At 70.9% G+C, this 46079-nt stretch carries 39 protein-coding genes, 1 pseudogene and 1 riboswitch (1 of these 41 running past the window's edge); of the genes and pseudogenes, 17 read left to right on the top strand and 23 right to left on the bottom strand.

Going from position 1 to position 46079, the window contains the following annotated elements:
- On the bottom strand, nt 1-1120 hold a 1120-nt coding region (locus tag QFW77_RS18055), incomplete at its 3' end, for an efflux RND transporter periplasmic adaptor subunit (protein ID WP_280576234.1).
- A 338-nt stretch (nt 1121-1458) separates the two neighbouring features.
- Here QFW77_RS18055 and QFW77_RS18050 point away from each other — a divergent pair.
- Nucleotides 1459-2661, top strand: a complete 1203-nt coding sequence (locus tag QFW77_RS18050) for an efflux RND transporter periplasmic adaptor subunit (RefSeq protein ID WP_280576233.1) — start codon at nt 1459-1461, stop codon at nt 2659-2661.
- Nucleotides 2662-2735: 74 nt separating this feature from the next.
- Nucleotides 2736-5915, top strand: a complete 3180-nt coding sequence (locus tag QFW77_RS18045; protein WP_280576232.1) for an efflux RND transporter permease subunit — start codon at nt 2736-2738, stop codon at nt 5913-5915.
- Nucleotides 5916-6070: 155 nt separating this feature from the next.
- On the opposite strand, the gene bioD is transcribed toward QFW77_RS18045, so the two are convergent.
- Entirely contained in the window at nt 6071-6730 is a 660-nt protein-coding gene (gene bioD / locus QFW77_RS18040; protein WP_280576231.1) for a dethiobiotin synthase, read from the bottom strand.
- Between the two features lie 49 nt (nt 6731-6779).
- On the opposite strand from bioD, the gene msrC reads away from it, so the two are divergent.
- The 3 genes from msrC (at nt 6780) to btuB (ending at nt 9905) form a co-directional block, all read left to right on the top strand.
- A complete protein-coding gene (gene msrC / locus QFW77_RS18035; RefSeq protein WP_280576230.1) occupies nt 6780-7262 on the top strand; it encodes a free L-methionine (R)-S-oxide reductase MsrC in 483 nt (160 codons plus the stop codon).
- On the top strand, nt 7259-7636 hold the full coding sequence (locus QFW77_RS18030) for a TfoX/Sxy family protein (RefSeq protein WP_280576229.1): 378 nt from the start codon (nt 7259-7261) through the stop codon (nt 7634-7636). The genes msrC and QFW77_RS18030 overlap by 4 nt, the downstream gene beginning before the upstream one ends.
- A gap of 16 nt (nt 7637-7652) precedes the next feature.
- Nucleotides 7653-7899: riboswitch (cobalamin riboswitch) on the top strand.
- A 164-nt stretch (nt 7900-8063) separates the two neighbouring features.
- Nucleotides 8064-9905 (top strand): TonB-dependent vitamin B12 receptor, encoded by a 1842-nt coding sequence (gene btuB, locus QFW77_RS18025; protein ID WP_280576228.1) that lies wholly within the window; start codon nt 8064-8066, stop codon nt 9903-9905.
- 193 nt (nt 9906-10098) lie between these two features.
- On the opposite strand, the gene QFW77_RS18020 is transcribed toward btuB, so the two are convergent.
- Nucleotides 10099-10572, bottom strand: coding sequence for a hypothetical protein (locus QFW77_RS18020; protein WP_280576227.1), 474 nt, complete (start codon nt 10570-10572; stop codon nt 10099-10101).
- 106 nt (nt 10573-10678) lie between these two features.
- Nucleotides 10679-11767 carry a DNA polymerase IV gene (gene dinB / locus QFW77_RS18015; RefSeq protein ID WP_280576226.1) on the bottom strand — a complete coding sequence of 363 codons (1089 nt, stop codon included), beginning with the start codon at nt 11765-11767 and terminating at the stop codon, nt 10679-10681.
- 235 nt (nt 11768-12002) lie between these two features.
- On the opposite strand from dinB, the pseudogene QFW77_RS18010 reads away from it, so the two are divergent.
- Both QFW77_RS18010 and QFW77_RS18005 read left to right on the top strand, forming a co-directional pair.
- A pseudogene (locus QFW77_RS18010) lies at nt 12003-12173 on the top strand (HupB); the annotation flags it as partial.
- Nucleotides 12173-12349, top strand: coding sequence for a hypothetical protein (locus tag QFW77_RS18005; RefSeq protein ID WP_280576224.1), 177 nt, complete (start codon nt 12173-12175; stop codon nt 12347-12349). The pseudogene QFW77_RS18010 and the gene QFW77_RS18005, both read left to right, overlap by 1 nt.
- Before the next feature lie 171 nt (nt 12350-12520).
- Here QFW77_RS18005 and QFW77_RS18000 read toward each other — a convergent pair whose 3' ends face one another.
- The 3 genes from QFW77_RS18000 to glmS form a co-directional block, all read right to left on the bottom strand.
- Nucleotides 12521-15214, bottom strand: coding sequence for a bifunctional acetate--CoA ligase family protein/GNAT family N-acetyltransferase (locus QFW77_RS18000; protein ID WP_280576223.1), 2694 nt, complete (start codon nt 15212-15214; stop codon nt 12521-12523).
- Nucleotides 15215-15376: 162 nt separating this feature from the next.
- Nucleotides 15377-15922, bottom strand: coding sequence for a hypothetical protein (locus QFW77_RS17995; RefSeq protein ID WP_280576222.1), 546 nt, complete (start codon nt 15920-15922; stop codon nt 15377-15379).
- A gap of 176 nt (nt 15923-16098) precedes the next feature.
- Nucleotides 16099-17928 (bottom strand): glutamine--fructose-6-phosphate transaminase (isomerizing), encoded by a 1830-nt coding sequence (glmS, locus tag QFW77_RS17990; protein ID WP_280576221.1) that lies wholly within the window; start codon nt 17926-17928, stop codon nt 16099-16101.
- Between the two features lie 181 nt (nt 17929-18109).
- On the opposite strand from glmS, the gene QFW77_RS17985 reads away from it, so the two are divergent.
- The 8 genes from QFW77_RS17985 to QFW77_RS17950 are packed head-to-tail and all read left to right on the top strand — an operon-like array spanning nt 18110 to nt 26206.
- A complete protein-coding gene (locus tag QFW77_RS17985; RefSeq protein ID WP_280576219.1) occupies nt 18110-19402 on the top strand; it encodes an efflux RND transporter periplasmic adaptor subunit in 1293 nt (430 codons plus the stop codon).
- A 2-nt stretch (nt 19403-19404) separates the two neighbouring features.
- Nucleotides 19405-19623, top strand: coding sequence for a hypothetical protein (locus QFW77_RS17980; RefSeq protein ID WP_280576218.1), 219 nt, complete (start codon nt 19405-19407; stop codon nt 19621-19623).
- A gap of 30 nt (nt 19624-19653) precedes the next feature.
- On the top strand, nt 19654-20373 hold the full coding sequence (locus QFW77_RS17975) for an ABC transporter ATP-binding protein (RefSeq protein WP_280576217.1): 720 nt from the start codon (nt 19654-19656) through the stop codon (nt 20371-20373).
- 10 nt (nt 20374-20383) lie between these two features.
- Nucleotides 20384-21694 carry an ABC transporter permease gene (locus QFW77_RS17970; RefSeq protein ID WP_280576216.1) on the top strand — a complete coding sequence of 437 codons (1311 nt, stop codon included), beginning with the start codon at nt 20384-20386 and terminating at the stop codon, nt 21692-21694.
- Nucleotides 21695-21742: 48 nt separating this feature from the next.
- Nucleotides 21743-22975: an ABC transporter permease gene (locus QFW77_RS17965; RefSeq protein ID WP_280576215.1), complete on the top strand. Its 1233-nt coding sequence runs from the start codon at nt 21743-21745 to the stop codon at nt 22973-22975.
- Nucleotides 22976-23001: 26 nt separating this feature from the next.
- A complete protein-coding gene (locus QFW77_RS17960; RefSeq protein ID WP_280576214.1) occupies nt 23002-23499 on the top strand; it encodes a nuclear transport factor 2 family protein in 498 nt (165 codons plus the stop codon).
- A 56-nt stretch (nt 23500-23555) separates the two neighbouring features.
- Nucleotides 23556-24896, top strand: coding sequence for a sigma-54-dependent transcriptional regulator (locus QFW77_RS17955; protein ID WP_280576213.1), 1341 nt, complete (start codon nt 23556-23558; stop codon nt 24894-24896).
- The gene (locus QFW77_RS17950; RefSeq protein WP_331487982.1) at nt 24896-26206 is read left to right on the top strand and encodes a sensor histidine kinase; all 1311 of its coding nucleotides are present in this window, start codon (nt 24896-24898) and stop codon (nt 26204-26206) included. The genes QFW77_RS17955 and QFW77_RS17950 overlap by 1 nt, the downstream gene beginning before the upstream one ends.
- A 130-nt stretch (nt 26207-26336) precedes the next feature.
- Here QFW77_RS17950 and glmU read toward each other — a convergent pair whose 3' ends face one another.
- On the bottom strand, nt 26337-27701 hold the full coding sequence (gene glmU, locus QFW77_RS17945; protein ID WP_280576212.1) for a bifunctional UDP-N-acetylglucosamine diphosphorylase/glucosamine-1-phosphate N-acetyltransferase GlmU: 1365 nt from the start codon (nt 27699-27701) through the stop codon (nt 26337-26339).
- 150 nt (nt 27702-27851) lie between these two features.
- On the opposite strand from glmU, the gene QFW77_RS17940 reads away from it, so the two are divergent.
- The gene (locus tag QFW77_RS17940; protein WP_280576211.1) at nt 27852-28235 is read left to right on the top strand and encodes a GtrA family protein; all 384 of its coding nucleotides are present in this window, start codon (nt 27852-27854) and stop codon (nt 28233-28235) included.
- Between the two features lie 12 nt (nt 28236-28247).
- On the opposite strand, the gene QFW77_RS17935 is transcribed toward QFW77_RS17940, so the two are convergent.
- The 10 genes from QFW77_RS17935 to QFW77_RS17890 form a co-directional block, all read right to left on the bottom strand.
- On the bottom strand, nt 28248-29462 hold the full coding sequence (locus tag QFW77_RS17935; protein ID WP_280576210.1) for a DmpA family aminopeptidase: 1215 nt from the start codon (nt 29460-29462) through the stop codon (nt 28248-28250).
- A 361-nt stretch (nt 29463-29823) separates the two neighbouring features.
- The gene (locus tag QFW77_RS17930) at nt 29824-30249 is read right to left on the bottom strand and encodes a F0F1 ATP synthase subunit epsilon (protein ID WP_280576209.1); all 426 of its coding nucleotides are present in this window, start codon (nt 30247-30249) and stop codon (nt 29824-29826) included.
- 116 nt (nt 30250-30365) lie between these two features.
- On the bottom strand, nt 30366-31796 hold the full coding sequence (gene atpD / locus QFW77_RS17925; protein WP_280576208.1) for a F0F1 ATP synthase subunit beta: 1431 nt from the start codon (nt 31794-31796) through the stop codon (nt 30366-30368).
- 152 nt (nt 31797-31948) lie between these two features.
- Nucleotides 31949-32812, bottom strand: coding sequence for a F0F1 ATP synthase subunit gamma (atpG, locus tag QFW77_RS17920; protein ID WP_280576207.1), 864 nt, complete (start codon nt 32810-32812; stop codon nt 31949-31951).
- 121 nt (nt 32813-32933) lie between these two features.
- Nucleotides 32934-34484, bottom strand: a complete 1551-nt coding sequence (gene atpA / locus QFW77_RS17915) for a F0F1 ATP synthase subunit alpha (RefSeq protein WP_280576206.1) — start codon at nt 34482-34484, stop codon at nt 32934-32936.
- Between the two features lie 164 nt (nt 34485-34648).
- Nucleotides 34649-35176: a F0F1 ATP synthase subunit delta gene (locus QFW77_RS17910; protein ID WP_280576205.1), complete on the bottom strand. Its 528-nt coding sequence runs from the start codon at nt 35174-35176 to the stop codon at nt 34649-34651.
- A gap of 4 nt (nt 35177-35180) precedes the next feature.
- Complete coding sequence (locus QFW77_RS17905; protein WP_280576204.1) at nt 35181-35651, bottom strand: F0F1 ATP synthase subunit B; 471 nt, start codon at nt 35649-35651, stop codon at nt 35181-35183.
- A 90-nt stretch (nt 35652-35741) separates the two neighbouring features.
- Nucleotides 35742-36026 (bottom strand): F0F1 ATP synthase subunit C, encoded by a 285-nt coding sequence (gene atpE, locus QFW77_RS17900; protein WP_425603389.1) that lies wholly within the window; start codon nt 36024-36026, stop codon nt 35742-35744.
- A gap of 54 nt (nt 36027-36080) precedes the next feature.
- Nucleotides 36081-36956, bottom strand: a complete 876-nt coding sequence (gene atpB, locus QFW77_RS17895; protein ID WP_280576202.1) for a F0F1 ATP synthase subunit A — start codon at nt 36954-36956, stop codon at nt 36081-36083.
- Entirely contained in the window at nt 36953-37387 is a 435-nt protein-coding gene (locus QFW77_RS17890; RefSeq protein WP_280576200.1) for a hypothetical protein, read from the bottom strand. Before QFW77_RS17890 ends, atpB begins: the two co-directional genes overlap by 4 nt.
- Nucleotides 37388-37770: 383 nt before the next feature.
- On the opposite strand from QFW77_RS17890, the gene QFW77_RS17885 reads away from it, so the two are divergent.
- Nucleotides 37771-38679: a hypothetical protein gene (locus QFW77_RS17885; protein WP_280576199.1), complete on the top strand. Its 909-nt coding sequence runs from the start codon at nt 37771-37773 to the stop codon at nt 38677-38679.
- Here QFW77_RS17885 and QFW77_RS17880 read toward each other — a convergent pair.
- From QFW77_RS17880 to QFW77_RS17860, 5 genes are all read right to left on the bottom strand, one after another.
- Nucleotides 38663-40915, bottom strand: coding sequence for a SpoIID/LytB domain-containing protein (locus QFW77_RS17880; RefSeq protein WP_280576197.1), 2253 nt, complete (start codon nt 40913-40915; stop codon nt 38663-38665). The two genes, QFW77_RS17885 and QFW77_RS17880, sit on opposite strands and share 17 nt — an antisense overlap.
- 231 nt (nt 40916-41146) lie before the next feature.
- On the bottom strand, nt 41147-43057 hold the full coding sequence (locus QFW77_RS17875) for an N-acetylmuramoyl-L-alanine amidase (RefSeq protein ID WP_280576195.1): 1911 nt from the start codon (nt 43055-43057) through the stop codon (nt 41147-41149).
- 221 nt (nt 43058-43278) lie between these two features.
- Complete coding sequence (locus tag QFW77_RS17870; RefSeq protein WP_280576194.1) at nt 43279-44088, bottom strand: hypothetical protein; 810 nt, start codon at nt 44086-44088, stop codon at nt 43279-43281.
- Entirely contained in the window at nt 44085-45905 is a 1821-nt protein-coding gene (lpdA, locus tag QFW77_RS17865) for a dihydrolipoyl dehydrogenase (protein WP_280576193.1), read from the bottom strand. Before lpdA ends, QFW77_RS17870 begins: the two co-directional genes overlap by 4 nt.
- A 99-nt stretch (nt 45906-46004) precedes the next feature.
- Nucleotides 46005-46079: the 3' end of a mechanosensitive ion channel family protein gene (locus QFW77_RS17860; protein WP_280576191.1), read on the bottom strand. The gene runs 1029 nt beyond the window's last position; only the last 75 of its 1104 coding nucleotides appear in the window; the start codon falls outside the window, past its right edge; it ends in the stop codon at nt 46005-46007.

Here is a 46079-nt window from a genome sequence, read left to right as displayed (position 1 = left end):
CCGCCGAGCCGCCGGGCTGCCAGGGCACCGCACTGGCGGGCGAGCCCGGCCGCGCCTTCTGCACTCCGGAAACGATCACCCGGTCGCCCGGCTCCAGGCCCTGGCCGACGATCCAGTCGCCATCATCGGCGCGATCGGTCACCACGTTCTTGCGGGCCACCATGCCGTCCGACCCCACCACCAGCACGTAGGCGCCCGAGGCGTCGCGCTGCACCGCGGCCTGCGGCACCCGGAACATGCCCGGCTGCTGGCCGAGGGTCGCCTGCAGGGTGACGTAGGTGCCGGGCAGCAGCCGCTGTTCGGGGTTGGGCAGCACCGCGCGCAGCGACACCGCGCCGGTGGCCGGGTCGACCACGTGGCCGGAAAAGTCGAGCTCGCCGGGATGTTCGTAGAGGCTGCCGTCCTGCAGCAGCACCCGGACCCGGGTCGGCTCCGAACGGTCCAACTGCATCCGCCGGACCTGGTCGAATTCGGCCAGGCTCATCGAGAAGTTCACGTACAGCGGATCGATCTGGTCGATGGTGGTCAGCAGCGTCGCGCCGCCCTCGCCCACCAGCGCGCCCTCGGTGACCTGCTGCTTGCCGGCGCGCCCGGAGATCGGCGCGCGGACCGTGGCGTAGCCCAGATTGATTTGCGCGCTCTCCACCGAGGCCCGCGCCGCCTGCACCGCGGCCGCGGCGCTGCGCTCGGCCGCCAGGGCGTCGTCCAGATCCGCGCCGGAAATGAAATCGTCCGGCGCCAGCCGGCGCGCGCGCGCGGCGCTGGCGCGGGCATTGGCGGCATTGGCCTGGGCCTGGGCCAGTGCGGCCTGCGCCGAGCCGAGCTGGGCGCGATACGGGGCCGGGTCGATCACGAACAGCACCTCCCCCTCCTCGACCTCGCTGCCTTCGCGGTAGGTGCGCTGCTGCAGCACCCCGGGGACGCGCGCGCGCACGTCGGCGCTGCGAAACCCGGCCAGGCGGCCCACCAGCTCCTTCTCCAGCGCCACCGTCCCGGGCTGCACCGTCACCACCCCGACCTCGGGCGGGGGCGGCGCCTGCTGCGCCTGTTCCTCGCCGCAGGCGGCCAGCGCGAAAACACAGAAACCTGCAAGCACCAACAGGCGCGGGCGCATCGGCATGGAGACACTCCTGGGTGGGCGGGGCGACGTCGCGCCGGCCCGATTGATTGCTATACTCGCCAGTACAGCATTCGAAAGACTACGCCCACGCGTGCCGGAAGTCACTGGCCCGTTGGGGACCACGAACTGACTACCGGCACGTGCCGCGGAGACGTTCCCGCATTAAGCTTCCGCGTTCGCGAACGGTCCGTGATGCGCCGCGCAAGGCGTCCCGGCGCCGGCAGTCGCATGATCCGCGACTGGACCCGCATCCAATCGGCGCCGCGGCCGGCCTGCAAGGACAGCACCAGCGCCATTCCGAATCCCCGCACCTTCCGCTTCAACCCCCCGAGGCCCCCATGCCCAAGTCCGTCACCAAGCGCCCGCCTTCGGCCCGCAAGCGCATGTTCTGGATGCTGCTGATCACCCTGGTGGTGTTCGGCGGCGTGTTCGCCGTCAAGGCGGTCATGGACTACGGCATGAACCAGTTCTTCGACAACATGCCGCAGCCGCCGGTGGCGGTGAGCACGTTCGAGGCCCGCCAGGAGCGCTGGAGCAGCGGCGTCGAGGCGGTCGGCACCCTGGTCGCGGTCAACGGCACCGACGTGACCACCGAAGCCGGCGGCGTGGTGCAGAAGATCGCGTTCGAGGCCGGCCAGCCGGTCCAGGCCGGGGAGCTGCTGGTCGAACTCAACTCCGCCAACGAGCTGGCCACGCTGCAGTCGCTGGAGGCCTCGGCCAAGCTCGCCGGGGTGCAGGCCGAGCGCTGGCGGGCACTGGGCGCCGACCGCCTGGTCTCGCAGGCCGAGGTGGAGGAGCGCGCCACCCAGGCGGCCACCGCCCGGGCCCAGGCCGATGCGCAGCGCGCGCTGATCGCGCAGAAGCGCGTGCGCGCGCCGTTCGACGGGGTGCTCGGCATCCGCAAGGTCAACCTGGGCCAGTACCTGGCGCCCGGCGATCCGATCGTCAGCCTGCAGTCGCTGGACCCGATCTACCTCGACTTCACCCTGCCGGAACAGCACCTGCCGCGGGTCCGGGTGGGCACCGCCATCCGGGCCCAGGTGGATGCGGCGCAGGACCGGACCTTCGAGGGCACCGTCACCGCGATCGAGCCGCGCGTGGACCCGTCCACCCGCAACTTCACCGTGCAGGCGACCCTGGACAACCCCGACGGCGAATTGCGGCCGGGCACCTTCGCCCGGGTCGGCTTCGACCTCGGCGCGGCCGAGGACGTGGTGGTGATCCCGCAGACCGCGGTCAGCTTCAACCCCTACGGCAACGCCGTGTACGTGGTGATCGACGCGCCTGCCGCCGAAGAACAAGGCCAGGACGGTGGCGAGGCGCAGGAGGGCGCGGCAGACGGCCCGCAGCACATCGTCAAGCAGCGCTTCATCACCACCGGCGCCACCCGCGGCGACCTGATCGCGGTCACCGACGGGCTGGAGGCCGGCGAAGTGGTGGTGACCAGCGGCCTGCTGCGGCTGCGCAACGACGCCGCGGTGACGATCAACAACAAGGTGCAGCCCAGCGCCGAAGAATCTCCGGCGCCCGATAACCGCTGACGCCGCCGCGCCCGCCGCTGCGGGCGCGCCCCCACCCCAGTCCTCTTCCGCACGCGGCAGAGGGGGAGCACGCGATGAAATTCACCGACATCTTCATCAACAAGCCGGTGCTGGCGATGGTCGTCAGCCTGTTCATCCTGCTGCTCGGCCTGCGCTCGTACAACGAGCTCAACGTGCGCCAGTACCCGGAGCTGCAGAACGCGGTGGTGACCATCAACACCGCCTATTTCGGCGCCGATGCCGACCTGATCCAGGGCTTCATCACCACCCCGCTGGAGCGCGAGATCGCCAGTGCCGAGGGCATCGACTACCTGATCTCCAGCAGCAGCGCCGGGGTCAGCAGCATCCAGGCCTACATCCGCCTGGACTACGACGCCAACGAGGCGCTGACCCAGATCGCGGCCAAGGTCAACAAGCTGCGCGGGGAGTTGCCGCAGGAGTCCGAGGATCCGGTCATCGACCTGCAGCAGGGCCAGCAGATCGCCGCGATGTACGTCTCCTTCGCCAGCGAGCGGCTGGACAACAACCAGATCACCGACTACCTCACGCGGGTGGTGGAGCCGCGCATCGCCACCATCGAGGGCGTGCAGCGGGCCGAGATCCTCGGAGCGGGCTCGTTCGCGATGCGGATCTGGCTCAAGCCGGACCGGATGACCGCGCTGGAGGTCACCGCCAGCGACGTCCACACCGCGCTGCAGTCCAACAACGTGCTTTCGGCGCTCGGCGCGACCAAGGGCCAGATGGTCTCGGTCGACCTGACCGCGCGCACCGACCTGCGCACGCCGGAGGAGTTCCGCCAGCTGGTGGTCCGCGAGCAGGACGGCGCGATCGTGCGCCTGGGCGACATCGCCGATGTCGAGCTCGGCTCGGAGAACTACGGCACCTCGGTGCGCATCAACGGCGACGCGGCGACCTTCATGGGCATCTTCGTCTCGCCGGACGCCAACTCGCTGGACGTGATCGCCGAGGTCCGCCGGGTCTGGGACGAGGAGATCATCCCGCAGCTGCCCGAAGGGATCGAGGGCACGATTCCCTACGACAGCACCGAGGCGATCGAGGACGCGATCGGCGAGGTCATGACCACGATCGTGGAAGCGGTGATCATCGTGATCGTGGTGATCTTCCTGTTCCTCGGCTCGCTGCGCAGCGTGCTGATCCCCGCCATCGCGGTGCCGCTGTCGCTGGTGGGCGCGCTGTTCCTGATGCTGCTGATGGGTTTCACCATCAACCTGCTGACCCTGCTGGCGATGGTGCTGGCGATCGGCATCGTGGTGGACGACGCGATCATCGTGCTCGAGAACATCCACCGCCACATCGAGGAGGGCATGCAGCCGCTGGATGCGTCGCTCAAGGGCGCGCGCGAGCTGGCCTGGCCGGTGATCGCGATGACCACCACCCTGGTCGCGGTGTACGTGCCGATCGGTTTCCAGGGCGGCCTGACCGGCGTGCTGTTCACCGAATTCGCCTTCACCCTGGCCGGCGCGGTGCTGCTGTCCGGCGTGATCGCGCTGACCCTCTCGCCGATGATGTGCGCCAAGTTCCTCAAGCCGCACCACGGCACCGAGGGCAAGAACCGGCTCGAGGCCTGGCTGGACGCGCGCTTCGACCGGCTCCGGGACGGCTACCAGCGCAAGCTGCACGGCGCGCTCGACACCCGCGGGGTGATCGCGGTGTTCGGCGCCATCGTGTTCGTCTCCTGCGTGCTGCTGTACGTGGTCGCCCCCAAGGAGCCGGCGCCGATCGAGGACGAGGGCTTCATCTTCGCCATCGGCAGCGCCGATGCCTACACCACCCTCGACTACGTCGAGCGCTACACCGAGGAGATGACCGCGATCGCCAGGGACATCCCGGAGATCAACGATTTCTTCCTGTTCAACGGCGGCTTCGGCGGCGGCGGCGGCGGTTCCAGCAACAGCGTCATGGCCGGTTTCGTGCTCAAGCCCTGGAGCCAGCGCGACCGCTCCACCAACCAGGTGCTGCAGCAGGAACTGCAGCCGAAGCTGGCCGAGGTGACCGGCCTGAACACCTTCGCCCTGGTGCCGCCCTCGCTGCCCAGCGCCGGCGGCGACGGCGGCGGCGAGTTCCTGGTCGGCGGCATCGGCTCGGTCGAGCAGCTCAAGGAGCTGGCCGACGCGATCATCGAACGCGCCCAGGCCAGCCGCCGCTTCATCTTCCTGGACACCGACCTGAAGATCGACAAGCCGCGCATCGAGGTGCAGATCGACCGCGACAAGGCCGCCACGCTCGGCATCGACATGCGCACCCTCGCAGCCGACATGTCGGCGCTGCTGGCCGGCGGCTACGTCAACCGTTTCGCGATGGAGAACCGCTCCTACCGGGTGATCCCGCAAGTGCAGCGCAGCGATCGCCTCAACGCCGCGCAGCTGGAGAACTACTACACCCGCACCCGCGACGGCGAGCTGATCCCGTTGTCCACGCTGGTGACCCTGAAGGACAGCGTGCAGCCGCAGTCGCTCAAGCGCTTCCAGCAGCTCAATTCGGTCGGCATCACCTTCGCGCCGCGCCCGGGAGTGAGCAAGGGCGAGGCGCTGCGGGTGCTGGACGAGGCCGCGGCCGAGGTGCTGCCGCAGGGCTACAGCGTCGACTACGCCGGCGAATCGCGCCAGTTCAAGCAGGAGGGCACCACCATGCTGGTGACCATGATGTTCGCGCTGATCGCGATCTTCCTGGTGCTGGCGGCCCAGTTCGAGAGCTTCCGCGACGCCCTGATCATGCTGATCACCGTGCCGATGGCGATCAGCGGCGCGCTGCTGGTGCTCAACGCGCTGGCGCTGCTGGCCGGGGTGCTGCAGATCTCCGGCATCGAGGCCTTCCCCGGGATGAGCGTGAACATCTATACCCAGGTGGGCCTGGTCACGCTGATCGGCGTGATCGCCAAGCACGGCATCCTGATCGTGGAGTTCGCCAACAAGCTGCAGATCGAGCAGGGGCTGTCCAAGCGCGAGGCGATCGAACAAGCCTCGGGCATCCGCCTGCGGCCGGTGCTGATGACCACCGCGGCGCTGGTGTTCGCGATGTTCCCGCTGTTGATCGCCAAGGGCCCCGGCGCCGCGGCGCGCTTCTCGATGGGCACCACGATCGCCGCGGGCATGACCATCGGAACCGCGTTCACCCTGTTCGTGCTGCCGGCGTTCTACCTGTACCTGGCGCGCGACCATTCGCACGACCGCGAGCGCGCCGCGCGCGGGAGCGACGGCGACCCGCTGCCGCCGCCCGAACCGCAGCACGGCTGAGACCGGGATAGCGCGACCTGGGCCGCTCCTACGGGAGCGGCCGCGCCGAACCCGTAGGAGCGGGCCATCCCGCGAAAGCCGGCGCCCTCCACCGGACCGGGAATCGCCGCCAATCCTGGCGGCGCCTCCCGTCGCTTTCGCGACCATGGGGCGCGCTATGGCGGCAGCGTCAGCGCCGCCGCGGCCTGCACGGGATCGGGCCGGAGCATGTGCGGCAGCACGCCCAGGCAGGGCGCGGGCAAGGCCGCGGCGATCAGCCGCAGGTAGTCGTCGACGCGTTCGAACTCCGGATCCACCCCGCTGCCGATCCAGCCGGCGAGCCGACAGCCATCGGCGGCGATGGCGCGCGCGCTGAGCCGCGCATGGCTGAGGCAGCCCAGCCGCAGCCCGACCACCAGGATCGCGTCGATATCCAGCGCCCGCACCAGCGCCGCCTGTTCGAAGCCGTCGTCCAGCGGGGCCAGCCAGCCGCCCACGCCCTCGACCACCACCACGTCCGACTGCGCCGCGAGCCGCGCGTGCGCCGCCAGCAGCGGTCCGAGCTCCACCTCGATGCCCGCCTCGCGCGCCGCCAGCTGCGGGGCGGTGGCGGCGGGCAGCGCATACGGGTTGACGTCGGCGTACGCGGGGCGCGGGGCGCTGGCCGCCTGCAGCGCCAGCGCATCGGCATTGCGCCAGCCGCCGACACCCCGTTCGCAGCCGCTGGCGACCGGCTTCATCCCCACCGCCCGGCGGCCGCCGGCGCGCAGCGCGTGCAGCAACGCGGCGCTGACGAGGGTCTTGCCGACTCCGGTATCGGTGCCTGTCACGTACATGGCGGTCCTTCCAGGCGGCGAACGCCACCGCAGTTGATACACTTCGGCGATGTTCGCATCACAGCGCCTCGAGGGCGACAAGCCCGCGCAATACGCCCAGCTCGCGCAGCAGGCCCGCGCCCTGCTCGCCGGCGAACGCGACCGCGTCGCCAACGCCGCCAACCTCTCGGCGCTGCTGTTCGCCGCCCTGCCGGACCTCAACTGGGCGGGATTCTATTTCTTCGATGGCACCGAGCTGGTGGTGGGCCCGTTCCAGGGGCTGCCGGCCTGCGTGCGGATCCCGCTGGACCGCGGCGTCTGCGGCGCGGCCGCCAGCGCCCGCACCACCCAGCGGGTCGAGGACGTGCATGCCTTCCCGGGCCACATCGCCTGCGACGCGGCATCGCGCTCGGAGCTGGTGGTGCCGCTGGTCGCCGGCGACGCGCTGGTCGGCGTGCTCGACCTCGACAGCCCGCTGCCCGGACGCTTCGATGCCGACGACCAGGCCGGTCTGGAATCCATCGCCCGCATCTGGCTGGAGTCGCTGCAGTGAGCACCCCGAAAATGCGCAATATCGGTCCCAAGTCGGCCGCCTGGCTGCGCCAGGTCGGCCTGCGCACCCGCGAGGACCTGGAAGCCGCCGGCCCGGTCGAGGCCTTCATGCGGGTGCGCCGCGCCGGCTTCCGCCCCAGCCTCAACCTGCTCTACGCGCTCGAGGGTGCGCTGCTGGATTGCCACTGGCAGGAGGTCCCCGACGATCGCCGGCGGCAGCTGGTCGAGGCCGCCGAGGCCGCCACCGCCGACCTGCCGGCACCGCGCGGCAGGCCCGCGGCGAGCCCGGTCACCACCACCGTCCACCGCGAGGACCCGGCGGACGCGGAATCGGATCCCTATGCGGATCCAGCGGCCCCGGCCGACGAAGACTGAGCCAGCGGCGTTCGCGTACAATCGCAGCCGCTCCAGGTGACCCGTCGGCAGCCGCCGCCGGGTTGAAACGGGAAGCCGGTGACGCCCACGTGGCCAGTCCGGCACTGCCCCCGCAACGGTAAGCGAGTCGGGCGATCGCATCGGCCACTGTGCAGGCTCCGGGTTCCGGGGCGCATGGGAAGGCGCGATCGCCGGGACCGGCCAGGCCACGCGCCGCCGGTCCGCCCGCGAGTCCGGAGACCGGCCTGAGCAGGGGGAACGATCCCCTTCCACTGGTTGCGATGCGGCGGGCATTGCGGCAGCGATTGCCGACGCCCGCGTCCGCTCCCGCCGCCCTGTTCCCTCGCCCGCGACCGCCGTTGGGCCGCACGCCGCGTGCGCGCCTTCACCGTCACCGCGTGCGAGGGTGCGCGCGATGGAGAACCCCATGCAATTGCCACATCTCACTCTGGCCGCCGCGGCCGTCCTCCTGCCGGGGCACGCGCTGGCCGCCCCCGCCGCCACCGACCTGGACGAGGTCATCGTCACCGCCACCCGCAACGAGATCGCCCTGGCCGACAGCCTGGTGCCGGCGCAGGTGATCGATCGCGCCGAGATCGAGCGCAGCCAGGCCCTCACCCTGCCCGACCTGTTGCGCGGCCGCGCCGGTATCAACCTGGTCAACAGCGGCGGGCCGGGCAAGCAGAGTTCGCTGTTCATGCGCGGCGCCGGCTCCAACCAGATCCTGGTGCTGCTGGACGGCGTGCGGGTCGGTTCGGCCACCGCCGGACTGCCGGCGCTGCAGGACATCCCGGTGGCGCAGATCGACCGCATCGAGATCGTGCGCGGGCCGCATTCGAGCCTCTACGGGGCCGACGCGATCGGCGGCGTGATCCAGATCTTCACCCGCCGCGACAGCGGCGCCGCACGGCCGCGCCTGCACGCCGGCATCGGCAGCAATGCGCTGCGCGAGGCCGGCGCCGGCATCGGCGGCGGCGGCGCACGCACGTGGTTCGGCGCCGACGTCGCCCTGCTGCGGACCGACGGCATCGACGCCTGCCGCGGCACCTTGGAAGGCTTCGGTGCCGGCTGCTACGCCGAGGAACCCGACCGCGACGGCTACCGCAACCTCTCGGCCAGCCTGCGCGGCGGCGTCGAGTTCTCGCCTGCGTGGCGCCTGGACGGGGTGGCGCTGCGGGCCGAAGGACGGAACCATTTCGACGGCACCTGGGCGAACTACTCGGAGACGGTGCAGCAGGTGGTGGGCGCGAAGCTGCGCTTCGAGCCGAGCGCGCGGCTGGCGCTGCAGGCCGGCGTGGGCCGCAGCGACGACCAGACCGAGGACTTCCTCGATGGCGACTTCGTCGCCGACCTGCGCACCCGCCGCCAGCAGGCCTCGCTGCAGGGCGACCTCGGCCTGTCGGAGGCGCAGGTGCTGACGCTGGGCGTGGACTGGCTCGACGACCGCATCGCCGGCAGCACCGGCTACGACGTCGACAGCCGCGACAACCTGGGCGCGTTCGTGGCCTGGCAAGGGGATTTCGGCGCGCAGCGGCTGCAGGCCAGCCTGCGCAGCGACGACAACGAGCAGTTCGGCAGTCACCGGACCGGCAGCGTCGGCTGGGGCATGGCGTTCGGCCAGGGCCTGCGCGCCACCGCCAGCTACGCCACCGGCTTCCGGGCGCCGAGCTTCAACGACCTGTATTTCCCGTTCTCCGGCAACCCCGACCTGGACCCCGAGCAGTCGAAGAACCTCAACGTCGGCCTGGCCCAGGCGCGCGGCGGCTGGAACTGGTCGCTCGACCTCTTCAGCAATCGCGTCGACGACCTGATCAACTACGACTCCACCACCTTCACGCCGGTCAACGTCGACCGCGCGCGGCTGCGGGGCGCCGAGCTCACCTTCGCCACCACGCTGGCGGGCTGGGACCTGTCCGCGCAGCTCAGCCATGTCGATCCGCGCAACCGCAGCGACGGAAGCAACCACGGCCGGCTGCTGGCGCGGCGCGCCCGCAACACCGGCAGGCTGGACCTCGACCGCGGTTTCGGCGCGCTGCGCCTTGGCGTCACCCTCAACGCCGCCGGCCACCGCTACGACGATGCCGCCAACCGCGTGCGCGTGGGCGGACACGCCACCACCGACCTGCGCCTGGAATACGCGTTCCACCGCGACTGGACCCTGCAGGCGCGCGCGGCCAACGTGTTCGACCGCGACTACGAGACCATCGCCTGGTACAACCAGCCGGGCCGCGAATACCGGCTGGCGCTGCGCTGGCAGCCTGGAACCTGATTGGTGATTGGTGATCCGTGCCGCCCCCTGCGGAGGCGGCACGTGGCCGCCGCGCCGGATCTGCGTAGGAGCGACCCATGGTCGCGAAGGCCCGCGCGGCTGCCGGAGCGGTGATCGCCGCGAATCCGGGGTGCGCCGGCTTTCGCGGGCATGGCCCGCTCCTACGGGGACTCCGGAATCCGGCCCGATCCGCTCAGGCGGTCATGCCGCCTGGCAGGCGCGGATCCGGCCGCTGGTCGCCGCGGATCGCGCGCAGCGCGCGCACCAGGTCGCGGTAGCTCGCCGCAAGCTGCTCGAACAGCGCCGCATACGCCGCGCGGCTGCACTCGGCGACACCCTGGTAAGCGCCGCGGCCGAGTTCGACGAAGTAGTCCACGTCGACCCGGCGCCGCTCGGCCAGCGCCGGATACAGGCCGGCGATCAGCAGGCAGCGGTCGCCGACGTCGCGCAACGCGTCGGCACGCAGGCTGCCCAGCTGTTCCTGCGCGTGCAGCCATTCCAGCGCCTGGGTGCGCGCCAGCAGATGCGCATCGCGCTGGTGGCGCAGCAGCACGAATACCAGGTAGCTCTCGCGCGCCTCCTCCAGCACCTGGCCGCTGCGCTCGCAGCCCTCGCGCACCAGCGCCTGATACAGCTCGGCCGCGGCCCCTTGCCTGATCGTCGCCATGTCCCCCTCCTGTCGGTCGTCGACGCCCCGAACATACCCCCGGCGGCGCCGGAGGCCTTGTCACTCCGGCGCGCCGACTGCCAGAGGGCCGCTCCCGGGAGCGCGTTCAGGTCGCCATCGGGGCGGGCGCGGCGGGTGCGAACAGGTCGGACTGGGGCAGCAGTTCGTCGCGCTCGCGGAAGCCGGCCAGGCCAACGCCGACCAGCCGGTAGCGGGTCGAACCGGGCAGCGCCACCCGCCCGCACAGCGCCACGGCGATCCCGGTGAATTCCGCCAGGCTGGCCGGCGGCACGTCGGGGGTATGGCTGCGCGTCAGAATGCGGAACTGCGCGGTCTTGAGCTTCAGCACCACGGTACGACCGACCCGGTCGGTCCTGCGGGTGGCGGCCCAGGCCTTTTCCGCGAGCCGCCGGATCTCGGGCTCCAGCGCCTCCAGCGGCAGATCGCTGGCGAAGGTGTCTTCGGCCGAGATCGACTGCACCGGCTGGTCCGGCTGCACCGGGCGCTCGTCGATGCCGCGGGCGCGCTGGTGCAGGCGCAGTCCGAAGCTGCCGAAGCGCCGCTCCAGGTCTTCGGCGGCGAAGCCGCGCAGCTCGCCGACGGTGGCGATGCCGAGGTCCGCGAGCTTCTTCTCCATCACCCGGCCCACGCCGGGGATGCGCCCCACCGGCAGCGGGGTGAGGAACGCCTCCACCCGCGCCGGCTTGACCACGAACACGCCGTCCGGCTTGTTCCAGTCCGAGGCGATCTTGGCCAGGAACTTGTTCGGCGCCACCCCGGCCGAGGCGGTGAGCGCGGTTTCCGCGCGGATCTGGGCGCGGATCGCCTCGGCGGTCGCGGTGGCGCTGGGCGCCGGAAGCTTCGGCTCGGTGACGTCCAGGTAGGCCTCGTCCAGCGACAGCGGCTCGACCAGGTCGGTGTGGCGCAGGAAGATCTCCCGCACCTGGCGCGACACCGCCTTGTAGCGCGCGAAGTCCGGCGGCACGAACACCGCATCCGGGCACAGCCGCTCGGCGCGCACCGCGGGCATCGCCGAACGCACGCCGTACCTGCGCGCCTCGTAGGAGGCCGCGCAGACCACCGAGCGCGCGCCACGCCAGGCCACCACCACCGGGCGCCCGCGCAGCGACGGGTCGTCGCGCTGCTCCACCGAGGCGTAGAACGCGTCCATGTCGATGTGGAGGATCTTGCGCACGGCAGCATTATCCGCCCGCAGCGCGCGCGATGGCGACGCCGCGCCGATGGCGGCCGGATGCCGCGCCGGCCGCGGCTTCGGGGCCATGGGCCGGCTCGCCGGGCCGAGGCGCTCCCGGCCTGCGCCTGTACGGGGGCGAAACCGTCCGCCATCCAGCGCCCCGGCGGCCGCCGAATTGACCCCGCCATGACGAGGCCGGCGCGAAGATCGCACTCCCCATCCCGGAGTGCATGCCATGTCCCGTGGAGACAAGTCGGCCTACACCGACAAGCAGAAGCGCCAGGCCGAGAAGATCGAACAATCCGAGCGCGAGCAGGGACGCTCCAAGGACGACGCCGAGCGCATCGCCTGGGCCACCGTGAACAAGCAGGACGGCGGTGGCAGGAAATCCGGATCGGGGCGCAAATGAACGCCGGACGCGAATCGCCCGGTCAGCGCGACCCGGCAGCCGGCAACGGCCCGCCCGCGCGCGAACAGGAGCGCAAGCGCCACGAGAACGAGAACCAGGACGAGGCGCTGGAGGAAACCTTTCCCGCCAGCGATCCGGTCTCGCCGTTCGTTCCCGCCAAGCCGCGCGAATAGCCGCCCGCTCGGCGACCGCCTCGGGTCCTGCAGTAGACGGCGCTCATTCCGCAGGAGCGGGCCAGGCCCGCGAAGACCGGCGTGGCCTGGCGTGCCGCGATCGCCGCCATCGGCGACCGCGCGGGCTTTCGCGCCCGTGGGTCGCTCATCACGGGGCGCGGCGCCCGGTCGTCAATCGTTGGCGACCGGCAACACCACGTTGACGAGAGTGGCGTCTTCCGGATCGGCCTGGATGCGGAAGCCGAGCTGCCGGCACATCTCGATCATGGTGCTGTTCTCGCGCAGCACCTGTCCCTCGACCATGCGCAGCTCCAGCCAGTGCGCGTACTCGATCATGATCCGCATCAGCCGCCAGCCGATGCCCTTGCCCTTGAGGTCGGAGCGCACCAGGATGCCGTACTCGCCGCGGTCGTAGTCTGCGTCGGCCACCAGCCGCACCGCGCCGAGCATCTCGCCGCTGTCCGGGTCGATCATCGCCAGGGCGATGGCGCGCGCGTAGTCGAGCTGGGTCAGCCGGGCGATGAACTCATGGCTGAAATGCCGCACCGCGTTGAAGAAACGCAGGCGTAGATCCTCGCTGCTGACGTGCTCGAAGAAGCGGCGGAACATCGCATCGTCCTCCGGCCGCACCGGCCGCACGAAGGCCCGCGCGCCGTCGGCAAGCGTGACCTCGCGCTCCCACTCGCTGGGATACGGCCGCACCGCGAAGCGCGGATGGCCCGGCCCCTTGTGCAGCGGCTGCGACGGGGCGATGCGGACCCGCGCGTCCACCGCGATCACCCCGTCGCGATCGGCCAGCAGCGGGTTGATGTCCAGTTCCCGCAGCGCCGGGATGTCGGCCGCCAGCTGCGCCAGCTTCACCAGCACCAGCGCCACCGCGCGCTCGTCCGCCGCCGGCACGTCGCGGTAGGCCTTGAGGATCCGCGACACCCGGGTGCGGCCGATCAGCTCGTGCGCCAGCCGCAGGTCGAGCGGCGGCAGCGCCAGCGCCTTGTCGTCGATCACCTCGACCGCGGTGCCGCCGCGGCCGAACACGATCACCGGGCCGAAGGTGGGGTCGTCGGCGATCCCGAGGATCAGTTCGCGCGCCTTCTGCCGGCGGATCATCGGCTGTACGGTCACGCCCTCGATGCGCGCGTCGGGCCGCGCCTCGCGCGCGCGCCGCAGGATCGACTGCGCCGCCTCGCGCACGTCGCGCTCGCCGACCAGGTCCAGGCGTACGCCGTCGACGTCGGACTTGTGCACGATGTCGTGGGACAGCACCTTCACCGCCACCGCCTGGCCGGCGGCCAGCAGCGGCGCGGCGGCGGCCACCGCCTCGTCCGGGTCGGCGGCCACCTGCAGCGGCGTGAACGGGATCGCGTAGGCTTCCAGCAGCCGCGCCACCTCGGGCGGATCGAGCCACTCCCTGCCCGCCGCCATTGCGCCGGAGACCACCTCCCGCGCCGTGGCCGCATCGACGGCGAAGTCCTCCGGCAGGCTCGGCGGCGTCTCCATCAGCGCCTGCTGCGCCTCGCGGTGCCGGACCAGGTACATGAAGCCGCGCACCGCCTCGGCCTCGCTGGCGTAGGTCGGCACGCCGGCGGCGGCCAGCGTCTGCAGCGCGCCCGCCTCGCTGCCCAGCCAGACCCCGAACACCGGCTTGGCCACGGCCTCCGGAGGGCGCCGCGCCAGGCTGGTGGCGACCGCGCGGGCGGACTCCGCCGACGACGACAACGCGGTCGGAACATTGATCAGCAGCAGGGCGTCGTTCTCGGGATCGGCGAGCAGCGCATCGATCGCCGCCGCGTAGCGCGCGCCGTCGGCATCGCCGGTGATGTCCACCGGATTGCCCGGCCCCCAGGTGGCGGGCAGGGCGGCCTTCAACCGCTCGGCCGTGGCCTCGGAGAGCCGGGCCGGGGTGCCTTCCAGGTCGAGCAGGCGGTCCAGGGCCAGCGCACCCACGCCGCCGCCGTTGCCGAGAATGGCCAGCCGCCGGCCGGGCGTGGCGCGCAGGTGGCGCAGGGTGCCGGCGGCGGCGAACAGGTCGTCCAGCGACTGCACCCGGAGCAGCCCCGCGCGCCGGAAGGCGGCGCCGTAGACCGCGTCGGGCGCCGCCAGCGCGGCGGTATGGGTCACCGGATCGACCGCGCGGGCGTGGCGCCCGGCCTTCACCACCACCACCGGCTTGGCGCGCGCTGCCGCGCGCGCGGCCGACATGAACTTGCGCGCGTCGCGGATCGCCTCGACGTACAGCAGGATCGCGCGGGTGTGGCGGTCGAACGCGAAGTAGTCGAGCAGATCGCCGAAGTCGACGTCGAGGCCGTCGCCCAGCGCCGCCACCGCCGAGAAGCCGACCGAGCGCACCCGCCCCCACTCCAGCATGGCCGCGGCGATCGCCCCGGACTGCGACAGCAGCGCCAGGTCTCCCGGCCCGGCCGCGTGCGCGGCGAAGCTGGCGTTGAGGCGCAGGTGCGGCGCCATCACCCCGAGACAGTTGGGGCCGACGATACGCAGCCCGGCCGGCCGCGCCACCGCCTGCAGCTGGGCGGCGAACGAATCGGGCCCTTCGCCCAACCCGGCGCTGACCACGATCGCCGCGCGCGTCCCGGCCGCTGCCGCCTCCGCGGCGATCCGCGGCACCAGCCGCGCCGGCGCGGTGATCACCACCAGTTCCGGCGTCCAGCCCAGATCGGCAACGCGCGCCGCCGAGGGCATGCCGTCGATGCTGCGGTGGCGTGGATTGACCAGGCCCAGCGCGCCCTCGAACCCGGCCTGCCGCAGATTGCGCAGCACGATGCGCCCCACCGAGCGTTCGCGCGGGCTGGCGCCGATCACCGCGACGGAAGCGGGCTTGAAGACGGAGCCGAGTCCGTAGGTGCTCATCGCGGCGCTGCTGCGGTTGCCATGGCGCACGACCATACACCGGCGGCCGCGAGGCACGCATGCGCATGTGCGTCGCCATCGCGAGCCGATGTGCGCACGGCATGGCTCCTGACGCCCCGAGCCCGGAGCGCCCCGGGCCGAAGCGACACGGGGTTTCCGCGCTCAACCGCAGTCGAAGTGCGCCTGCAGCCTCGCCACGTCCGTGCCGGCCACGTCGCCGAGCTCGAGATCGGCCCGGGCGCTGCGGAAATCCTCGCCGATCTCGAGGGTGCCGCCGAGCGAGCGCTTGCGCACGTACTGCCGGCCGGGGCCGTTGACGGTGGCGACCACCCCGACCTCGTCCGCACCCGGCACCACGTCGATGGTGCCGCTGCGCCGCTCCTCCAGCGCCACCGTGACCTGCCAGCCTTCGGCCGTCGCCTGCCAGGCCACGCCTTCGCCCATCAGATACGGGCCGCCGCAGAGCGTGGGGGCGTATTCGCCAGCCAGCTCCACGCCGTCGGCGCTGAACCCGATCCGCGCGACGGCTGCGCCCGCGGCCGCCGGCGGCGCCGTCGTGGCCGGCTGGGCTGCCGGCCGGGATACCGGCACCTCGCCTGGAGCGGGAGCGCCCGGCCCGCCGGCGGTCGCGGAGTCCGGAGACGGGGAGCAGGCCTGCAGCAGGCAGGCGATCAGGCCGAGACAGGCGATCCTGGCGGAAGCGTGCATCGGGTCGGTCCTCGCGATGGGCGCCGCCGGAGCGGCGGTGTGGGACGCATCATCATCGATTTCCGCTGCCGGCGGAACGGCCCGCCTGCGAGCCGCCCCCGACGGCCAGGGATCCGGACCGGGGAGCGCCGGGTCCGATCGTCGGGGCCGGTGGCGCCCGCACGGCCGCCGCAGCGCTACTCCACCGTCACCGACTTGGCCAGGTTGCGCGGCTTGTCGACGTCGGTGCCGCGCGCCAGCGCGGTGTGATAGGCCAGCAGCTGCACCGGGATGGTGTGCACGATCGGGCTGAGCACGCCGACGTGGCGGGGGGTGCGGATCACGTGCACGCCCTCGGACTCGCCGAAGTTGCTGTCCTGGTCGGTGAACACGAACAGCTCGCCGCCGCGGGCGCGCACTTCCTGCATGTTGGACTTCACCTTCTCCAGCAGGCTGTCGTTGGGTGCGATCACCACCACCGGCATGTCGGCGTCCACCAGCGCCAGCGGGCCGTGCTTGAGCTCGCCGGCCGGATAGGCCTCTGCATGGATGTAGGAAATCTCCTTGAGCTTGAGCGCGCCCTCCAGGGCGATCGGATAGTGCACGCCGCGGCCGAGGAACAGCGCGTTGTGCTTCGGCGCGAAGCGGTCGGCCCAGGCGACGATCTGCGGCTCCAGGTTGAGCGCGTGCTGCACGCTGCCGGGCAGGTGGCGCAGCGCGTCCAGGTACTCCGACTCCTGCGCCGCGGTCAGGCGACCGCGCAGCTTGGCCAGGGTGGCGGCCAGGGTGAACAGCGCCACCAGCTGGGTGGTGAACGCCTTGGTGGACGCGACGCCGATCTCTGCGCCGGCGCGGGTGTAGTAGACCAGCCGGCTGGCGCGCGGGATCGCGCTCTCGGGCACGTTGCAGATCGACAGCGTGCGCTCCTGGCCCAGCGCCTTGGCGTATTTCAGCGCCTCCATCGTGTCCAGCGTTTCGCCGGACTGGGAAATGGTGACCACCAGCTGCTTCGGGTTGGCCACCGCGGCGCGATAGCGGTACTCGCTGGCGATCTCGACGCTGCATGGCAGGCCGGCGATCGCTTCGATCCAGTAGCGCGCCACCGAGCCGGCGTAGTAGCTGGTGCCGCAGGCGAGGATCTGCACCGACTCGACCTCCTCCAGCACCTGTTCGGCACCGGCGCCGAACAGCGCGGCGCCGAACGCGCCTTCGTCCATCACCGCCTCGATGGTGTCGCCGATCGCGCGCGGCTGCTCGTGGATCTCCTTCTGCATGAAGTGCCGGTACGGGCCGAGTTCCAGCGAGGCCAGCGAGACGTCCGACAGGTGCTCCTCGCGCTCGGCCCGCGCACCGCGCTGGTCGAAGATGCGCACGCCGGCGCGGGTGACCTCGGCGGTATCGCCCTCTTCCAGGAAGATCACCCGACGGGTGGCCTGGATGATCGCCGAGACGTCGGAGGCGACGAAGTTCTCGCCCTCGCCCAGGCCGATCAGCAGCGGACAGCCCATGCGCGCGCAGACGATCCGCCGCGGCTCGGCGTGGCTGACCACGGCCAGCGCATAGGCGCCCTCCAGCTCCGCCACCGCGCGCTGCAGCGCCTGCAGCAGGTCGCCGGCGTCCTTCATGTGCAGATCGATGAGATGGGCGATCACCTCGGTATCGGTCTGCGATTCGAAGACGTAGCCCAGCGCCTCCAGGCGCGCCCGCTGCTGCTCGTGGTTCTCGATGATGCCGTTGTGGACCAGCGCCACGCCGTGGCTGACGTGCGGATGGGCGTTGAGTTCGGTGACGCCGCCATGGGTGGCCCAACGGGTATGGCCCACGCCGAGCTGGGCGCTGAACCCCTCGGCACCCGCGGCGGCCTCCATCTCCGACACGCGCCCGGTGCGGCGCACCCGGCGCACCCGGCCGGCGTCGACCACGGCGATGCCGGCCGAATCGTAGCCGCGGTACTCGAGGCGCTTGAGGCCTTCGATCAGAACGGGGACCACATCGCGATCAGCGATCGCGCCGACGATGCCGCACATGGGAGGGTTCCTGCTGGGGGCCGCCTAGTGTAGCGGCGGTGCCCGTGTTTTCCCCGCCGCCGGACACGTCCGCGGAGCCGTCCGGACACCCGTGGACACCCGCTGTTCACTTGCGGATCAATGACTTGCGGTTGGCACGCATCCTGCGTGAGCAAGGGGGAACCCAACCGCCCGAGCGCCAATGACCCGCCCCAGCCGCATCCGCGATACCTCAGGCCAGGACAGCACCGTCGCCACTACGCCGTCGCTGCGGCGCGGCCTGCGCCGCTGGGCGCTTCCGGCCGGTGGCGCCCTGCTGGTGCTGGCGGGGCTGGGCTGGGTGGTCGCCGGCTGGAGCGGCGGCGGGCGCTCGTACGACGCCGCGCGCATCCGCATCGCCGCGGTCGAGCGCGGCGACCTGATCCGCGACATCTCCGCCGACGGCCGGGTGATCGCCGCCAACAGTCCGACCCTGTACGCGATCGCCGCCGGCACCGTGACGCTGAAGGTGGTGGCCGGCGACGCGGTGAAGCGGGGCCAGGTGCTGGCCGAGATCGACAGCCCGGAACTGCGCAGCAAGCTGGTCCAGGAAGAGTCCACCCTCGCCAGCCTGCAGGCCGAGGCCGACCGCTCCACCCTGGACGCGCGCATCGCCCGCGCGGAGGCGCGCAAGCTGCTCGACCAGGCCGAGATCGAGCGTACCGCCGCCGAACGCGATCTGCAGCGCTACAGCCGCGGCCACGCCGGCGGCGCGGTCGCCCAGGTCGACGTGGCACGCGCCGAGGACGCACTGAAGAAGGCGGAAATCGGCCTGGCGTCGGCGCGCGAGGACTACGCGCTGCAGGGCCAGGGCGCCGGCCTGGACACCCGCAACCGGCAGTTGCTCGCCGCCCGCCAGCGCTCGGTGGTGGAGGAACTGCAGCGGCAGGTGGACGCGCTCCAGCTGCGCGCGCCCTTCGACGGCCAGGTGGGGCAGGTGCAGGTGGCGCAGCGCAGCAACGTAGCCGCCAACGCGGCGATCCTGAGCGTGGTGGATCTGTCGGTCTTCGAACTCGAGATCAAGGTGCCGGAGAGCTTCGCCCGCGATCTGGGCATCGGCATGCCCGCGCAGATCCGCAGCGGCGCCGAGACCTATCCGGCCGAGGTGTCCGCGGTCTCGCCGGAGGTCGTCAACGGCGAAGTGGCGGCGCGGATCCGCTTCAGCGACACGCAGCCGCCGGGCCTGCGCCAGAACCAGCGCCTGTCCGCACGGATCGTGCTCGACACCCGCGAGGACGTGCTGATGGTGGCGCGCGGGCCGTTCCTGGAGCAGGAGGGCGGGGCCTACGCCTACGTGGTCGCCGACGATCGCGCCGAGCGCCGCCCGATCCGCACCGGCGCTGTCAGCCTCAACGCGGTGGAGATCCTCGAAGGACTGCAGGAGGGCGAACGCATCGTCGTCTCCGGCAGCGACCAGTTCGACAACGCGGACCGCGTCCGCATCTCGGGAGAATGAACATGAATCCCCCCAACGCCCTTCCGTTCAACTTCAACTGGAACCCGCAGCAGATCGCCGACGCGGTACCGCCGCGCCTGTTCGAACTGGACCTGTTCGCGCTGGATCCGTTCCGCGGCGGCGGCGCCGGCGTACCGGCCAACCGGCCGCGGCCGCGCGCGCTGCAGCGCGGCTATCTCCATCAGCGCGCCCTGCCGGCCCTGTTCCGCGTCCACGGCTGACCGCCCCCAACCCCAACCAGGACCCTCGCCATGCTGCACATGCAAGCCGTCTCCAAGGTCTATCGCACCGAACTGGTGGAAACCCACGCGCTGCGCGCGCTCGACCTGCACGTGCGCGAAGGCGAGTTCGTGGCGGTGACCGGGCCGTCCGGCTCCGGCAAGACCACCTTCCTCAACATCGCCGGCCTGCTCGAGACCTTCACCGGTGGCCAGTACCACCTCGACGGGGTCGACGTGAGCGGCCTGGGCGACGACGCGCGCAGCCGGCTGCGCAACCAGAAGATCGGTTTCATCTTCCAGAGCTTCAACCTGATCCCGGACCTCAATCTCTTCGACAACGTCGACGTGCCGCTGCGCTACCGCGGCATGAGCGCGTCCGAGCGCAAGCTGCGGATCGAGGACGCGCTGGGCCTGGTCGGCCTGGGCTCGCGGATGAAGCACTTCCCCGCGGAGCTCTCCGGCGGCCAGCAGCAGCGCGCCGCGATCGCCCGCGCACTGGCCGGCAGCCCGCGCCTGCTGCTGGCCGACGAGCCGACCGGCAACCTCGACTCGCAGATGGCGCGCAGCGTGATGGAACTGCTCGAGGACATCAACGCCGAGGGCACCACCGTGGTCATGGTGACCCACGACCCGGAGCTGGCGGCGCGCGCGCAGCGCAACGTCCACATCGTCGACGGCGTGGCCACCGACGTGGTGCGCGAGGCGTCGCTGGTGGGGAACGCCGCCGACACCGCGCCCGCTTCCGCCTGAGGCCGCCGCCATGCTCGCCTACTACTTCAACCTCGCCCTGCGCAGCTTCCGCCGCAACAAGGTGCTGACCGCGCTGATGGTCCTGGCGATCGCCCTCGGGATCGGCGCCAGCATGACCACGCTGACGGTGTTCTACGTGCTGTCCGGCGATCCGATTCCGCAAAAGAGCGACCAGCTGTTCTATCCGCAGATGGACCCGCAGTCGCTGCGGGATTTCACTCCCGGGGACGAACCGGAAACCCAGCTCACCCGCTTCGATGCCGAGGCCATGCTGCGCGAGAAGCGCGGCGACCGGCAGACCATGACCACCGGCGGCTCGGCCAGCATCGAGCCGGACGTGCAGGGCCTGGACCCGTTCCTCGTGGACGCGCGCTACGCCACCAGCGACTTCTTCCCGATGTTCGAGCTACCGTTCCTGCATGGCACCGGCTGGCCCCCAGAAGCCGACGAACGCCACGATCGAGTCGCGGTGATCGCCAAATCGCTCAACGACAAGGTCTTCGGCGGCCAGAACAGCGTCGGCAGGACCCTGCGCATCGACAAGGAAGCGTTTCGCATCGTCGGGGTGATCGACGACTGGCGCCCAACCCCGAAGTTCTATGACATGAACAGCGATCGCTACGGCGAGCCGGAGCAGGTGTTCGTACCGTTCTCGACCTCGCGCGACCTGAAAATGGGACGCAACGGCAGCATGAACTGCTGGGGCCAGCCTGGCGACGATCCCGAGGGCGCCACCGGCGTCAACGCGCCCTGCGTGTGGATCCAGTACTGGGTCGAGCTCGGCACGCCGGAGAAGGTGGACGAGTATCGCGAGTACCTCGCCAACTACTCGGCGCAACAGCGTGCGGCGGGGCGCTTCGAACGCCCGGACAACGTGCGCCTCAGCAGCGTCATGGAGTGGCTGGAATTCAACCGCGTGGTGCCCGGCGACGTGCGCCTGCAGGTGTGGCTGGCGCTGGGTTTCCTGCTGGTCTGCCTGGTCAATACCGTCGGCCTGCTGCTGGCGAAGTTCCTGCGCCGCAGCAGCGAGATCGGCGTGCGCCGAGCGCTCGGCGCGTCGCGGCGGGCAATCTTCGCCCAGTGCCTGGTCGAGGCCGGGACCATCGGCCTGGCCGGCGGCGTGCTCGGCCTGGGCCTGGCACAACTTGGGCTTTGGGCCGTTCGCCAGCAGCCTTCCAGCTACGCCGATCTCGCACGACTGGATCCTGCGATGCTGGTGGCCACGTTCCTCCTGGCGCTCTTCGCCAGCCTGCTGGCCGGGCTGCTGCCGGCCTGGCGCGCGATGCAGGTGGCCCCGGCGATCCAGCTCAAGACCCAATAGCCCGACGGCCTGCCCGGCCGGCAGGCGACCCCGATACCGGAGCATTCCATGGACATTCGTCCGATCCTCTCCACCCTGCTGCGCCACAAGACCGCCGCTGCGTTGATCGTGGTCGAGATCGCGCTTAGCTGCGCGATCATCTGCAACGCCCTGTTCCTGATCAGCAACCGCGTCGAACGCATCAACCTGGTCAGCGGCGTGGCCGACAACGAGATCGTGCGGATCCAGATCACCGGTATCGGCGAAGACGACAACGCTGCGGCCCTCACCCGCGCCGATCTCGCCCTGCTGCGCGGCCTACCCGGGGTGGAGGCAGCCGTCGCCACCAACCAGGTACCGTTCACGAACTCCTCCTGGAACACGTCCGTCGGCCTCGTGCCGGACCAGCAGCGGCCCACCGCCAATCTCACCCAGTACTTCGGCGACGAGCACTTCCTGCCAACGTTCGGCTTGCGCCTGCTCGAGGGCCGCAACTTCAACGCCGACGAGATCCAGGAATGGGAGGTCGTCGACGCCCCTGGCGCCGATATCCCGCCCACCGCGTTGATCATCACGCGCAAGGCGGCCGAGAGGCTCTTTCCCGGGGAGTCCGCGGTCGGCAAGCGGGTTTATCTGTCGCGAAACCAGGCGACCCCGGTGGTTGGAGTGGTCGAGCACCTGATCCGGCCGAGCGATCAGGGCGGGCCGGCGGAGAAGGAGTTCTCGATGATCCTTCCGCTGCGGCTGCCCTACACGGTCGGCAGCAACATCATGCTGCGCACCGATCCGGAGCGCCGCCAGGAAGTCCTCGAGGCCGCCAAGGAGGCTCTGTTGTCGAACGGTCCCAACCGGATCATCCTGGAAGAGAACACCAAGACCCTCGAAGAACTGCGCCGCGAGTACTACCAGGAGGACCGGGCCATGGTCTGGCTGCTGGTCGCGGTGTGCATCGCGCTGCTGGTGGTCACCGCCCTGGGCATCGTCGGGCTCGCCAGTTTCTGGGTGCAGCAGCGGACCAAACAGATCGGCGTGCGCCGTGCATTGGGCGCCACCCGCGGGCAGATCCTGCGCTACTTCCAGGTCGAGAACTTCCTGCTGGCGACGCTCGGCATCGTCGTCGGCATGCTGATGGCCTACGCCATCAACCAGCTGCTGATGGGCCGGTACGAACTGCCGCGCCTGCCTCTGGTGTACCTGCCGGTAGGCGCCGTCGCGCTGTGGCTGCTCGGCCAGTTCGCGGTGTTCTGGCCGGCGCGGCGCGCCGCATCGGTGCCCCCGGCCGTCGCCACCCGCTCTGTCTGATTCGGCCGAACAACCAGGAGACGCAATTGATCAAGACACTCATCGGCGCTTTGGCGCTCGCCCTGCCGGCCGCGGCCGCGTGGGCCGGACCGGCCGGCGAGCCCGGACTCTTCGAGACCCTGCGCGAGCACGACCGGATCTTCTTCGAACGCGCCTTCAACCAGTGCGATTTCGGCTATCTCGAGCGGGCGATCCACCCCCGGCTGGACTTCTACCACGACCAGGGCGGCTACCAGGACCGCGCGGATTTTCTCGAGAACACGCGCCGGTACGTCTGCCCCGCATCCGGTCCCAAGCCGATCAGGGTGGTCGACGAAGGCAGCTTGCAGGTGTTCCCGCTCTATCGGGACGGCGACCTGTACGGAGCCATCCAGAGCGGCACCCACCGCTTCTTCCTCCGGGAAGACGGCAAGGCGGACGTCCATACCAGCAGCGCCAGGTTCACCCACCTCTATCTCCTGGTCGATGGAGATTGGCTGCTCAGGGAAGTCATGAGCTACGATCACTCGAGCCCCGAAGACTGAAGCGGCACCGCGACACCACCGCCGAACCGCCCGCTCTCTCCCTCGCCGTGCGCCCAATGCCCCATATCCTCGTCGTCGACGACAATCCCGCCGTGGCCACCGCGCTGGAGGTGCTGTTCTCGCTGCACGACATCGGAACCACCGCCGCCGATTCGCCGGAAGCGGCGCTGGAGGCGCTGGAGCGGACCCAGGTGGACCTGGTCATCCAGGACATGAATTTCCGCGCCGACACCACCTCGGGCGACGAGGGGGTGGCGCTGTTCCACCGGATCCACGCCCGCCATCCGGAACTTCCGGTGATCCTGTTGACCGCATGGACCCACCTGGAATCGGCGGTGGAGCTGATCCGGGCCGGCGCCGCCGACTACGTGGCCAAGCCCTGGGACGACCACAAGCTGCTGACCACGGTCCAGCACCTGCTGGAGCTGTCTGCGCACCGCCGCGAGCGGGCCCGCCAGCGCGAGGGCGAACGGCGCCGCCGCGAGGCCCTCGAACGCGACTACGACCTGCGCGGCATCGTCTGGGCCGACGCCGCCAGCGAGCGCCTGCTCTCGCTGGCCTGCCAGGTCGCCCGTTCCGAGCTGCCGGTGCTGATCACCGGCCCCAACGGCGCCGGCAAGGAGAAGTACGCCGAGATCCTGCACGCCAACTCGGCGGTCCGCGATGGCCCGTTCGTGGCGCTCAACTGCGGCGCCCTGCCCGGCGAGCTGATCGAGGCCGAGCTGTTCGGCGCAGAGGCCGGCGCGTATACCGGGGCGAGCCGGGCCCGCGACGGCAAGTTCGAGGCCGCCGACGGCGGCACCCTGTTCCTGGACGAGATCGGCAACCTGCCGCTGGCCGGGCAGATGAAACTGCTGCGGGTGCTCGAGACCGGGCGCTTCGAGCGCCTGGGCTCCAACCGCGAGCGCCAGGTGCGGGTGCGCGTGGTCAGCGCCACCAATACCGACCTGCCGGCCGCGATCGCCGCCGGCGGCTTCCGCGAGGACCTGTACTACCGCCTCAACGCGATCGAGCTGAAGCTGCCGCCGCTGGCCGAGCGGCAGGACGACATCCTGCCGCTGGCGCGGCACTTCCTGCCGCCGGGCAAGGCGCTCGCCCGCGACGCCGAGCAGGCGCTGCTGCGGCACCCCTGGCCGGGCAACGTGCGCGAGCTGCGCAACGCGGTCCAGCGCGCCGCGCTGCTCAGCGCGGGTACCGCGATCGGCGCCGAGGCGCTCGGGTTCGCGCCGCCGCCGCGGCCGGCGCCGGCCCTCGCCGCGGACGAGCCGGACCGCGATGCGATCGAGTCCGCGCTGCGCCGCAACGAAGGCGTGCTGGCGCAGGCCGCGGCCGATCTCGGCCTCTCGCGCCAGGCGCTGTACCGGCGCATGGACAAGCTCGGCCTCCGGCGAAGCTGATGCGCATTCTCCGGGTATTGCCGCTGGCGATTCGCCTGATCGCGATCTCCAGCGCCGGGGCCGCCGGGGCGGCCGCGGCGACAGCCCTGTTCTCGACGTGGATGGCGACGTGGTCGGCAGCCGCCCTCGCCGCGGCGTTGGTCGGGACTGCACTGGCAGTGGCGCTCTGGCGCACCATCGTGCCGCTGCGCGCGCTCTTCCGCGCCCTTGCCGGCACCGTCGACAGCTACCGCGACGGCGATTACAACTTCGGCATCACCTGGAACAGATACAGCGAGCTGATCGAACTGGTCACCGCCCACAACCGCCTGGGCGACGTGCTGCGCGAGCAGCGCACCGGCATCGTCCAGCGCGAACTGCTGCTCGACACCATGGTGCAGAACACGCCGGTGGCGATGCTGCTGCTGGATTCCGGCCGCCGCATCGTCCACGGCAACATCGCCGCGCGCAAGCTGCTCGGCGACGGGCGCCGGCTGGAGGGGCAATCGTTCGACGCGCTGCTGGCGCGCTCGCCCGAGGCGCTGCGCGAAGCGGTGGCCCGCGGCGGCGACGCCATGTTCGGCGTCGGCGACCAGGACAGCGAGGACATCTACCACCTGTCGCGGCGCGCGTTCCGCCTCAACGGCCGCGCCCACGAGCTGATCCTGCTGCGCCAGCTGACCGCGGAACTGCGCCGGCAGGAGGTGCAGACCTGGAAGAAGGTGATCCGGGTGATCAGCCACGAGCTCAACAACTCGCTCGCGCCGATCGCCTCGCTGGCGCACTCGGGCGCCGAGCTGCTGCGCCGCGGCCAGCTCGAGCGCCTGCCCGGCGCGCTGGCCACGATCGAGGAGCGCGCGCGGCACCTGGAGGGTTTCATCCGCGACTACGCGCGCTTCGCCAAGCTGCCGGCGCCGCGGCTGGAGAACGTGGCGTGGGCGGGATTCGTGGCGCGGCTGCGCGACCAGGTGGAATTCGCCTTCGACGGCAGCGGCGGCGACGGCAACGCGCGTTTCGACGTGGCGCAGTTCGAGCAGTGCCTGATCAACCTGCTGCGCAACGCCCACGAATCGGGCTCCCCTGCCGATGAGGTGCGGCTGGCGCTGCGCCGGCTGCCCGATGCCTGGCGCATCGACGTGCTCGACCGCGGCAGCGGCATGAACGCTTCGGTGCTGGCCAACGCGCTGCTGCCGTTCTACTCGACCAAGCGCCACGGCACCGGTCTCGGCCTGGCGCTGGCGCGCGAGATCAGCGAAGCCCACGGCGGCCGCATCTCGCTGCTCAACCGCGACGGCGGGGGGCTGTGCGTGAGCATCACCATTCCCGCCTGAGCGCGCGGCGCCGGCACCGATGCCGAACATGGCCACGCACCGGGCCGGAACGGCCCGCAGCCTGCGCTGCGATGGGCCGCTCCTGCGGGAATCGCGCCGCGGCCGGGTCCGGCGAAGGCTCGGCCACCGGCTACTTCTTGGTGGGTCGCTGCCAGCCTTCGATCACCGTCTGCCGGCCGCGCGCCAGTGCGAGCTTGCCGGCCGGCACGTCGTTGACGATCACCGATCCGGCGCCGGTGGTCGCGTCGTCGCCGATCGTCACCGGCGCCACCAGGGAGGCGTTGGAGCCGATGAAGGCGCGGTCGCCGATGACGGTGCGGAACTTGTTCGCGCCGTCGTAGTTGCAGGTGATGGTGCCGGCGCCGATGTTGGCGCCGGCGCCGACCGTGGCGTCGCCCAGGTAGGCGAGGTGGTTGGCCTTGCTGCCGACGCCGACGGTGGTGTTCTTGGTCTCGACGAAATTGCCGATGTGCGCGCCGTCGGCCAGCACGGTACCGGGCCGCAGCCGCGCGAACGGGCCGATCGTCACCGCGCCCTCGGTCACCGCACCGTCCAGGTCGCAGTGCGCACGGACCTCGGTGCCGGCGGCCAGGCGCACGTTCCTGAGACGGCAGAACGGTCCGATACGCACCTCGTCGCCCAGCTCGACCTCGCCCTCGAAGACCACGTCGACGTCGATCTCGACATCGCGGCCCACGCCGACCCTGCCGCGCACGTCCACCCGCGCCGGATCCGCGAAGCGGGCGCCCTCGCCGCACAGCGCGCGCACCGCGCGGCGCTGCCAGGCGCGCTCCAGCTGCGCCAGCTGCCAGGGATCGTTGGCGCCCTCGGCCTCCAGCGGGTCGTCGACCAGCACGATCTCGGCGGCGCTGAATTCGTCGGCGGCCATCGCGAAGACGTCGGTCAGGTAGTACTCGCCCTGGGCGTTGTCGGCGGACAGCCGCTCCAGCCAGCCCTTCAGCGCGGTCGCTTCTGCGGCGAGGATGCCGGTGTTGACGAGGTCGATACGGCGCTGCTCGGCATCGGCGTCCTTCTGCTCGACGATCTCCGCCACGTGACCCTCCGAATCGCGCACGATGCGGCCGTAGCCGTCCGGCTCCTCGAGTTCCGCGGCAAGCACCGCGATGCGCCCGTCGGTGGACAGCAGACGCTTCAGGGTGGCCGCGGTCAGCAGCGGCACGTCGCCGTAGAGCACCAGCACCTGGGCGCCGTCCGGAACGGCGGGCATCGCCTGGCGCACCGCATGGCCGGTGCCGAGCTGGCGCGCCTGCTCCGCCCAGGTCACGTCGTCCACGCCGGCCAGGGCGGTGCGGACCTGGTCGCCGCCGTGGCCGTACACCACGTGGATGCCCGCCGGGGACAGCGCGCGCGCGGTGTCGAGCACGTGCTCGAGCATCGGCCGCCCGGCGATCGGCTGCAGCACCTTCGGCAGGCGCGACTTCATCCGCTTGCCTTCGCCCGCGGCGAGAATCACGACGTGCAGTGGGGTGCTCATGGCGGCTCCGGAACTTCGCTGGCTGGAATTTCGGAATTCTAACGGTGCAGGCTGCTAGCATGCGCCCCGCGGGCCGACGCATCGTGACCGCTGCCGCAGCAATCGCCGACCCTTCCGCCGCGACGCGGCCGAGCTCCGGATCCGACCCCTTTGAGCCTCACCCGACAGTCGAGCAGCTACCTGGTGATCGGCGGCCTGCAATGGCTGCTGGACTGGGCGGTGATGGTGGCCCTCAGCCACGCCGGCCTGCCCGTGCGCCAGGCCAACGTGGTGGGCCGGATCTGCGGCGCGATGTTCGGCTACTGGATGAACGGGCGCTTCACGTTCGCCGGCGAGGATACCGCGCTCGGCCGGACCCAGCTGCAACGGTTCCTGCTGATGTGGGTCTGTACCACCCTGGTGAGCACCTGGGCGATCGGCCAGGTCGACGACTACCTGGGGCTGCAGTGGGCTTGGTTGGCCAAGCCGGTGGTGGAGATCGCGCTGGGCGGGGTGGGGTTCGTGCTTTCCCGGCACTGGATCTACAAGCGCTGATCCGGCGGCGCCTCAGGGCGACGCGGTACCGCCCAGCAGCGGCAGCACCCGTTCCAGAGGCAGCGCGCGCAGCGTGCCGCGATGGCCGGCGACGGTGGTGGCGCGGAACATCGAATTGACAATCGCCTCCTCGGTGGCTTCGGCCACGCCGCGGAACAGCCCGTCCATGGCGTCGTTCGCCAGCAGCCGGGTGGCGTGCACGCTCGCGTCGTTGCGCATCCGCACCTCGCCGGCGGTGGCGAACGCGATCACGTAGTCGCCCGAGCCGTTGCTCATCGATGCGCCGGTGCGGCCCAGGCCGATCACCGCTCGCGAAGCGAGCCTGCGCAGCAGGCGGGCATCCAGCGGCGCATCGGTGGCGACCACGATCATGATGCTGCCGTCGCCGTCGGCGGGCGGCCGCTCGCCCCGCCCGGCGCCTGCGGCCTGGCTGTCCGGATCCGGCAGCGTGCGGCCCACCGGCACCCCCCCGATCACCAGATCGCCGCCGAAATTGCTCTGCACCAGCACGCCCACCGTATACCCTCCGGCCGCCTCCGGAAGGCGCCGCGAGCTGGTGCCGATCCCGCCCTTCCAGCCGAACGCGGCGGTCCCGGTGCCGGCACCGACCGTGCCCTCCTCGACGTTGCCGGTGGAGGCGCTTTCCAGCGCCTGTGCCACGTGCTGCGGCCGGATCGGCCGGGCGCGGATGTCGCTGAGGAAGCCGTCGTTGGTCTCTCCGACCACCGGGTTGAGCGAGCGCACCTGTTCCATGCCCGGGCGCGCGAGCATCCAGGCGACCATGGCATCGGCGGCCTTCCATACCCCGAGCGTGCCGGTGAGCAGGATCGGGGTTTCCAGTTCGCCCAGTTCCTCGACCTGGGTTGAACCGAGCAGCTTGCCGTAGCCGTTGGCGACGTGGATGGCCGCCGGGACCCGCTCGCGGTAGAGATCGCCGGGATGCGGAACGATCGCGGTCACCCCGGTGCGGATGGCGTCGCCCTCGACGATCGTGGCGTGGCCGACCGCGACGCCCGGCACGTCGACGATGGCGTTGCGCGGACCGGTAGGCAGGCTGCCGATGACCACCCCGGCCTCGCGGGCGCGGGGGCGCGTAGCGGTCGAAGCGCCGGCCGCAGCGCTTTGCGCCGGTTGCGGTTCCGACGCTTCGGCGAAACCGGAAAGCGGACACGCCGCCAGCGCCGGAACGAGCAGCAGGGCGATCACCGCCGTCGCACGATCTCGCATCGTCAGCTTCCTCCCGCCCGCAGTCCGGTCCCACCGACCGTATGCCGGCACCGCCAAGCACGCAAGTGGCCGCCGGTCCGCCGCCGACCGGCGTTCGCGCGCATGGCGCGCCTGCGGGACCGACCCGGACCGCATCGCCCGTGGGAGCGGCCCATGGCCGCGAAAGCCGCGGACGGTCCCGGCCGGGTGGACCGCAATCCCAGGTATGGCCAAGCGCGCCGGCCTTCGCGCGCACGACGCGCTCCTACGGGAGATTGGCCGCGAGCGTTCCGGACGGGACTCCGGACGTCGACATCGCGCAGGGGAACCGCGCGTCGGACGAGGAACGCCCGGGATCTGGTTCCCTCTCCCCGATTCCGGCCTAGTGCTTGAGGTTCTTGCGCAGGCGCTCCAGCGCCTGCAGCTGCGCGGTGACCTCCGCCAGCTTCTGCTGCGCCTCGGCGACGTCCATCGCCTCGCCGCGCCCGGCCAGCACGCGCTCGGCCTCTTCCTTGGCCGCCTTGACCGCCGCCTCGTCGATGTCGTCGGCACGGATCGCGGTATCGGCCAGGATCGTCACCACCTGCGGCTGCACTTCGAGGATGCCGCCGCCGATGGCGAAATCGAGCGTCGAGCCGTCCGGCTGGGTGACCACGACCTTGCCGGCCTTGAGCCGGGTGATCAGCGGCGCGTGGCGCGGGGCGATGCCGAGCTCGCCGACCTCGCCGGTGGCGACCACGAGGGTGGCCTCGCCGTGGAAGATCTCGGCCTCGGCGCTGACGATGTCGCAACGGATGGTGCTGCTCATAACTCGCTTCTCTTCCGTTTCCCCCTCTCCCGCTTGCGGGAGAGGCCGGGGGTGAGGGCGATGGGCCGTGGGCCCTCACCCTGACCCTCTCCCGCGAGCGGGAGAGGGAGCAGGAATCAGGCCGACTCGGCCAGCTTCTTGCCCTTCTCGACCGCCTCTTCGATGCTGCCGACCATGTAGAACGCCTGCTCCGGCAGGTGGTCGTACTCGCCGTCGACGATACCCTTGAAGCCGCGGATCGTGTCCTTCAGCGAGACGTACTTGCCGGGCGAGCCGGTGAACACCTCGGCCACGTGGAACGGCTGGCTGAAGAAGCGCTCGATCTTGCGCGCGCGGGAGACCGCCTGCTTGTCCTCCTCGGACAGCTCGTCCATGCCCAGGATCGCGATGATGTCCTTGAGCTCCTTGTACTTCTGCAGGGTGGCCTGGACCCGGCGCGCGGTGTCGTAGTGCTCGTTGCCGATCACGTTGGGGTCGAGCTGGCGGCTGGTGGAATCGAGCGGATCGACCGCCGGGTAGATGCCCAGCGAGGCGATCTGGCGGCTCAGCACCACGGTCGCGTCCAGGTGCGCGAAGGTGGTGGCCGGCGACGGATCGGTCAGGTCGTCGGCGGGCACGTACACGGCCTGGATCGAGGTGATCGAGCCGGTCTTGGTGGAGGTGATGCGCTCCTGCAGCACGCCCATCTCCTCGGCCAGGGTCGGCTGGTAGCCCACCGCGGACGGCATGCGGCCCAGCAGCGCCGAGACCTCGGTGCCGGCCAGGGTGTAGCGGTAGATGTTGTCGACGAAGAACAGCACGTCGCGGCCCTTGCCCGACTCGTCCTTCTCGTCGCGGAAGTACTCGGCCATGGTCAGGCCGGTCAGCGCCACGCGCAGGCGGTTGCCCGGCGGCTCGTTCATCTGGCCGTAGACCATCGCCACCTTGGACTGCGCCTTGTCCTCGAGGTTGACCACGCCCGCCTCGATCATCTCGTGGTAGAAGTCGTTGCCCTCGCGGGTGCGCTCGCCGACGCCGGCGAACACCGACAGGCCGCTGTGCTGGGTGGCGATGTTGTTGATCAGCTCGAGCATGTTCACGGTCTTGCCCACGCCGGCGCCGCCGAACAGGCCGACCTTGCCGCCCTTGGCGAACGGGCACATCAGGTCGATGACCTTGATGCCGGTCTCGAGCAGCTCGTTGGTGGCGGCCTGGTCCTCGTAGCTCGGCGCCGGGCGGTGGATTTCCCAACGCTCCTTGGTCTCGATCTCGCCGACTTCGTCGATCGGCTCGCCGAGCACGTTCATGATCCGGCCCAGGGTGGCGACGCCTACCGGGACCGAGACCGCAGCGCCGGTGTTGTCGGCGACCAGGTTGCGCTTCAGGCCGTCGGTGGAGCCCAGCGCGATCGCGCGCACCACGCCGTCGCCGAGCTGCTGCTGCACCTCGAGGGTGATGTCGGTGTTCTGCACCTTCAGCGCGTCGTACACCCGCGGCACGCTGTCGCGCGGAAACTCGACGTCGACGACGGCGCCGATGATCTGGACGATCTTGCCCTGGTTGCTCATTTTGTGTCGCTCCGATTGCCTGTTCTGGTTGCCGGATCCGGCCGGCGGATTGCTGTTTCGTGATCGGGATTGGTCATTCGTGATTCGTCAAAGCGCGGTTCGCTGCTTCTTCGAATCGCCAATCACCAATCCCGGACCACAGCGGGCGGTCGTCAGACGGCCGCGGCCCCGCCTACGATCTCCGAGATCTCCTGGGTGATCGCGGCCTGGCGCGCCTTGTTGTACGAGAGGTTGAGCGTGTCGATCAGCTTGGTCGCGTTGTCGCTGGCGGACTTCATCGCCACCATGCGCGCGGCGTGCTCGGAGGCGACGTTCTCCATCACCGCCTGGTAGACCAGGGATTCGATGTAACGGGTCAGCACGTGCTCGAGCACGCGCTCGGCATCCGGCTCGTAGATGTAGTCCCAGTCGTGCCGGGCCATCGGCTCGTCGGACGCCGGCAGCGGCAGCAGCTGGTCGAACGCCGCGCGCTGGGTCATGGTGTTGATGAAATCGTTGTAGACCAGGAACACCTTGTCGACGCTGCCCTCGCCATAGGCGTCGAGCATCACCTTGATCACACCGACCAGCTGCTCGACCTCGGGGTTGTCGCCGAGGTGGGTCACGCTGGCCAGCATGTTCACCTTGAGGCGGCGGAAGAACGCGGTGGCCTTCTGGCCGATGGTCACCACGTCGACCTCGACGCCCGCCTCCTGGTGCTTGCGGATCTCGCCGAGCAGCTTGCGGAACAGGTTGTTGTTGAGTCCGCCGGCCAGGCCGCGGTCGGACGAGACGATCAGGTAGCCGACCCGCTTGATCTGCTTGCGCTCGACCAGGTACGGGTGCTGGAACTCGGAGTTGGCCTGCGCCAGGTGCCCGATCAGCTGCTTCATCGCCCGCGCGTACGGACGCGACGACTTCATCCGCTCCTGCGCCTTGCGGATCTTGGAGGCCGAGACCATTTCCAGCGCACGCGTCACCTTGCGGGTGTTCTGCACGCTCTTGATCTTGGTTTTGATTTCTCTGCCGCCGGCCATCTGCTCGCTCCGTTCGCGGTGATTCGTGATTGGTGAGTGGTGATTCGCAAGAGCGAATCCCCGCCAGCCACGCTTACCCGCTTCTACGAATCACCAATCACCAATCACCAACTACGCCGGCTCAGAACGAGCCGGTCTGCTTGAACTCTTCGATGCCCTTCCTGAAACCGGCCTCGATCTCGTCGTTCCAGTCGCCGCTGGCGCTGACCTTGTCCATCAGCTCGCCGGCGGTGTTGGCGAAGTGCGCGTGCAGCGCCTCCTCGAACGCGCCGATCTTGGTCACCGGCACGTCGTCCATGTAGCCCTTGTCGACCGCGTAGATCGACAGCGCCTGGTTGGCGACCGGCATCGGCGCGTACTGCTTCTGCTTCATCAGCTCGGTCACGCGCTGGCCGCGCTCGAGCTGCTTGCGGGTGGCCTCGTCCAGGTCCGATGCGAACTGGGCGAACGCGGCCAGCTCGCGGTACTGCGCCAGCGCGATGCGGATGCCGCCGGAGAGCTTCTTCATGATCTTGGTCTGCGCCGCGCCACCGACGCGCGAGACCGAGATGCCGGCGTTCACCGCCGGGCGGATGCCGGCGTTGAACAGGTCGGTCTCGAGGAAGATCTGGCCGTCGGTGATCGAGATCACGTTGGTCGGCACGAACGCGGACACGTCGCCGGCCTGGGTCTCGATGATCGGCAGCGCGGTCAGCGAGCCGGTCCTGCCCTTGACCTCGCCGTTGGTGAACTTCTCGACGTAGGCCTCGTTGACGCGCGCGGCGCGCTCGAGCAGGCGGCTGTGCAGGTAGAACACGTCGCCCGGGTAGGCTTCGCGGCCCGGCGGGCGCTTGAGCAGCAGCGAGATCTGGCGGTAGGCCACGGCCTGCTTGGACAGGTCGTCGTAGATGATCAGTGCGTCCTCGCCGCGGTCGCGGAAGTACTCGCCCATGGTGCAGCCCGAGTACGGGGCGATGTACTGCATCGCGGCCGACTCGGAGGCCGAGGCGGCGACCACGATGGTGTGCTCCATCGCGCCGTTCTCCTCCAGCTTGCGCACCACGTTGGCGATCGAGCTGTTCTTCTGGCCGATCGCCACGTAGATGCACTTGACGCCGGTACCCTTCTGGTTGATCACCGCGTCGATCGCCACCGCGGACTTGCCGGTCTGGCGGTCGCCGATGATCAATTCGCGCTGGCCGCGGCCGATCGGGATCATCGAGTCGATCGCCTTGTAGCCGGTCTGCACCGGCTGCGACACCGACTTGCGCCAGATCACGCCCGGCGCGATGGTCTCCACCGGTGCGGTCTGCGCGGCGGCGATCGGGCCCTTGCCGTCGATCGGCTCGCCCAGCGCGTTGACCACCCGGCCCAGCAGCTCGGGGCCGGTCGGCACCTCGAGGATGCGGCCGGTGGTCTTGGCGGTGTCGCCCTCGCGCAGGTGCTCGTAGTCGCCCAGCACCACCGCGCCGACCGAGTCGCGCTCCAGGTTGAGCGCCAGCGCGAAGGTGTCGTTCGGCAGCTCGATCATCTCGCCCTGCATCGCGTCGGCGAGGCCGTGCACGCGCACGATACCGTCGGACACCGAGGTGACGGTGCCTTCGTTGCGCGCCTCGGCGGCCAGCTTGACCTTGTCGATGCGGGCCTTGATCAGTTCGCTGATTTCGGAGGGGTTGAGCTGGGTCGTTGCCATGGTGTGGGTCCTAGATCGTGGGTCGCGATTTATGAGGTCGCGGCTTCGATGTGTCGTTACGTGATTCGCGGTTGGCAATTGACGATCGGCAGGGCGGCGTACTGCGCTTGCGAATCACCAATCACGGTGTCCAACGGCTGGAGGCCGGTCTTTTCGATCACGCGTCAGCTCGCCAACGCGCTCTGCAGCCGCGCCAGCTTGCCGCGCAGCGAGCCGTCGATGACCACGTCGCCGGCGGCGATCACCGCGCCGCCGATCAGGGCCTCGTCGACCGCCGTTTCCAGCTCGACCTGGCGGCCGAAGCGCTTCGCCAGCGCGCTGCGGATGCCGTCCAGTTCGGCCGCCGGAAGCTCGGCCGCCGAGGTCACCGTGGCGCGCACGATCCGTTCGGCGTCGGCGCGCAGCTCCTCGAACTGACCGGCGATCTCCGGCAGCAGCGCCACCCGGCGGTTCTCGGCCAGCAGCGCCAGGAAGTCGGCGAACGGCTGCGCTGCGCCTTCCGGCGCCAGCAGCATCACCGCGTCGGCGTCGTCCAGCCCGGGATGGCCGAGCAGCGACGCGACCCGGGGGTCGGCCGCCACGCGCGCGGCGAACGCCAGCGCCTGGGACCATTCGGCAAGGCCGCCGCCGTCGCGGGCGAGCGCGAACGCGGCGCGGGCGTAGGGACGGGCGAGCGTGAGGGCCTGGGACATCGGCTCAGATCTCCGCGGCCAGCTCGTCGAGCAGCGCCTTGTGCGCGGCCGGGTCGATCTCGCGGCGCAGCAGCTTCTCGGCGCCGCTCACCGCCAGCAGCGACACCTGGCGGCGCAGATCCTCGCGGGCGCGGTTGGCCGAGGCCTCGATCTCCGAGTCGACCAGCGCCTTCTGGCGTGCGCCCTCGGCGATCGCCTCGGCCTTGGCCGCGTCGATGATCTGGTTGGCGCGCTGGTGGGCCTGCTCGATGATCTCGTTGGCCTTGGCGCGCGCCGCCTTGAGCTCGTCGTTGACCTTTTCCTGCGCCTGCGCCAGCGCCTTCTGGCTGTTGTCGGCCGCCGCCAGGCCCTCGGCGATCTTCTGCTGGCGCTCCTCGATCGCGCGCATCAGCGGCGGCCAGATGAACTTCCAGCTGAACCAGATCAGGATCGCGAACGCGATGCCCTGGCCCAGAAAGGTTGCGTTGATTTGCATCGTGTTGCTCCGCTATTGGCGAACGGGCGTCGGCGACGCCCGACCTTCGCCGCGCGCGCCGGCCGGCGTGCGCGGCATCCGGGTGCCGGATCAGCCGCCGGCGACGGCGCTGAGCAGCGGGTTGGCGAACGCGAAGAACAGCGCGATGGCCAGGCCGATGATGAACGCGGCGTCGATCAGGCCGGCGAGCAGGAACATGCGGCCCGACAGCATCGGCACCAGCTCCGGCTGACGCGCGGCGCTCTCGAGGAACTTCGAGCCCATGATGCCGATGCCGATACAGGCACCCAGGGCGCCGAGGCCGATGATGATGCCGATGGCGAGAGCGGTGTAGCCCTGGATGGCGGCGACGAGAGCGGTGACTTCCATGGTGATTCCTCTGGCAGGGTGCAGGTGAAAGGGAGAAGGGTAACGGGAGATCCTGGCGCGTCAGTGCGCCTCGGAGGACATCGACAGGTAGACCACGGTCAGGATCATGAAGATGAAGGCCTGCAGCGTGATCACCAGGATGTGGAAGATGGACCAGGCGGCGCCGGCCGCGACCGCACCGAGGAACGCGAGCGCACCGCCGGCCTTGGCGCCCATGCCGGCCTCGAGCAGCATGTTGCCGCCGGCCATGCCGAGCAGCGCGATCAGCAGGAACACCAGCTCGCCGGCGTACATGTTGCCGAACAGCCGCATCGCCAGGCTGACCGGCTTGGACAGGTACTCGATCACGTTCAGGCCGAAGTTCGGCAGCGCCAGGACCGCCTTCATGCCCGCGCCCTGGGCGTGGAACGGCGCGGTGAACAGCTCCTTGCCGAAGCCGAACGCGCCCTTGGCCTTCACTGCGAAGCCGAACATCAGCAGCAGCACCATGACCGCCATGGCGGCGGTGATGTTGAGGTCGGTGGTGGGAACCGCACGGAAGTAGCCCTGACCGGCGGCGGCGGCCACGCCGGGGAAGAAATCCACCGGGATCATCTTCAGGGAGTTCATCAGGAACACCCACACGAAGATGGTCAGCGCCACCGGCGCAACGAAGCTGCGGTTGCCGTGGAAGACGTCCTTGACCTGGGTGTCGATGAAAGTGACGACGATCTCGATGAAGGCCTGGAACTTCGACGGCACGCCGGCGGTGGCACGGCGGCCCACCATCCAGAAGGTGCCCATGGCCAGCACGCCGATCAGCAGCGAGACCAGCAGGCTGTCGATATTCAGGGTCCAGAACGCGCCCTCGCCGATCGAGACCTGCCAGTGCTGCAGGTGATGGGTGACGTATTCGCTCGGGCTTTCGGCGATGCGGAAAAGGTCTGCGGGGATCATCGAAGCAACCAGGGCAAGCTCAACATGTACGCCAGGAACGCCGCCAGGGCGCCCGCCAGCACGAATCCCTCGGGCAGTGCGGCGCTTGCCATGGCCAGGGCCACGCCGGCGCCGATCACCAGCCACTTCAGCACCACCCCGACCAGCAACCGGGCGAACATGCGCCCGGCCGGGGCGACCGGCGACTGCCCCGCCGTGCGCCAGCCGAAGATCGCGAATCCCGCCGCGACCACGGCAGCGCCGGCGAGGAAACCCGCCGCGGCGGGACCGCCGGCGAGCGCCGCCAGCACCCCCGCGCCGGCCAGCCCGGTCGCGGCCTGGACCAGCGGCAGCGCGAACGCGGCGCGACGGGTCCGGTCGGATCGGATTCTGGCGTGCTCGGGGGGCTGCAAAGCCGCAAAAGTATAGCAGTCCGGCGGTTTGAGCGGCAAGCGCCGGAGGTCCCGGCTGGGCCCGCCGCGCGGCGCCGGAGCGCGCCCCGGCGATCCGATCCACCGCGCGGGGAACCTTCGGCTCCGGCACCGGTCAGTCCTGCTGGCCCGTCGCTCTTCCTCGTCGAATCTCCACGGCGGGCCCGCCAGCCCCGGCCTCCCCGGCCGGGGCTCGCTCTTTTCCGAGCCCGCCTCGGGGCCTCTGGGAGGCGCCGGACGACGCCTCCGCTTCGTGCGCCGCCCGCTCGCTCGCCGCGTGCACGCTTCCCCCCGAATCTCCCACGACGCACCGGGCTTCACGTCGGCTGCATCGCGTTTGCGGCCAAATCCGCCGCGCGGCGACGCAGCGTACGGCGCCGCTCCCCCACAATCAGGAGCACCCAGTGACACGCATCCCACGCCTCGCCTGCGGGCTGTGCGTGGCGGGCAGCCTGTTCGCGCTGCCCGCCCACGCCCAACAACAAGACGATCACCGCTTCGCCCTGCGCCTGAGCGGCTTCAACCCCGAGGCATCGCTCGCCTTCAGCGCAGAAGGCGCGATCACCGACGGCACCGACACCGCCACCTTCGACGACAGCGCGTCGTTCGACATCGGCCGCGAATGGCGCCCGCGCGGGTCGGCCTGGTTCCGGATCAGCCCGCGCCAGCGGCTGATCGGCAATTTCTACGACTACCGTCGCGGCGAGTCCTGGAGCTTCGACGGCGGTACCCTCGCTCCGGACGGGATTCCGGGCGAGGCCGAGATCCCGGCGGTCGACGCGGATGCGCGCTTCGAGTTCGCGCTGGCCAACCTCAACTACGAGTTCGCGGTGGTCGACACGCCGGCGTTCCAGTGGGGCGTGGGGCTGGGTGTCACCCATGCCCGGCTGGAGACGCGGCTGCGCGGCACCTCGACCGGCACCGACGAGCTCGACCCCGAGTCGGTCGACGTGCGCTGGAAGCGCAGCGAATGGACCCCCGGAGTGCACACGCGCCTGGCGTGGTCCCCGAACGAGAAGTGGCAGGTCAGCCTGGAAGGCCAGTACCTCGATGCCCAGTGGGGCGACTTCCTCGAGGAGGACGGACATTTCGAGCGCGGCGGCCTGCTGGTCGAGTACATGGTCACCGAGCGGGTGGGCGTGCACGTCGGCTACGACTGGTTCCGGCTGAAGATGGCCGACGGCTTCAGCGGCAGCGTGGACGCCGGCGATGCCGGCGACCCGGTGGGAATCGAGCGCCTGGAATACGACGGCACCCTCACCGGGCGGCTGAAGGTGCACGGCCCGCTGGCGGGCGTCAGCGTGCGGTTCTGACCCGGAGGGCATCCGCTGGCGTGGTGAACGCGGGCGGCAGCGTGCCGCCCGCGAAAGGCGGCCGGGGTCCCTCGCGGATCTGCACGTCGTCGAGGTAGACGTTGACGTCGTACGCGGTCTGGGCGCGGTACAGCCAGATCGCGTCCAGGGTCACGCGCGCGCCGTCGATGGCGCCGTCGCTGCCCCCGACCCAGGCGTTCCACTGTGCAGGATCGGCCAGGTTCCATTCCAGCCAGGTCCACTGGTTCGAGGCGATGGCGCGGCTCGTTGATCGCTCGGTGCCGTCGGCATCGTCGATGCCGATGCCGATGCGCATGCCGGTGCCGCCGGAGTACACCCACAGGCCGATCCCGGCATCGCCCGGCAGCGGCCGGTTGGCCGCGGGCGAACCGCCGCCGGACAGCAGCCGGACCGACCAGTCCGCCGTCACCGCCGGGTCGTCGCGCAACAGCACCCGCAGCGAGCAGTCGCCGTCGCGGCGCACGCCGCAGTCGCGCTGCGCACGCGAGGCGCCGGACACGCCGACGGTGCTGCCGGACTCGGTCGGCTGCCGATCGAAGCGGCCGGCGCCGGCCTCGAAATCTTCCAGTATCTCGGCGGCGATCGGATCGAGATTGGCGAGAAAGGCGTTGCGCATGCCGCCCGGGCGGCCGTTGCCGTTGTAGTAGTGGTCCGCGATCCAGCGCCAGCCGCGGCCGTGATCGGCGGCCCAGCGCTGGGTGCCCCACTGGCTCATGCCGCGGCCGTGGCCGAAACAGCCGCGGCCGCGACCGACCTCGTCGGCCAGGCACGGCCAGCCGTTGGCGGGCGAGCCGTTGCGGCCGTTGCCGCAGGAGAGGTCCGGATTGCTGCAGGATCGACCGTCGGAAGGATCGTCCCAGGCGTTGTTCTCGGCCGAGTATTCGGCGAACGCCGCGCTGCTTCCGTCGCGGGTCAGCAGCACGCCGCGGGTGGCCGCCGCCGCGGCCACCGTCGCCGACCAGGCGGCGGATCCGAATGCCTGGCAGGAGGTGCTGCTGCAGATGTCGTAGGCGGCGCCGACCGGATTGGCGACGTACCACGCCGCGTAGCTGCGGTAGGCGACCGCGCCCGCCGCCAGCGAGTCCGGATCCCACGAGGCGATCCACTCGTCGTCCAGGCCGCGGCCCACGTAGTCCTCGAACTCGTACACCGAGACACCGGTGCAGCTGCGCCCCGAACAGCCGGTACCCACGCGGATGCTGGCCGGCACCGGAACCGCCGCGGCGCGCGCGAGCCTGGCCGCGCGCTGCGCGTGGTCGGGACCGGCCGGGTCGTGGGCCTTGCCGCGGTCGGCGCCCGGTGGCTCGTGCGGCGCGCGCACGTCGGCGCCGGTTCCCGGCTCCACGCCCGCCCCGGAGCGCGTGTTCGCCAGGACATGGCCATGGTCCTGGCGATCGACGCCCGAGCCGCGTTCCAGGTCGATGATGTGGTGCGCGGCGTCGGGCGACAGCGCCACCCTTTCGAGCTGCTGGCGGCGGTACCCGCCGGCCGAAATCGTCAGGGTGGCGGATGCCGGTGGCGTCTCGGCCCCATCCGGCGCCGGCGGCAGCCGCAGCAGCAATTCGAAAGCCCCCTCGGCGTCGGTGACCGCACGCTGTCCGCCGTCCGCCGCGACCACGGCACCCGGTACGGCGACCCCGCTGTCGCGGTCGTAGACGTGGCCGCCGATGAGGCTGCAATGGCCGCAGTCGAGCGCGGCCAGCGCCTGCCGGTGCAGCGCGGTGGAGGTGGCCGCGGGCGGCAACCACAGCGTGATGGGGAGCGGCGCGGTATCGAAGACGATCCGCGCAGCGAGTGGCGCCTGGCCCGGGGCGGCCGCGGTGACCAGGTATTCCCCGGGCGCGGTGTCCGGCAGCCGCGCGCCGCTGCGTGGGATGTGCGCGTCCAGCGGCGGTGCCGCCCCGGCCGCGTGCTCCAGCACCAGGCGCGCCGCCAGCGCGCGTCCGCTGGCGCTGTCGCGCACCCGGATCCTCGGCGCGACCTTTCCGGCTGCGAGGCCGGGGGCGCCGACTCGCGCCGGCCGGCGGGGGGCCGATGCGCCCGCCTGGGCTCCCTGCGCTGATTCCCCGACCATGGTTTCCACGGCGGCGCCCCGGCTCGCCCGCTGGGCGTACGCCGCGGCCAGCACCAGCAGCGCGGCGCATGCGAGCAGCACGACCGCGCGCGGCGCCGACGCGCCGCGGCGGTGGTGGCCGCGATCCGAAGCGATGGGCATGACGTGATCCTCGTGCGGGGTCGTCAATTCGACGGCAAGCGAAACGGCTGCGGAGGAGCGGCCCCTGGCCGCGAAGACCGCGGATGGGGCCGGCGGGGGTGGTGATGATTCCAGGCGCTGGCGGATTCGTGGACTTCGCGTGGATGGCGCGCTCCTACGAGCGGGCCGCCTGCGCTGGCCGGCGGCCCGGAATACGCGGGGGGCTGGTCGCCCCCCGCCTGCCCGCCGCGGTCAGTTGCGGATCTGCACGTCGTCGATGTAGACGTTGACGTCGTAGCTGGTCTGCGCGCGGTACAGCCAGATCGCGTCCAGCTTCACGCTGGAAGCGGTGATCGCGCCGTTGGCGCTGCCGACCCAGCCGTTCCACTGGCCTGCATCGGTGAGGCTCCATTCGACGTAGGTCCACTGGTTGGCCGGAAGCGCGCGATTGGCCGAACGCTCGGTGCCGTCGCTGTCGTCGATGCCTACGCCCACGCTCATGCCGCTGCCGCCGGACCAGGCCCAGAACCCGACCCTGCCGTTGCTGCGCGACAGCGCGGTGTTGCTCCCCGGGTTTCCGGCGCCCGAGAGCAGCCGCACCGCCCAGCTGGCGGAAGTGTTGGGATTGTCCCTGAGCAGGACCCGCAGCGAACAGTTGCCGTAGCGCCGGGTGGTGCAGTCGCGGGTGGCGGTGGAGGCGGTGGAGATGCCGGTGGTGCTGCCCGAATACGCCGGGCTGGTGTTGAAGTGACCGACGCTGGACTCGAAGCGGTCCAGATAGGCGGTGCCGCCGCCGCTGCCGGGGTTCAGCAGGCCGTAGTAGTGGCTCCAGTTCCAGTTGATGCCCGGGTCGGTGTGGGTCTGGCCGCTGAAGTGCTGGTGGCCCTTGATCCTGATGCTGGTCGGCAGCACGTTGATGCCGCTGCTGGGCGCGCCGCTGTAGGCCGCGGTGCAGCTGATCGCGCTGTAGCTGGCGCAGAAGTGACGCACCAGCGCCGCCGAGGCGTTGTACATCGCGCTGGTATACCAGGAACTGTTGTTGACGTAGCCCTCGTGCTCGATGCCCAGGGTGTAGCTGTTGTGGTTGCGCACGTGCCAGCCGGTATGGGCGTGGCGCACCATCTGGGTGACCTGGCCGTCCGAGCTGCGAATCACGTAATGGGCGCTGACGTTGGCCGAGGCGTTCTTGAACCACGAGATCGTGCCGGCGTAGCTGCCCTGGGCGGTGTGGATGGTGACCGCGCTCACCGCCGCGCTGCGCGATGCGGTGTAGTTGGACGAGTGCGCCGGGTTCCAGATCGCCGGGCCGTAGTCGGTGCTCAGCGGCTGCATGTCGGGGCCCTTGCCCGCGGCGCCGTCGCGGCGCACCAGCCGCTCGCTGACCGGGTCGATCGCGTGGCTGTCGGTCTCGATGCGGTCGCCTTCGACGTCCAGGCGCACGAACGGCGCGTTCAGCCGGACCAGGGTGTCGGCATCGAACGCCTGTTCCCAGGCCACCGCCCGTTGCGGCACCACCATGCCCTTCTCGTTCACCCCGCGGTCCAGCGCCAGCAGCACGTCGAAGGCGAAGCTGGCGCGGGCGTAGTCGCCGACCGCGCTGTCACCCGGATCCTGGCCGAAACCGGCATAGCGGGCCAGCAGCGGCGCCGCGTCCTCCAGCGAGGACACCGGCTTGCCGCGCATCAGCCGGTCCAGCAGCGCCGCGGCCGCGAGGATGTTGGTGGCCGGATCGGCCTTGATCCGCTCGCCCGGCACGCCCAGCAGCGCCGCCGCCTCGCCGACCTGGTCGGCGAAGCCGTCGCCGGCGTAGAGCCCCATGACCCCGTACGCGGCGGGCATGTGGTGATGGCCGTGATTCTCCGCCTCCGGCGCGAGCGGTTGCCAGCGGCTCTGCACGTAGGCGATCGCCTCGAGGGTCCCGGCCGGAATCCGCGGATAGGCGGCATAGGCGCGGCGGAAATGTCCCGGATAGGCGGCGCGCTCGGCGCGCAGACGAGTTTCTTCCTGACGCAGTCGCTGTTCCAGTGCGCCGGCGTCCGCGGTCGACTGTGGTGCGGTTTTGCTCCCGCCAGCCACGCGGTGCGCATCTTCCGACACGGCCGTGGCGCTGGCCGCTGCCAGGACGGCGCCACATAGCGCCTTCATCCCGAATCCAATCCTCATCGTCCTTCCCCTCTGCGCGCACTGGCGCGTTGCCGACCCCCCCTGCGCCGAACCGGCCCGTCGACTAGAGCAGAGGCCGGCAGCGGGGCACAGATGGGAGCCGCCCTAGGTCGGCGCCGGAAGCGCGACGCGCTTCCGCCAAAAGGCGACGGTGCGTCACAGTTGCGGGATCGTCTGGTTCACCCGCCGAAGGCTAGGGTGGATCCCAGCCGAGGGTTCCTTCAAAGGAACCCGAAGAAAAGCGACCAGGGCATATCGCTCTCGCTGTCGCTGCGGACGCAGGTTTCGAGCGCCAACGGGACGAGGCCCAGTCCCGCTCGCCGCGCCTCCAGCCCCGCCTCGGCCTCGACAGGCTGTCGAAGGATCGCCCGGCCCTGTGCCTGGATGTCGAAGAGCGTGCCATACCGCTGCGGCTCGCCGAGGTCGTGCAATGCACGATCGACCAGTTCGGCCGCGCGGCGCCTCGACGCCCGGTCCAGGCCCGGGTCGCCGCTCCGCAGGAGCGCTTCGCCCAGGCGCAGCCGGGCCTGCGGCTGGGAAGCGATTCTTTCGAGGACCGAAAAGACCGCGTTCATTCCGCTCGGGCCGATCTCGGCAACCCTCGGCGGCTTCTGCAGGTCGACAAGCGCCTGCAAGCGGGAAAGGCGCGAGGCTTCCCGGGGCGTAGCTGGCGGCGACGTGCTTTCCGGCACGGAAGGCGCGGAACCCGAATCGCCTGCACGTATCGCTGCCAGGGCCGCCGCTGCGGCAGCGTCGGCCGCAGCAGCCGCCTCTGCAGCCGCTTGCGAGTAGTCCGCGGCGGATCGGTCCCTGTCCAGGGCAATCAGCCGGTCGCGCAGCGCAGGGTTCGTCGCTACCGGGCGCGGTCCTGCGGCACGGCGCTCGGCACGCAGCGACTCCAGCCATTCCGGACCACCTGGGCAACGATCGACGCTGGCCATGCTGATCGTGTTGGGCTGCGCGACGTGGGCCGCGGCCGTGCCCGCCAGCAGTGCCGCGAGGATCGCGGCACAGGATGCCGTCGTCTTCACGGCTTCCGCTTCGGAAGGTAGAGATCGGTGATGGTGCCCTCGTAGACCTCGGCCGCCATCGCCACCGACTCGCTCAGCGTCGGATGCGGATGGATGGTGTGGCCGATGTCGGCCGCCTCGGCGCCCATCTCGATGGCCAGGGCGACCTCGGCGATCAGCTCGCCCGCGTGCGGGCCGACGATGGCGCCGCCGACGACGCGGTGAGTGGTCTCGTCGAACAGCAGCTTGGTGAAGCCCTCGCCGCGGCCGATGCCGACCGCGCGCGCCGAGGCCGCCCACGGGAACTTGCCGACGCCGACCTTGATCCCCTTGGCCTTCGCCTCGGTCTCGGTGACGCCGACCCAGGCGATCTCCGGGTCGGTGTACGCCACCGACGGGATCACCCGCGCCACCCAGTCCTTCTTTTCGCCGGCGGCGACTTCCGCCGCCAGCTTGCCCTCGTGGGTCGCCTTGTGCGCCAGCATCGGCTGGCCGACGATGTCGCCGATCGCGAAGATGTGCGGCACGTTGGTGCGCATCTGCCGGTCGGCGTCGATGAAGCCGCGCTCGCCCACCCGCACCCCCGCCTTGTCGGCGTCGATCTTCCCGCCGTTGGGCACGCGCCCGACCGCCACCAGCACCCGGTCGAACAGCTTGGTGTCCGGGATGCTGTCGCCCTCGAAGCTGCAGGCGATGCCGTTCTTCTGCGCCTTGGCCTCGACCACCTTGGTCTCCAGGTGGATCGCCACGCCTTGCTTCTTCAGCCGGTCGGCCAGCGGCTTGACCAGGTCCCGGTCGGCGCCCGGCATCAGCTGGTCGGCCAGTTCCACCACGGTGATCTCGCTGCCGAGCGCGCGGTACACGGTGGCCATCTCCAGACCGATGATGCCGCCGCCCACCACCAGCAGTTTCTTGGGCGTGGCGCCAAGCTCCAGCGCGTCCGTGGAGTCCATCACCCGCGGGTCGTCCCAGGGGAAGCCGGGCAGCTTCAGCGCCTGGCTGCCGGCGGCGATGATGCACTGCTCGAAGCTCACCAGCTGCTTGCCGCCCTTGCCGTCGTCGACTTCGATCTCGTTGGGCGAGACGAAGGCGCCGCTGCCGGCCAGCACCCGCACCTTGCGCTGTTTGGCCATGCCCGCCAGACCCTTGTTGAACTGGCCGACCACCTTCTGCTTGTGCGCGCGCAACGCGTCCAGGTCGATCTTCGGCTTGCCGAACGCGATCCCGTAGTCGGCGGCGTGCGCGGCCTCGTCGATCACCGCCGCGGCATGCAGCAGCGCCTTCGACGGGATGCAGCCGACGTTGAGGCAGACCCCGCCCAGCGCCTCGTAGCGCTCCACCAGCACCGTATCGAGTCCGAGATCGGCCGCGCGGAACGCCGCGGTGTACCCGCCGGGGCCGGCACCGAGCACGAGCAGCGCGCATTCCACGTCCGCCTGCCGGCCGCTGCGCGGCGCGGGCTTGGTCTCCGGCGGCTCGGCCGGGGCGCGGTGGGACTTCGCCACCGGGGGCTTCGACGGGCCGTCCTGCGGCGCGGCAGCGGCGCGATCCTCACTGCCTGAGTCCTCGCTTTCGCGCGGTTCCGTCGCCTGCCCTTCCCCGGCCTCCAGCACGGCGACCACGACGCCCTCGGACACACTGTCTCCGACCGCCACCTTGAGCGACTTCACCACGCCGGCGGCGGGCGAAGGGACTTCCATCGTCGCCTTGTCCGACTCCAGGGTGATCAGGCCCTGATCGGCCTCGACCCGGTCGCCCACCGAGACCAGCACCTCGATCACCGGCACCTCGGAAAAATCGCCGATGTCCGGCACCTTCACTTCGATCGAATTGGCCATGGTCAGGGTCTCCAGTTGTGCGTCATGAGGGATGCCGGGCGGCGCGGCGCGTGCCTGCGGTCGGCCGGCGGGGGCGGGTGCGAGCGCCCCTTTCGCGGATCAGCGGTCAGGGTCACGGCCGTCGTCTTCCGCCGCGACGGGCCCGTCGGGGTCGCCGGGCGGGCGCCCCGCCTC

It is taken from the genome of Luteimonas endophytica, from assembly GCF_029887875.1.
Classification (GTDB): domain Bacteria; phylum Pseudomonadota; class Gammaproteobacteria; order Xanthomonadales; family Xanthomonadaceae; genus Luteimonas; species Luteimonas endophytica.
Note: the sequence above shows the minus strand (reverse complement) of the source record. Positions and strands in the feature narration are given on the sequence as shown.

Excerpts from the sequence above, each read along its gene's own strand:
- lpdA (WP_280576193.1), bottom strand. The coding sequence starts at position 45,905 with ATGGCCAATTCGATCGAAGTGAAGGTGCCGGACATCGGCGATTTTTCC.
- QFW77_RS17970 (WP_280576216.1), top strand. The coding sequence starts at position 20,384 with ATGCTCGCCTACTACTTCAACCTCGCCCTGCGCAGCTTCCGCCGCAAC.
- btuB (WP_280576228.1), top strand. The coding sequence starts at position 8,064 with ATGCAATTGCCACATCTCACTCTGGCCGCCGCGGCCGTCCTCCTGCCG.
- QFW77_RS17930 (WP_280576209.1), bottom strand. The coding sequence starts at position 30,249 with ATGAGCAGCACCATCCGTTGCGACATCGTCAGCGCCGAGGCCGAGATC.
- QFW77_RS17935 (WP_280576210.1), bottom strand. The coding sequence starts at position 29,462 with ATGCGAGATCGTGCGACGGCGGTGATCGCCCTGCTGCTCGTTCCGGCG.
- QFW77_RS18000 (WP_280576223.1), bottom strand. The coding sequence starts at position 15,214 with ATGAGCACCTACGGACTCGGCTCCGTCTTCAAGCCCGCTTCCGTCGCG.
- atpB (WP_280576202.1), bottom strand. The coding sequence starts at position 36,956 with ATGATCCCCGCAGACCTTTTCCGCATCGCCGAAAGCCCGAGCGAATAC.
- msrC (WP_280576230.1), top strand. The coding sequence starts at position 6,780 with ATGTTCGCATCACAGCGCCTCGAGGGCGACAAGCCCGCGCAATACGCC.
- QFW77_RS17955 (WP_280576213.1), top strand. The coding sequence starts at position 23,556 with ATGCCCCATATCCTCGTCGTCGACGACAATCCCGCCGTGGCCACCGCG.
- QFW77_RS17965 (WP_280576215.1), top strand. The coding sequence starts at position 21,743 with ATGGACATTCGTCCGATCCTCTCCACCCTGCTGCGCCACAAGACCGCC.
- QFW77_RS17875 (WP_280576195.1), bottom strand. The coding sequence starts at position 43,057 with ATGAGGATTGGATTCGGGATGAAGGCGCTATGTGGCGCCGTCCTGGCA.
- QFW77_RS17980 (WP_280576218.1), top strand. The coding sequence starts at position 19,405 with ATGAATCCCCCCAACGCCCTTCCGTTCAACTTCAACTGGAACCCGCAG.
- QFW77_RS18045 (WP_280576232.1), top strand. The coding sequence starts at position 2,736 with ATGAAATTCACCGACATCTTCATCAACAAGCCGGTGCTGGCGATGGTC.
- QFW77_RS17880 (WP_280576197.1), bottom strand. The coding sequence starts at position 40,915 with ATGCCCATCGCTTCGGATCGCGGCCACCACCGCCGCGGCGCGTCGGCG.
- atpD (WP_280576208.1), bottom strand. The coding sequence starts at position 31,796 with ATGAGCAACCAGGGCAAGATCGTCCAGATCATCGGCGCCGTCGTCGAC.
- glmS (WP_280576221.1), bottom strand. The coding sequence starts at position 17,928 with ATGTGCGGCATCGTCGGCGCGATCGCTGATCGCGATGTGGTCCCCGTT.
- QFW77_RS18050 (WP_280576233.1), top strand. The coding sequence starts at position 1,459 with ATGCCCAAGTCCGTCACCAAGCGCCCGCCTTCGGCCCGCAAGCGCATG.
- QFW77_RS17950 (WP_331487982.1), top strand. The coding sequence starts at position 24,896 with ATGCGCATTCTCCGGGTATTGCCGCTGGCGATTCGCCTGATCGCGATC.
- QFW77_RS17995 (WP_280576222.1), bottom strand. The coding sequence starts at position 15,922 with ATGCACGCTTCCGCCAGGATCGCCTGTCTCGGCCTGATCGCCTGCCTG.
- QFW77_RS17910 (WP_280576205.1), bottom strand. The coding sequence starts at position 35,176 with ATGTCCCAGGCCCTCACGCTCGCCCGTCCCTACGCCCGCGCCGCGTTC.
- bioD (WP_280576231.1), bottom strand. The coding sequence starts at position 6,730 with ATGTACGTGACAGGCACCGATACCGGAGTCGGCAAGACCCTCGTCAGC.
- QFW77_RS18005 (WP_280576224.1), top strand. The coding sequence starts at position 12,173 with ATGAACGCCGGACGCGAATCGCCCGGTCAGCGCGACCCGGCAGCCGGC.
- QFW77_RS17905 (WP_280576204.1), bottom strand. The coding sequence starts at position 35,651 with ATGCAAATCAACGCAACCTTTCTGGGCCAGGGCATCGCGTTCGCGATC.
- QFW77_RS18020 (WP_280576227.1), bottom strand. The coding sequence starts at position 10,572 with ATGGCGACGATCAGGCAAGGGGCCGCGGCCGAGCTGTATCAGGCGCTG.
- atpG (WP_280576207.1), bottom strand. The coding sequence starts at position 32,812 with ATGGCCGGCGGCAGAGAAATCAAAACCAAGATCAAGAGCGTGCAGAAC.
- glmU (WP_280576212.1), bottom strand. The coding sequence starts at position 27,701 with ATGAGCACCCCACTGCACGTCGTGATTCTCGCCGCGGGCGAAGGCAAG.
- atpA (WP_280576206.1), bottom strand. The coding sequence starts at position 34,484 with ATGGCAACGACCCAGCTCAACCCCTCCGAAATCAGCGAACTGATCAAG.
- QFW77_RS17985 (WP_280576219.1), top strand. The coding sequence starts at position 18,110 with ATGACCCGCCCCAGCCGCATCCGCGATACCTCAGGCCAGGACAGCACC.
- QFW77_RS17975 (WP_280576217.1), top strand. The coding sequence starts at position 19,654 with ATGCTGCACATGCAAGCCGTCTCCAAGGTCTATCGCACCGAACTGGTG.